The 57,671-nt window shown below is 58.2% G+C and carries 36 protein-coding genes and 1 pseudogene (1 of these 37 running past the window's edge); 18 read left to right on the forward strand and 19 right to left on the reverse strand.

Annotated elements, in window-relative coordinates; genetic code table 11:
- Window positions 1–1,721 precede the first annotated feature (1,721 nt).
- Both J3U88_RS26480 and J3U88_RS26485 read right to left on the reverse strand, forming a co-directional pair.
- Window positions 1,722–1,979, reverse strand: coding sequence for a hypothetical protein (locus J3U88_RS26480; protein WP_207862022.1), 258 nt, complete (start codon window positions 1,977–1,979; stop codon window positions 1,722–1,724).
- 79 nt (window positions 1,980–2,058) lie between these two features.
- The gene (locus tag J3U88_RS26485; RefSeq protein WP_207862023.1) at window positions 2,059–2,418 is read right to left on the reverse strand and encodes a hypothetical protein; all 360 of its coding nucleotides are present in this window, start codon (window positions 2,416–2,418) and stop codon (window positions 2,059–2,061) included.
- A gap of 401 nt (window positions 2,419–2,819) precedes the next feature.
- Here J3U88_RS26485 and J3U88_RS26490 point away from each other — a divergent pair, with 401 nt between their 5' ends.
- From J3U88_RS26490 to J3U88_RS26505, 4 genes are all read left to right on the forward strand, one after another.
- A complete protein-coding gene (locus J3U88_RS26490) occupies window positions 2,820–3,980 on the forward strand; it encodes an acyl-CoA dehydrogenase family protein (protein WP_207862024.1) in 1,161 nt (386 codons plus the stop codon).
- A 67-nt stretch (window positions 3,981–4,047) separates the two neighbouring features.
- Window positions 4,048–4,644, forward strand: coding sequence for a dephospho-CoA kinase (gene coaE, locus J3U88_RS26495; protein WP_207862025.1), 597 nt, complete (start codon window positions 4,048–4,050; stop codon window positions 4,642–4,644).
- Window positions 4,645–5,037: 393 nt separating this feature from the next.
- Complete coding sequence (locus J3U88_RS26500) at window positions 5,038–6,954, forward strand: polysaccharide biosynthesis protein (protein WP_207862026.1); 1,917 nt, start codon at window positions 5,038–5,040, stop codon at window positions 6,952–6,954.
- Window positions 6,955–7,194: 240 nt separating this feature from the next.
- Window positions 7,195–7,881, forward strand: coding sequence for a PilZ domain-containing protein (locus J3U88_RS26505; RefSeq protein WP_207862027.1), 687 nt, complete (start codon window positions 7,195–7,197; stop codon window positions 7,879–7,881).
- Here J3U88_RS26505 and J3U88_RS26510 read toward each other — a convergent pair.
- Complete coding sequence (locus tag J3U88_RS26510) at window positions 7,851–8,117, reverse strand: HU family DNA-binding protein (RefSeq protein WP_207862028.1); 267 nt, start codon at window positions 8,115–8,117, stop codon at window positions 7,851–7,853. The genes J3U88_RS26505 and J3U88_RS26510 overlap by 31 nt on opposite strands.
- Window positions 8,118–8,195: 78 nt before the next feature.
- On the opposite strand from J3U88_RS26510, the gene J3U88_RS26515 reads away from it, so the two are divergent.
- Entirely contained in the window at window positions 8,196–8,495 is a 300-nt protein-coding gene (locus J3U88_RS26515; protein WP_207862029.1) for a hypothetical protein, read from the forward strand.
- Window positions 8,496–9,167: 672 nt separating this feature from the next.
- Here the strand turns inward: J3U88_RS26515 and J3U88_RS26520 are convergent.
- On the reverse strand, window positions 9,168–9,332 hold the full coding sequence (locus J3U88_RS26520) for a hypothetical protein (RefSeq protein ID WP_207862030.1): 165 nt from the start codon (window positions 9,330–9,332) through the stop codon (window positions 9,168–9,170).
- Window positions 9,333–9,920: 588 nt separating this feature from the next.
- On the opposite strand from J3U88_RS26520, the gene J3U88_RS26525 reads away from it, so the two are divergent.
- The 3 genes from J3U88_RS26525 to pyrE all read left to right on the forward strand — a co-directional run bounded on the left by J3U88_RS26525 (window position 9,921) and on the right by pyrE (window position 12,813).
- The gene (locus tag J3U88_RS26525; RefSeq protein ID WP_207862031.1) at window positions 9,921–10,211 is read left to right on the forward strand and encodes a co-chaperone GroES; all 291 of its coding nucleotides are present in this window, start codon (window positions 9,921–9,923) and stop codon (window positions 10,209–10,211) included.
- A gap of 115 nt (window positions 10,212–10,326) precedes the next feature.
- The gene (gene groL, locus J3U88_RS26530) at window positions 10,327–11,988 is read left to right on the forward strand and encodes a chaperonin GroEL (RefSeq protein WP_207862032.1); all 1,662 of its coding nucleotides are present in this window, start codon (window positions 10,327–10,329) and stop codon (window positions 11,986–11,988) included.
- A 180-nt stretch (window positions 11,989–12,168) separates the two neighbouring features.
- Window positions 12,169–12,813 carry an orotate phosphoribosyltransferase gene (gene pyrE, locus J3U88_RS26535; protein WP_207862033.1) on the forward strand — a complete coding sequence of 215 codons (645 nt, stop codon included), beginning with the start codon at window positions 12,169–12,171 and terminating at the stop codon, window positions 12,811–12,813.
- Between the two features lie 710 nt (window positions 12,814–13,523).
- Here the strand turns inward: pyrE and treZ are convergent.
- The 4 genes from treZ to J3U88_RS26555 all read right to left on the reverse strand — a co-directional run bounded on the left by treZ (window position 13,524) and on the right by J3U88_RS26555 (window position 26,560).
- Complete coding sequence (treZ, locus tag J3U88_RS26540) at window positions 13,524–15,308, reverse strand: malto-oligosyltrehalose trehalohydrolase (protein WP_207862034.1); 1,785 nt, start codon at window positions 15,306–15,308, stop codon at window positions 13,524–13,526.
- Between the two features lie 112 nt (window positions 15,309–15,420).
- Window positions 15,421–20,553 (reverse strand): hypothetical protein, encoded by a 5,133-nt coding sequence (locus tag J3U88_RS26545; RefSeq protein ID WP_207862035.1) that lies wholly within the window; start codon window positions 20,551–20,553, stop codon window positions 15,421–15,423.
- A 440-nt stretch (window positions 20,554–20,993) separates the two neighbouring features.
- Window positions 20,994–23,270, reverse strand: coding sequence for a hypothetical protein (locus J3U88_RS26550; protein WP_207862036.1), 2,277 nt, complete (start codon window positions 23,268–23,270; stop codon window positions 20,994–20,996).
- A gap of 119 nt (window positions 23,271–23,389) precedes the next feature.
- Window positions 23,390–26,560 (reverse strand): sensor histidine kinase, encoded by a 3,171-nt coding sequence (locus tag J3U88_RS26555; RefSeq protein WP_207862037.1) that lies wholly within the window; start codon window positions 26,558–26,560, stop codon window positions 23,390–23,392.
- A gap of 539 nt (window positions 26,561–27,099) precedes the next feature.
- On the opposite strand from J3U88_RS26555, the gene J3U88_RS26560 reads away from it, so the two are divergent.
- Window positions 27,100–28,506: a sensor histidine kinase gene (locus J3U88_RS26560; protein ID WP_207862038.1), complete on the forward strand. Its 1,407-nt coding sequence runs from the start codon at window positions 27,100–27,102 to the stop codon at window positions 28,504–28,506.
- Window positions 28,507–28,921: 415 nt separating this feature from the next.
- On the forward strand, window positions 28,922–29,710 hold the full coding sequence (locus tag J3U88_RS26565; protein ID WP_207862039.1) for a hypothetical protein: 789 nt from the start codon (window positions 28,922–28,924) through the stop codon (window positions 29,708–29,710).
- A 212-nt stretch (window positions 29,711–29,922) separates the two neighbouring features.
- On the opposite strand, the gene guaD is transcribed toward J3U88_RS26565, so the two are convergent.
- The 3 genes from guaD to J3U88_RS26580 form a co-directional block, all read right to left on the reverse strand.
- Window positions 29,923–31,224, reverse strand: a complete 1,302-nt coding sequence (gene guaD / locus J3U88_RS26570; RefSeq protein WP_207862040.1) for a guanine deaminase — start codon at window positions 31,222–31,224, stop codon at window positions 29,923–29,925.
- Between the two features lie 185 nt (window positions 31,225–31,409).
- Window positions 31,410–32,438 (reverse strand): agmatinase family protein, encoded by a 1,029-nt coding sequence (locus J3U88_RS26575; protein WP_207862041.1) that lies wholly within the window; start codon window positions 32,436–32,438, stop codon window positions 31,410–31,412.
- A 137-nt stretch (window positions 32,439–32,575) separates the two neighbouring features.
- Window positions 32,576–32,923, reverse strand: a complete 348-nt coding sequence (locus J3U88_RS26580) for an arsenate reductase family protein (RefSeq protein WP_207862042.1) — start codon at window positions 32,921–32,923, stop codon at window positions 32,576–32,578.
- 363 nt (window positions 32,924–33,286) lie between these two features.
- Here J3U88_RS26580 and J3U88_RS35435 point away from each other — a divergent pair.
- The 5 genes and pseudogenes from J3U88_RS35435 to J3U88_RS26605 all read left to right on the forward strand — a co-directional run.
- Window positions 33,287–33,859: pseudogene (locus J3U88_RS35435) on the forward strand (GTP-binding protein); the annotation flags it as partial.
- 1,218 nt (window positions 33,860–35,077) lie between these two features.
- Window positions 35,078–35,722: a succinate dehydrogenase cytochrome b subunit gene (locus tag J3U88_RS26590; protein WP_207862044.1), complete on the forward strand. Its 645-nt coding sequence runs from the start codon at window positions 35,078–35,080 to the stop codon at window positions 35,720–35,722.
- Between the two features lies 1 nt (window position 35,723).
- Entirely contained in the window at window positions 35,724–37,646 is a 1,923-nt protein-coding gene (locus J3U88_RS26595; RefSeq protein WP_207862045.1) for a fumarate reductase/succinate dehydrogenase flavoprotein subunit, read from the forward strand.
- A 5-nt stretch (window positions 37,647–37,651) separates the two neighbouring features.
- Window positions 37,652–38,398 (forward strand): succinate dehydrogenase/fumarate reductase iron-sulfur subunit, encoded by a 747-nt coding sequence (locus J3U88_RS26600; RefSeq protein WP_207862102.1) that lies wholly within the window; start codon window positions 37,652–37,654, stop codon window positions 38,396–38,398.
- Window positions 38,399–38,475: 77 nt separating this feature from the next.
- Window positions 38,476–39,888 (forward strand): type I 3-dehydroquinate dehydratase, encoded by a 1,413-nt coding sequence (locus tag J3U88_RS26605; protein WP_207862046.1) that lies wholly within the window; start codon window positions 38,476–38,478, stop codon window positions 39,886–39,888.
- A gap of 1,196 nt (window positions 39,889–41,084) precedes the next feature.
- Here the strand turns inward: J3U88_RS26605 and J3U88_RS26610 are convergent.
- On the reverse strand, window positions 41,085–41,339 hold the full coding sequence (locus tag J3U88_RS26610) for a BolA/IbaG family iron-sulfur metabolism protein (protein ID WP_207862047.1): 255 nt from the start codon (window positions 41,337–41,339) through the stop codon (window positions 41,085–41,087).
- A 571-nt stretch (window positions 41,340–41,910) separates the two neighbouring features.
- Here J3U88_RS26610 and J3U88_RS34780 point away from each other — a divergent pair.
- Window positions 41,911–45,369: a M4 family metallopeptidase gene (locus tag J3U88_RS34780; protein WP_207862048.1), complete on the forward strand. Its 3,459-nt coding sequence runs from the start codon at window positions 41,911–41,913 to the stop codon at window positions 45,367–45,369.
- A gap of 100 nt (window positions 45,370–45,469) precedes the next feature.
- Here the strand turns inward: J3U88_RS34780 and J3U88_RS26620 are convergent, their stop codons facing one another.
- Both J3U88_RS26620 and J3U88_RS26625 read right to left on the reverse strand, forming a co-directional pair.
- Window positions 45,470–47,551, reverse strand: coding sequence for a hypothetical protein (locus J3U88_RS26620; RefSeq protein WP_207862049.1), 2,082 nt, complete (start codon window positions 47,549–47,551; stop codon window positions 45,470–45,472).
- Between the two features lie 264 nt (window positions 47,552–47,815).
- Window positions 47,816–48,325: a type III secretion system chaperone gene (locus J3U88_RS26625; RefSeq protein WP_207862050.1), complete on the reverse strand. Its 510-nt coding sequence runs from the start codon at window positions 48,323–48,325 to the stop codon at window positions 47,816–47,818.
- Window positions 48,326–48,876: 551 nt separating this feature from the next.
- Here J3U88_RS26625 and J3U88_RS26630 point away from each other — a divergent pair.
- Entirely contained in the window at window positions 48,877–50,658 is a 1,782-nt protein-coding gene (locus J3U88_RS26630; RefSeq protein WP_207862051.1) for a DUF3604 domain-containing protein, read from the forward strand.
- Here the strand turns inward: J3U88_RS26630 and J3U88_RS34785 are convergent.
- The gene (locus J3U88_RS34785) at window positions 50,655–50,780 is read right to left on the reverse strand and encodes a hypothetical protein (RefSeq protein ID WP_279382616.1); all 126 of its coding nucleotides are present in this window, start codon (window positions 50,778–50,780) and stop codon (window positions 50,655–50,657) included. The genes J3U88_RS26630 and J3U88_RS34785 overlap by 4 nt on opposite strands.
- A 114-nt stretch (window positions 50,781–50,894) precedes the next feature.
- Here J3U88_RS34785 and J3U88_RS26635 point away from each other — a divergent pair, with 114 nt between their 5' ends.
- Window positions 50,895–52,460 carry a CE1 family esterase gene (locus J3U88_RS26635; RefSeq protein WP_207862052.1) on the forward strand — a complete coding sequence of 522 codons (1,566 nt, stop codon included), beginning with the start codon at window positions 50,895–50,897 and terminating at the stop codon, window positions 52,458–52,460.
- Between the two features lie 179 nt (window positions 52,461–52,639).
- Here the strand turns inward: J3U88_RS26635 and J3U88_RS26640 are convergent, their stop codons facing one another.
- The 4 genes from J3U88_RS26640 to cobU all read right to left on the reverse strand — a co-directional run.
- Window positions 52,640–53,548, reverse strand: coding sequence for a hypothetical protein (locus J3U88_RS26640; protein WP_207862053.1), 909 nt, complete (start codon window positions 53,546–53,548; stop codon window positions 52,640–52,642).
- 131 nt (window positions 53,549–53,679) lie between these two features.
- Window positions 53,680–56,472: a proprotein convertase P-domain-containing protein gene (locus tag J3U88_RS26645; protein ID WP_207862054.1), complete on the reverse strand. Its 2,793-nt coding sequence runs from the start codon at window positions 56,470–56,472 to the stop codon at window positions 53,680–53,682.
- Window positions 56,473–57,104: 632 nt separating this feature from the next.
- Entirely contained in the window at window positions 57,105–57,401 is a 297-nt protein-coding gene (locus J3U88_RS26650) for a 2Fe-2S iron-sulfur cluster-binding protein (RefSeq protein WP_207862055.1), read from the reverse strand.
- A protein-coding gene (gene cobU / locus J3U88_RS26655) for a bifunctional adenosylcobinamide kinase/adenosylcobinamide-phosphate guanylyltransferase (RefSeq protein WP_207862056.1) crosses the window boundary here: on the reverse strand, window positions 57,398–57,671 show its 3' portion. The gene runs 266 nt beyond the window's last position; only the last 274 of its 540 coding nucleotides appear in the window; its start codon lies beyond the right edge, outside the window; it ends in the stop codon at window positions 57,398–57,400. Before cobU ends, J3U88_RS26650 begins: the two co-directional genes overlap by 4 nt.

Genomic DNA, 57,671 nt, shown 5'->3' on the forward strand with positions numbered 1-57,671 from the left:
ATTGATCCGGCGAACCCTGATGGGGTTCAAACACGGGAATAACGGAACATTTGGACGGGCATTGATCCGGCGAACCCTGATGGGGTTCAAACACGGGAATAACGGAACATATGGACGGGCCTTGATCCGGCGAACCCTGATGGGGTTCAAACACGGGAATAACGGAACATATGGACGGGCCTTGATCCGGCGAACCCTGATGGGTTCAAACACGGGAATAACGGAACATATGGACGGGCATTGATCCGGCGAACCCTGATGGGGTTCAAACACGGGAATAACGGAACATATGGACGGGCATTGATCCGGCGAACCCTGATGGGGTTCGCATACCTTCATGTGTGGACCACAACTGATTTAAAATGTGAGCCTAAGGCGAACTTCCACCGGCGGCGCTGAAGGCGCATAGGCGCTTTCAGCGCCGATGATTTCAGCCCAGATCAAATGGTTGTGGCACAACCATTTGCTCTGGGTCCCCGGGTGTTCCCGTCGTGTAGACGCCGGCGGCGTCGGCCTCACAAGGAATCCACCGAACCACCCGGAAAATGATGACCGCGGCACAACCACCGGACCGTGATAATCCCCGCTGGGTGATTCATCCGTCACGCTTGTGGTGCCGCCCCCTTCAGGGCCTTCCCGTCCGTGAACCCCCGGCACCCAGGGTACGACCATTTTCAATGGTCGTACCCTGGGCTAACCTACGGCATCCCTGCAGGATGCGTCCAGTGTTGGCCGGGCTGCGCCCGGCGTTCAATCAAAGCATGGTCCATGGTTGGGGTGGTGCGGCCCGTTTCAGGGCGCGCCGGATCAAACCACGTCCACACATTCGACGCGCCGGATCAAATCCCGTCCAGACGAGGGCCGGGACAAATCACGGCCTAACATGGGACGGCCGGATCAAATCACGTCCAAACATGGGACGGGCCGGATCAAGCCATATCCAGGCATGGCGTCCAGCGGATCAAGCCACATCGAGGCCGGGTGCGGACGAGTCAACCCATCTCAACCCAAAACCAAACGACCCGTTTAACCGTCCGTTCCAAATAAAAAAGGGCGTCCCGGTTGTTCGTGGTTGGGTGGTACCCGCCGACAGAAACCCCATGAGGCGTGGGGTTTGTGTTGGCCGGTTCCGGCAATCTTGGCTGTGCTTGCCGAAATTCACCCGGTCCACCTAGCCCGCATTCGTGTGCGGGCGAAGGTTGAGACATGGACCTTAACCACGTGGCGATGACCGAAGCGCGAGGGTGGCGCTTACAACCGGGACGCCGAAAAGAGGGTGGGAGGCACCCTCACCCCATCTCGCTCCACGAGATGAGGCGCACCCGCGTTTCCCGTCAGGGGGCCGGCTTTGCAGCCGTATCCTCTTGGGAAATGAGGGCTTGGGACGGAGACGGAGGACAGAGAATCGTGAAACGCTTATCGGCTTTTCTCGTCCGCCGGGACCCGGTTCGCGCGGTGACGGGCTCGCGGGGGCTGTCGCGGGCCGGGACGCGCTGCGCCGCCTCATTCAAACAAAGGCTGTATGAGGCGCTGTTCTCGCGGTGACCCCGAGAAAACAGATGAAGGGGAGGGGCGCGTGGGAACCGGGGATGGGTCGGCGGACCAGAAAAACCGACAATCGGGTCGGCGGCAAACAGCTTGTGTTTACCTCGGCCGTGATGAAGGTCGGTTAACGCGCATTGCTTACCAGGGTGAGGGCGTCCCCTGGCAAGCAATACGCGTTATGCGGCGGGGCGTTGGTGGGGATATTCGGGGAGCGGGCGTGGTTTGGGGACCATCGGCCGTACCACCGTTTCGGGTGGACGTTCTAAGCGGGCATGTTCATCGGTTTCCGCCGTCTCAAACGCTGTCGGGTCCATGGGCAAAACAACGCGTTGTGTCGGATGTTCGGGATGGTGTTCTTGTTGGTGTGCCGAAAAGGCGAGTAAGTTGGCGACAATAAAAAGAATGGAGAAAAGGACGACGACGGCGATGCTCATGGTGCCTCCTGTCGCGGGTTAAACCGCTGAAAAACAAATCGTTGCGTGCGTTTTCTTCTAACGCCCGCCTGCTATGTCTTTAAATATACAGCAGCGCCTGGACAGCCCTTGTCATGGCCCTTGAAAAAGTCGGTTGTTTTTGTTCTTTTTTTGCAAGTGTTTGGTTTTTATATGTTTGTTTTGTGGCTTTTTGGCGCGGTAAGCTAACTTTTTTGGCTGTGGAGCCGGCCACCGCCTTTTTAGCTGAAACATGGGCGATCTGCTCCCTTCTCTCGTAGATCCTCCGCACTTCCCCGTTGGGATTGGTTATAATGCTGGCAGGTCCGTTCCCAGCCGGGTTTCGTTTTCCGATCTCGCCGTGGGAAACGACCAAATGTACTTTGTTTGTGACGACACCGGAACCGTCGAGGAGAATTCGCCGACGGCCGTTTCGCTTCATCCGCGCCAACCCGTGCGCGGTGGCACGGCCGAGCCGAGCGAATGGCGGCTCCACCCGGCATGCCCCGCCCTCCCGTGGGCACGGTTTTTTGCCTCTTCCATGAGGTTTTATTGATTGAACGTTGCCGGCTTCCGTTCCCTTCCATGATTCCCGGCCAAGTCGCCGTGGTTGCGCCGTTGCGGTGTCTTCCGCTTTTGCTGCTGAAGACAACCCGAGGTTGTGGCCGAAGAAGGGACGGTTTCCATTTCATGAATGGCGTTTTTGCATGAACCCGCGGTGGGTTCACCGTGGCCGTGGTTCCTTCGCGATCCTCGGAAACCTTGTCGGTTCATGCCTACCTTTGATCCGCCCGTGGTCTGCTGGAACACGTCACACGCTGGTTTTTTTGGAAGGAGTCAATCGTGGAATTCGGTTATAGCGAAGATCAACAAATGATTGTTGAGAATGTTTCCAAGTTTGTTGCAGAACGCATCAAGCCACACGTGCTTGAGTGGGACGAAAAAGAATTTTTTCCGGTCGATCTCTTTCACGAGATGGGCGAACTGGGCTTGTTGGGGGTTCTTGTCCCGGAAGAATATGGGGGTTCCGGGTACGGTTATGTCGATTACGTCGCCATTCTCGAGGAGATCGGCAGCGTTTGCGGCAGTATCGGTCTCGGTGTCGCGGCGCATAACTCGCTGTGTACCGGGCACATCCTGCAGCACGGCAACGAAGCCCAAAAACAAAAATACCTGCCCAAACTTGCCTCCGGCGAGCACATCGGCGCCTGGGGCCTCACGGAACCCGGCAGCGGCTCTGACGCGGGCGGCATGCTTTCGACCGCCAAAAAGGTTGAGGGCGGTTGGATGCTGAACGGCACCAAGAACTTCATCACCCACGCCATTAGCGGCGATGTCGCCGTGGTGCTGGTTAACACCGCGCCCGAACTGAAAACCCGCGGAATCTCCGCCTTTATCCTCGACAAATCGATCAAAGGCTGGGGCGGTGGTAAGAAAGAAAACAAGGTCGGTATGCGCTCCTCTGAAACCGCTCAGCTTGTTATGGAAGACTGTTTCGTACCGGACGAGAACCTGATCGGCGAGGTAAACCAGGGCTTCAAACAGGCCATGGTTGTGCTGGACGGCGGCCGGATTTCAATTGCCGCGCTTTCACTCGGTGTCGCCCGCGGCGCCCTCGAATGTTCGCAGCAATACGCCGCGGAACGTGCCCAGTTCGGCAAAACCATCGATCAGTTCCAGGGCATCCAATTCAAGCTGGCCGACATGGCGACCAACCTCGACGCCGCGCGCCTGTTAACCCTGCGCTCCGCTTACAACAAGGATCGCGGACAAGCGCAGTCCATCGAATCGGCCATGGCCAAGTACTTTGCCAGTGAAGTTTCGGTGCGCAACAGCGAGGAAGCGGTACAAATCCACGGTGGTTACGGCTATTTGAAGGAGTATCCCGCCGAAAAGTTTTGGCGCGATTCCAAGCTGCTCACCATCGGTGAAGGTACCTCCGAGGTTCAAAAAATCGTCATCGCGCGCGAGCTGAAGCGCGCCTTTGAAATGGCCCGCGTTTAAGCGGTTGATTTTGACCCGACCCATGTCGATTCGTCGTGGGTCGGGTCTTTTTATATAGGATGGATCTATGCTGGTGGTTGGGCTGACCGGGGGCATTGCGAGTGGCAAATCACAGGTGGAACGCTTGCTTGCCGAACGGTTTCCCGTCATTGACGCCGATGTGGTGGCGCGAGAAGTGGTCGCGCCCGGCCAACCCGCGCTCGCCGCTATTGCCGAGGCCTTTGGACCGTCCGTCATTGCCGACGACGGCGCCTTGGACCGCGCCCGCATGCGCGTCTTGATCAGCGAAAACGGCGAATGCCGTGAGCGATTGAATCAGATCGTTCATCCTCGCATTTATCAAAGTATTGAAGCCAAGCTCGAAGCGTTGCGACCACACCACCAAGCCGCCTTTGTCTCCGCGGCGCTGATGATTGAAACCGGAAGTTTTCGTAAATATGACCGCGTTCTTCTCGTGACCGCGCCCGCCGAGCTTCGTCTGGCGCGGCTTCAAGCACGTGACGGCATGCCTGAAGCCTTGGCGCAAAAGCTCATGGCGGCCCAGGCACCCGACCCCGAAAAGCGGCGCCATGCCGATGTGGAGATCGTGAACGACGGGGATCTGGTTGCCTTGGCTGAACGGACCGAGGCCGCGCTGGTTGAACTGGGTTTGGCGGACCCTTGATTTTGGGCCCTCCGCTTTGAAGCTCCCGCTCGCTTGGCCTGGGTTGCCCCGCGGTTTTTTCCCGCGGCCGGTAGTTTAGCTCTTGCAATGCTTTGCCGATAGAACATTTAAGTCGGCGCTTACGGTTTTCTTTTGTGCTTCTCGGGCGGAGGGGAAACCTACGTCGGGCTTGAACCAAAAATGCACCGGCTCTTGTGAATACGGCCGCCTTAAGCGTGGTTGGTTGTGATGCAGGCGGTCGGTGGATTTGATGTTTTTGCCGCGGAATTGTGGTTTAATTGGGCCAATTTCCTCCATAACTTGGTCGACGCCCTTGTTTGTGCGGCACCGTTTTGAAACGGTTGTTCTCGCGTTTGGTGGGTATCTCGTAACACTTGAGCCATAGGTGTTTGTATGTTTTTGAAACTAAATCGTTTACCGCGTTATCTAAAAAAGTTGATTGTTTTGTTCGTCGATTTTTTGATTCTGTGGTTGGCGCTGTGGTCTTCCTTTGCCATGCGCTACGATACCTGGTGGCCCGAGAATTTTGTTAAGTATGTGGAAATTTGGGCGTTGGCGCCCGTTTTGACCATTCCGGTGCTCTACGCGCTGGGCCTTTACAAAGCTGTGATTCGATACCTGAGTCCCCATTTCCTCATTCCCATCTTGCGCAGTGCGGTGATTGCCGTCTTGATGTTCGCCCTCGTGGCCATCATGACCCACATTCAAATTCCCCGCCCGCTTTATATTGTGTACGGCGTGAACGTGGTCCTTTTAATGGGGGGGACACGCCTGTTGGCCAAAATGTACCTTCCCGATGTAAACGTTCAGGATTGCAACAAGCGGCGAATCGGCCTGTATGGCGCGGGTAAAGCCGGCACCCAAATCGCCCATGCTCTGTTGGGCAGCCCGGAATACCGGGTGATGGCCTTCTTCGACGACAACAGCGAGATCCAGGGATGGGAAATCCTGGGCGTGCGGGTGTTTTCACCGGATCGCATGGCTGATATTGTCGCCAAATACCAATTACACGAGGTGGTTCTGTGTATTCCTTCCGCCACGCGCTGCCGCCGTCGCGAATTGATCGAACGCATGGCCGCGATGGGTGTCGACGTGAAAATTCTGCCCGGAATTCCCAACATTGTGAGTGGCAAGGTCCGTGTTGACGATATCCGCCAGGTAGAGATTGAAGATGTTTTGGGTCGGGATCCCGTCGAGCCCGACGCCGCGTTGATCGGCAAAAGCATTACCGGCAAGGTGGTTCTGGTTTCTGGCGCCGGCGGTTCGATTGGGTCGGAGCTGTGCCGGCAAATCTTAGATCGGCAGCCGGAGACCTTGCTGTTACTGGAGGCCAACGAATACGCGCTTTACAACATTGAGCGCGAGTTGCGTCGCCGCGACAGCCAGGGGCGTGTCGCCATTGTGCCCGTCCTGTGTTCCGTGCAAAACGGCAAACGCTGTCAAAAAATTATGGAAGCCCATGGCGTTCAGAGTATCTTTCACGCCGCCGCTTACAAACACGTCCCGATTGTCGAGCAGAATATTTGTGAGGGGATTCGCAACAACATCTTCGGCACCCTTGCCTTCGCCCAAGCCGCGGAGCGGGCCGGGGTTGCGCGTTTTACCTTGATCTCGACGGATAAGGCCGTGCGTCCCACGAGCGCGATGGGCGCCACCAAACGTTTTGCCGAGCTGATTTTGCAAGGTATGCATGAGAGCGGATCCAAAACCGTATTTTCCATGGTGCGTTTTGGGAATGTGCTTGGCTCTTCCGGTTCCGTGATTCCTCTGTTTCGTGAACAGATCCGCCAGGGTGGGCCGGTTACCGTGACCCATGAGGAAATGACCCGCTACTTTATGACGATCCCCGAGGCCGCGCAATTGGTTGTCCAGGCGTCGGCCATGGCTTCCGGCGGTGATGTGTTTGTGCTCGATATGGGTGAGCCGGTACGCATTTACGATTTGGCCGCGAAGATGATCCACCTTAGTGGATTGAGCGTGATTGATCCTGATACGGGCCGGGGTGATGTCGAGATTCGCATTACCGGTGTTCGGCCGGGTGAGAAATTGTACGAGGAACTCTTGATCGGGGATAATGCGCTGGCGACCGACCATCCGCGTATCTCCCGTGCGATGGAAGAGTCCATTGACTGGAAGCGCGTCGACGCTTTCCTCAAGGAGTTCGAGCCGGCCTTGGACAATCAAGACGCCGAGTCGGCACGGCGCATCTTGCTGCGCGGTGTGCGCGGGTTTCGGCCTGCCGACGCCACCCATTTTGATGCGGCCACACGCCGTCAGGAAGTGGTGGAAGTGTTGGATCAAGCCTCCTAGACAGTGCTGAAAGCAACCTGTCCTTGAAACGAAAAGGGTGACCGTCTTCGCGGTTTCAATGTGGGTTATTTGTGATAACCTAAAAAGAAGTTGTCTTTCGAACATAAGATGGTACCCACGTCCGCGCTTTGCGTGGGCGTTACATGCGGCGGACCGATTGCGTGGGAATCATGCTAAGCGTCGGCCGAGTTTTGTTCGCGTGCCCAGTATCGGGCCGATCTTCTTTGATTTGAGCTGCCTATGTCCCTTGACGCAATTACCGCCGATGAGTTGTTAACCAAAATTGAAGCGCGGGTGGCCGATGATGCCAAAGCGCTGACCTGTCTCCTTATTAATACACGCAGGCAATGTCACGACCTGGAGCCGGTGTCCGTGGATAAAGAAGCCGCCTTGGTCGCGTTTCGTGCGCCGGGCGGGCGTGTGGCCCCGTTGGATCCCGACTGTGGTTGGGATCTGGTTATTCAAGCGCCCAAAACCGCGTATCGAATTCCTGTAGCCGCGTTGGCAGTCGACGCGCGTCGTGTGCGCTGTACCTTGCCGCTTGAAGGTGAGGTTTTGGCGCGCCGCCAGTGCGAGCGGTTTTCCGCGTCCTCGCGCAACCCTGTCCAGGTTTCTATTGTCTGCCGCGGTGAAGCTTGTCAGGCCTCGTTGGTTGATTTTTCCGCCGTGGGGATCGGCATCCAGCAAAATGCCTGTTGCGGTTTAAACGTGGGCGATGTGGTGGAAGACGGTGTTTTTGCCCTGCGTGGGGTGCCCGTCCATTTTACGCGCGCCCATGTGGCTCACCAAAAAGTGGTGGACGGCGGTATTCGCCTGGGTTTGGCGTTTTCCGATTTGTCGGCGTCGGATCAGGAGTCCATCACGCAAGCCTTAGTCGCTTGCGCGCGTGCGCGTTCTTATGTTTCCTCAATGAGGGCGGACGGATAAAACTTAATGGTGCGTAGCTCCATGCCGCCGTAATAGCGGCCGTCCTTGGGGTTTTGAAAACCCGCCTGCATGCGGGTGGAAAGTTTGAATACGCCGAAGCCGCGCAACTCGACACGCCCGTCCCGTTTGAGACCGGCGGCGAGAATTTCGAAAAACCGACGGACAAACCAGTCGGCTTCCTCGGCACTTAAACTGCTTCTTTGTTTGAGCAAAGAGACTAAATCAGATCGGTTCATTTTTTTTGGGGCCTCCGACAAGGGCTGTCTGAGCGCTTATGTATATTTACTTATGTAGCATACATGAGGAGGCTCAACATGACAGCTTTAAACTGGATCGACTGGTGTCAGAAACAACTGGGTGACTTAAGTGTACGTCTTTCCCGTCAGGGTTACTACCCCGCTCAAATTGAATACCTCAACGCGACCAACGCGCTCTTCCGCGAGCGCTTTGAAACCTTCATGACCGACCTGACCTTGGTGATGGACGCGATGGCGGATAACCCCGAGGGTTACCACCACTATGAGGACTTTAACCGCATCAAAATGGAGCTCTTGCGCTTCACCAATACCTACCGAGGAGTGTTTCTTGCTTTGGACCTGGCCGAAAGTGCGTAAGGCGACGTTGCGAAAAAGGCCTGCAACCAGGATCTTTTTGTCGTCGTTTGGATGGAACGGGAGGCGGTACCGCGTGTGCGGCGTTTCCCGACTGTCCAGGATTCCGCGTGGGGTGTTTCGGGATTACGCCCTGGTATCGCTTTGGATGGTCCGCGGCTGTTGTTCGCCTGTCCTTGACGAGGGTTAGGTCGTGGGTGAAAGGTCTCTCCGCGTGGATTCTTAATCTGTATGCCTGATCTGGTGGTTCGTGAAAGCACGAGACCGGATGAGGTGTGTGGGTTAAACGGAAGGTTTGCCCTGTTTGGGGATCCGTTAGGGATGGTGTTTGGTTGTGGAGCCGGCGCCTTCAGCGGCCTGCACGACGGAAACTCCCCGGGGACCCAGAGCAAACGGTTGTTTCACCAACATTTGATCAAACCGGAACGATCTCTTTGGACCCTTGCCGACCCGGCGCGCCCCGGAGCGGGCCGCACCACCTCATCCATGGACCATGCTTTGAATGAACGCGAGGCTCCGCCTCGCCACCCTGGACGCCCTCTGAAGGAGGGCAATAGGTTAGCCCCGGGTACGACCATTGAAAATGGTCGCACCCTGGGTCTCGGGGGTTCACGAAGCGGAAAACGCTGAAGGCGTTGACACCAGCGGCGCCTGGGGTTCAAACCCCGCGGCGTTTCATGGTGTTGGGGTCGGTTTTTCGGTGGTGTTGGTTCGTTGGGTTTGGTTGGGTGTGGATGGGTGTGGCTGGTGTTCATCCATTGGGTTTGGTTGGGTGTGGATGGTGTTCATCCATTGGGTTTGGTTGGGTGTTGTTTGGCCGGCGCCTTCAGCGGCCTGCACGAAGGGAACTCCCGGGGACCCAGAGCAAACGGTTGTTTCACAACCCTTTGATCTGGGCTGAAATCACCGGCGCCTCGGCGCCTATGCACCTTCGGTGCAGCCAGATGAGGCTCGCCTTCGGCTCACGGTTTAAATCAGTTATGGTCCACGGGTTGCGGTGTGCGAACCCCAGTGGGGTACGCGGGATCATCGCTCGGTCAATCATTCCGTCGGCTAGGCAGGGGGCATCCCGGTGGGGTACGCGGGAACATCGCTCGGTCAATCATTCCGTCGGCTCGGCAGGGGACATCCCAGTGGGGTACGCGGGATCATCGCTCGGTCAATCATTCCGTCGGCTCGGTGGGGGCATCCATTCGGGGTGCGCGAGGTTATTTGTGTTTGGGCGTTGCGATGGGCGTTGTGATGGGTTTTGATGATAATATGAGTCTCTTGGTGTTAGGTATTGTGTTGTTCGGTGTGTTAGTTTTTCTCTGTTTGTTGGAAAAGGGGTTGACAGCATCGCAAACCCTAAGTAAATTAGCACTCACAGTCCGAGAGTGCTAAAGGGACCCCTTTAGCCCATTCCAATCAAAAAGAGGTGCGTCTACCATGAAGGTAACTCCGCTTTATGATCGAGTCTTGTTGAAGCGCGTCGAAGCCAAAGAAGAAGTTCGCGGCGGCATCATCATTCCCGACTCTGCCAAAGAAAAGCCCCTTGAGGCTGAAATTGTTGCCGTTGGCCCCGGCAAGCGTGCCGACAACGGTGAAGTTGTCGCGCTGAACGTCAAAGTGGGCGACAAAGTGCTCGTTGGCAAATACGCCGGCACCGAGATCAAACTGAATGATGTTGAGCACATCATCATGCGCGAAGACGAAATTCTCGCGGTGATCGAAGCTTAAGTTCTGTTTCCACAATAGCCGCCCGCGTTTTTACCGCTTTTGCGACCGGTGCGCGGGCTCGCGAGGCTTTGACCTCGCCACAAAAAAGACATTCCGATTAAAGGGAGCATGAAACATGTCTGATGCCAAACTCCTGACTTTTGATGAAAACGCCCGTCAAGCTTTGCTGCGCGGCGTTAACAAGTTGGCCGACGCCGTTCAGGTCACCTTGGGCCCCAAGGGCCGCAACGTTCTGATCGAGAAAAAATTCGGTTCACCCACCATCACCAAAGACGGTGTGACCGTTGCCAAAGAGATCTCTTTGGACGACAAGATCGAAAACCTTGGCGCGCAACTCGTTAAAGAAGTTGCCTCCAAGACTTCCGACACCGCGGGTGACGGTACCACCACCGCGACCGTTTTGGCCCGCGCCATCTACCGCTCCGGTGTTAAGTCCGTGAGCTCCGGCCACAACCCCATGTCCATCAAACGCGGCATCGACAAAGCTGTCGAGCGTTTGATTGCCAAAATCAACGAAAGCGCCCGTCCCGTTGAAGGCGACGCCATCGCACATGTCGGCACGATTTCCGCCAACAACGATCCTTCCATCGGCAAAATCATTGCCGAAGCCATGGAAAAAGTTGGCAAAGACGGCGTCATCACCGTTGAAGAAGCTCGTGGCTTGGAAACCGAACTGGAAGTTGTTGAAGGCATGCAGTTCGACCGTGGTTACCTGTCTCCTTACTTCGTAACCGACCACGATCGCATGGTTGCCAACCTCGAAAACCCCTACATCTTGTTGTTCGAGAAAAAAGTTTCCAACATGCGCGACCTGCTGCCTGTTTTGGAGCAAGTTGTTAAAACCAGCCGTCCTTTCCTGATCATCGCCGAAGACATCGACGGCGAAGCTCTGGCGACTTTGGTTGTTAACAAACTGCGCGGTACCTTGAATGTTGCCGCCGTTAAAGCCCCCGGCTTTGGCGACCGTCGCAAGGCCATGCTGGAAGACATCGCTGTTTTGACCGGCGGCCGTTTGATCTCCGAGGACATCGGTATCAAATTGGAGAACGTGACTTTGGAAGACCTCGGTCAAGCCAAAACCATCACCATCGACAAAGACAACACCACCATCATCAATGGTTCCGGTGCCAACGCCGACATCCAAGCGCGTGTTAAACAAATCCGCGCTCAGACCGAAAGCACCACGTCCGACTACGACCGTGAAAAGCTGCAAGAGCGCCTGGCCAAATTGGTCGGCGGTGTTGCCGTGATCAAAGTCGGTGCCGCGACTGAAACCGAAATGAAAGAAAAGAAAGCCCGCGTTGAAGACGCGATGCACGCCACCAAAGCCGCTGTTGAAGAAGGCATCGTTGCCGGTGGCGGTACCACCTTCTTGCGCGCTGCTTCTGTTCTCGACGACCTCGAGAAAGAATTGGCGGAAAGCGACGAGAAGTACGGCGTTAAAATCATCCGTGAAGCATTGGAAGCGCCCCTTCGTCAGATTGCCGTTAACTGCGGCAAAGAAGGCGCCATCGTGGTTAACGAAGTCGTAAACGGCAGCGATGCCTTCGGTTACAACGCTGCAACCGACACCTTCGAAGACCTGATCAAAGCCGGTGTTATCGATCCCGCCAAGGTTGTTAAGCACGCCTTGATGAACGCTGCTTCCGTATCCAGCATGATGCTGACCACGCAAGCAACTGTTACCGAGATCGAAAAAGAAGACGACGGGCCGGCAGCACCTGCCGGCGGCATGGGCGGCATGGGCGGCATGGGCGGCATGGGCGGCATGATGTAAGCCGTTCGCTTATGTGAACAACGAAAGGGAGAGCCTCGGCTCTCCCTTTTGTATTTTTAACCCGCATTTCTCACAATGCTTTCAGCTTCTCGCGACGAATCCTTGTGAGAAATACGGGTTAGGTCCCCTGTCTCGGCTATAATCGAGCCCGTTTGACACCTCGATTTCGCGGAGTACCCCATGACCGACGCCAAAACCATTGCCAAAATTCTGCTCGATCTGGAGGCGGTTTCCGTCTCGCCCCAAGAACCTTTTACCTGGACCAGCGGCCTGCGTTCGCCCATTTATTGCGATAACCGCCTCATTATTAGTACCGTCGCCGAACGCCGCGCCGTCGCCCAATGTTTTGTCGACGCAATCAAACGCCGGGGTTGGCAACCCGACGTGATCGCGGGAACCGCCACCGCCGGCATCCCTCACGCCGCCTGGGTCGCCGAGGCCATGTCGCTGCCGATGGTGTACGTGCGGTCGGCCGAGAAAAAACACGGCAAACGCAATCTGATCGAAGGCCGTGTGCCGGCCGGTGCCAAGGTCGTGGTGGTTGAAGATTTGATCTCAACGGGCGGAAGCTGTATCCAAGCCGCGGACGCCTTGGTTGAAGCGGGCGCCGGGGTTCTCGGCATCACCGCGGTGTTCCAGTACGGCCTGAAGAAAGCAACGGATCGTTTCGCGGAATCCGGTTACGCCTACACCAGCCTCACCCATTTAGCGGCGCTTCTGGATGTCGCCATCGAAACCGGTCGTTTGCCCGCCGACCAAAAACAAAGTCTGTTCGAATGGCAAGCGGATCCCCAGGCCTGGTCCGCAAAACACGGCGGCGCTTAACGGCTGCATAGCGACCCGGTTGAATACACCGCCGGGTTGGGCTCATGCAAAGACAGAGGGTGTAGGCCTGTGAAACTGTATGGTGGCAAGCGCGGTACCCTTTGCTTACCTATCGCTCCGGTTCGGTCGGGTAGAGAGCGTACCTTACGGAACGCTCCCCCCCTAAGAACCGTACGTGCGAGTTTCCCCACATACGGCTCAAGCAATGAAAAGGTCGCGTGTTAAAGCGACCCGGCAGTGTTTTTCGAACGGGTCCATTTGGTGAGGGTCCGCCCTTTCAAGTGACTTTCCTTTAAGCGGTTCGCCATGTTCATGGCCTCCCGTTTGCGGATGTACTTGTTGAACGTTGGGTCGAACGGGTGCGCCGCCATCAGGAATTTCACGTGACGTCGGATGGGAAGCCGGCCCAGTTGGAACAGATAGTGTGTTCTTTCCTGGTCCTCTCTTCTCTCTTTGCCTGCTAAAATCCAATGGTCGTTGCCAATGGTCTTGAAGTAGGTTCTCCTGATCCATTTGCAATGCCCACGCCGGATCAATCCCCCAACCAAGAAGGCGGTGTGCGTGTGCCTTCAGCACACGCCGGATCAATCCCCCAACCAGATGGGGTGTTTAAGGAGCGGTTGTGGTGTTGGGGTCGTCTGGCGAAGTAAGACGCATGAAGTCAGTGGGTTGTTGTTTTTGTAAATGTAGCTTTCACAAAAACAACTGAATTATTCTGCCGAGCCGCGCCATAGCAAGGTGCTTCCCGGGGCCAGGGTTTCCTGGGACTCGGTGTGGTTTTGTTCGTCCGCCCAATAAAAAGCTGCATGGCCCTCGGTTAATCCCAAATCAGCGCAAGCCACCGCTTGCTCGCCTTGATGCACGATCAGAACCCAGCGCGCCTTTTCGTTTTGGAAACGGCGGGTGATGAGGTTGTGGGTTTCATCGTGGCTGACCTTGGATGGTTTTTTGAGCAAACCGACCTTGCGCATAATCTCCCGCTGAGCCAACAAGGTCTGGTAGGCGCTGAAAACCCGGGCGCCGACACCTTGCTGGTGATCCTCAAGGTTTAGGCGGCTCGCCGCGAAGGTTTTTAGGTCCTGAGGATCGGTGCCTTTTCCTTTCCAGCCAAAGGTTTTGAACTCGCGTTTTCGCCCCTTGCGGGTGGCGTCGATCAGAGGGGCGTCGCCGTAATCGATAAAGAAATAAAAGGGTTGTTCCGCCGCGTATTCCTCACCCATGAACAGCATGGGGACAAACGGTGAAATCAGGTACAGCGCCGCGTACTGAATGGTGCGGTCGATGCCGACCAAGTGGTGGAAGCGTTTGCCGTCGGGGCGGTTCCCGGTTTGATCGTGGTTCTGTAGGAACACGATTTGGTGTTTGTCGGCCAGGTGGGCGAAGCTTTTGCCGTGACGGCGCCGCCGGTATTCGCGGTAGCCGTTGGGTGCCAAAATGCCTTCTTGCAGGGTTTCGACCAGTTGGGCGGTTGTTCCGAAATCGGCGTAGTAACCGGTGCGTTCACCGGTGGCGTGGGCGTGCATGGCGTGGTGGAGGTCGTCGTCCCAGAGCGCGTGTAGGCCGATGCCGCCGCGGGAACGGGGCGTGACCCAGCGGGGATTGTTGGTGGAAGCCTCGCCGATCAGTATGATGGAACGGCCCGATTCGCGCGCCACATCTTCCACCATCTCGCTCAACTCTTCTAATAAATGGGTTACTGAAAAATCGCGAATGTCGTCGATGGCGTCCAGGCGCAAACCGTCGATGCGGTATTCGGTCAGCCAATAGCGGGCGTTTTCCAGGAAATAGGCGCGCACCGGATCACAGTCGCGGCCGTCGAAATTGAGGGCTTTGCCCCAGGGGGTGGTGGTGCGCTTGGAGAAGTAGGGGCCGAAATGGTCGAAGTAATTACCCTCGGGACCCAGGTGGTTGTAAACCACGTCGAGAAAAACCGCGACGCCCTGTTGGTGGGCCAGATCGACAAAGGCCTGCAAATCGCGGGGCGTGCCGTAACACTCGGGAACGGCGTACAGCAACACGCCGTCATAACCCCAGTTACGGCGCCCGGGGAAACCGGCAATCGGCATCAGGGCGATGGTGTTGATTCCGAGTTTTTTGAGGTAGGGCAGTTGTTCCGCCGCCTCGCGCAAGGTACCGGTTTGGGTGAAACAGCCGAGGTGACATTCGTACAACACCAATTCCTCGAGTTTGAGACCGCGCCAGTTTTTGGTCTGCCAGGGGTATGGGTCGAGTTTGGTAAGTTGGGAAGGGCCGTGTACGCCCTGGGGTTGGTAACGGGATGCGGGATCGGGGAACCGTTGGTGGTCGCCCACTTGGAAGTAATACAAGGCGCCCGGCACCACATCGTCGCAGATCAGTTCGTGAAAGCCGTCGCAAATCGGCGTCATCGGTCGTGGTCGGTTTTCGCCGTCAAAAACCAACTTGACCTGGTCTTGGAAGGGCGCCCAAACGCGGAACAAAACGCGGGTATCATCAAGGAAATGTGGGCCGTGCATCAATCTCTCCCCAGGTGTGTGTTGGCTGAATAAAACCCAACTCGGGTTTTTGGACAAGTAAAAAAGGCCGCCGGGATCGGCGGCCTTTGCGGTTGCGGGTCAAAAAGGTGGGTTAGGCGTGCCGGTTACGACGACCGATGACCATCGCGGTGGCGGCCATGGCCGCCAACAGGAACATCAGCGCCCATTCACCCAAGGTGGGAACGGTCACGAACAGCACCTCGGTGGGCAGGACGCTGCCGTCGCTGCTGCCGACGCCGATGGCGACATCTTGCGGCAGGGTGCCGGTGATGGTGCCGTTGCCGTTGCCATCGAGCGTGGTGCCGCCGATCAGGATCCAGGTATCGGTTGCAGGGTCGAAGTAATAAACACCGACGTCGCTGTTGGGAGGACCGGTGATGCGGATGGTGTTGGTTCCGGTTTGGACGACGGTGAAACCCGTGACAGAACCTTCGCTGGTGGTGCCGCTCACGCTGACCGGGGTCAGGCTGCTGAAGCAGGCGTCGCCGGAGGTCGCGCTCACGGTGATGGTGAAGTTTTGGTCGCCGTCGATGGTGTTGTCCTGAACACCAGTCACGGTCACCATTTGGGGTGTACCGAAGTTGGTGCTGTTGAAGGTCAACATCGCGGTGTCGACGGTGGCTTCGCCGGTGTCGCTGCTGGTCACGGTGACGGTGACGTCGCCGCTAGGCGCCGCGCTCAGTGAGACCTGGAGCATCGCGGTGGTGGTGCCGCTTTCGTCCACGGTCAAACCGGCTGTCGGCGTGACGTTCAGGCTGGGACGGGGGCCGATGAAGGCCACGATGCCGTCGTGGTCACTGGAACGGGCGGCGGTTGCGCCGTCTTCATCCAAGTCACGCGGCATGTCCGCGTTGCCGCGGGCATACTGAACGCCGCTGACAAGGCAGGTACCGTTTTGTGAACTGAGCACGTGGTCCAGGGCATTGGCGCTGCCGTCGAAGACGAAGGAGTAACGTTCTTCAGCGGGCAGATCCAGCACGTGGTTGCGCAGGGGCGGATCCACGACCACGGTGGCGGGAACCAAAGAACCCAGCGGATCGGGGATGCCGCTGATCTGGCCGAGTGCATCGACAAACCCGTCGGTGAACTGGTAGGCGTTGAAATCGCCGAGTACGATCAGGTTGACGGTGGGTGTGGCGGTTTGCAGGTCCTGGATGTATTCGGAAATCCGGGTCGCCTGCAGGTTGCGTTTGGTGCGAACGAATTCGCCGCTGCCTGGATCTTCGTCAATGTCATTCAACGAGCGGTTGTGAATGTTGATGACGGTGATCTCGGTGGTGTTGGTGCCGGCCGTGACGGTGGCGTTCAAAACCAGGGGCGGACGGTCGTGAAGGTCGAAGGTGTTGCTGTTGAAGCTGAAGGTTTCGGAGGCTTGAACTTGGGTCAGGCTGTTAACGGTGACGTTGTCGCGCACCAGGTAACCCACGTTGATGGCGCCGGGATCGTTGCCGTCCAGCAACTGGGCCGTGTAGGTGATGGTGCCGTCGTCCGCGTTAATGCGTGCGGCCAAGTCCTGCAGAACCGCCAGGCTTTCCACTTCTTGCAACGCCAGAATGTCGGGTGCGCCCATGACGGTACGAATCCACAGGGAGAACTTGCCCAGACGCAGGTTGTACTCGTTGGTCGGGGTAACGCTGTCGCCGTTGCCGTTGTCCTGATCGTCGTACAGGCGCAACATGTTTTGCGAAGCGACGGTGAATTCGCCGCTTTGACGGGTGCGAACCGGGGTGGGGTCGAAGTTGGCGGGGCCGACGGTCAGGGTCGAGGGCCAGATTTGGAAATCGCCAAAGCTGAAACCGAAACCACCGGTGGCCTCGGTAATGGTTTGGCCCGCGTGGATTTGGACACGGGGGGTGCCCAACTGGTCGCTGTTGATTTCGAATACCTGGGGGTTGCCGTCGAAGACAGGTTGACCGGCGCGGCCGGGGAAGGCAATACCGGGTTCAATAAACGCGCGATCCTGGCTACCGGCCACGACGGCGGTGTCGCCGAATTGGTCGGTCGGTCCGGTAGCGATCCCACTCATGGTCACCAACATGCCCTCGAAACGTTCCAGCGCGGTGTCGGCCTGGGGTTGGTTCGGAGAAGGCAGGGTTGCGTCCAATTGAATGGGTGTCGGCAGCGGGTTGCCGCTGGAAATGATGTCGACGGTGATGCCGGCGCCGGTGAATTCGGTGAAATCAAAGAATTCAACAACCGGACCTTCGACGTTGACGATGTCGCCGACGGAAACGGTGGGGGCGGCATCCAAGAACACAAAAATACCTTCCGAGGTTTCGGGATCGGCGTCGACGTTGGCGTCGGGTGTTTGCATGAAGAAGCCGCTGTCGCCGACGACGGTAACCACGTTCCCCTCGGTACGCACGGTGTTGCCGTCCTGAGGGGAAGCCAAGCCGTTGCCCTGAATTTCGGCGATGGTTAGGACCGTTGGCGGAACGTTGGTCTCACCGGGCGTGGGGATTTGGGCGACATAGGTGCTGGTATCGCGCCGGGTTCCGCCGTCGGGTACGCGGGCCACACTATGGTTGTCCTTGTCGCCGGCGCCGTCTTCATCCACTTGGCTCTGGCCGGCATTTAACAATACGAGCAGGCCGGCATCGTCCGAGTCGCCGGTGTCATATACGAGCGCATCAACCAGGTCGTCAGTGGTAACGGCGGTGCCGTTGGGGAAGGAGGCGGGTGTACCCAGGTAAAGCGCGACCGCGTCGGCGCCGTTCTGAAGAGAACCTGTTGGCAGGGGGAGGCCGGCTTGGGAAATGCCGGCACCACCGATGACAAAGAAGCCTTCGCCGTTGAGGCTTTGGCCGGTTAGGTCAATGGCGTTGTAGGAAACGTCGCCGTTGCCGTTGTAGAGAACCAGCACCAGGCCGTCGAGCGAGAAGTTGGCGGGACCATGGAGTTCGATGAACTCGCGGTCCTCGGTGCCTGCTTGGTCGGCGTCCAACTCGTTGATGACGACGGGCGGGATGATGCGGTTGGATTCACCCGGCGTGGGGGTTTGGGCCACGTAGGTGTTGGTATTGCGCGGTGTGCCGCCGTCGGGCAAGCGGGCGATACTGTGATTGTCTTTATCGCCGCTACCGTCTTCGTTGACCTGAAGTTGGCCCGCGTTCAAAAGCGAGAGCAGGCCGGCGTCATCGTTGTCGTTGGTGTCGTAAACAACGGCGTCAACCAGGTTGGTGGTGGTCACGGCGGTGCCGTTGGGGAAGCTGCCTGGCACATCCGCGTACAGGGCGACCGCGTCGGCGCCGTTTTGAAGCGCGAAGTCGGCCAAAGGCAGGCTTGCTTGGGTGATGCCGGAGCCGCCGACAACGAAAAAGCCGTTGGCGTCGAGGCTTTGGCCGGCGAGGTCGATGGTCAGGTAGGAGGTATCGCCGTTGCCGTTGAAGAACACCAACACGTGGCCGTCGAGTGAGGTATTGGCGGGGCCGAAGAGCTCCACGAACTCGCGGTCCTCGGTGCCGGCTTGGTCGGCATCCAGCTCGTTGATGACAATCGTGGGGCCCAGGGGGGGCACGTTGGGTCCGCCTGGCGTGGGATCCTGGGCATCATAAGTGTCGGTGTTCCGGGCGGTGCCGCCGTCGGGAAGGCGGGCGATACTGTGGTTGTCTTTGTCCGCGTTGCCATCTTCATCCACTTGCGGTTGACCCGCGTTGAGGAGAACCAGCAACCCGGCGTCGTCGGGATCCCCGGTCCCGTAAACAACCGCGTCAACGAGGTTGTTGGTGGTAACCGCGGAGCCGTCAGGGAAGTTGCCGGGAACATCTTGGTAAATGGCAACCGCGTCGGCACCGTTTTGAAGGGTCGTGTCGGGCAAAGGTAAGTCCGCGCCGGCAATACCCGCGCCGCCGACAACAAAAAAGCCGTCGCCGTCGAGGCTCTGACCGCTGAGGTCGATGGTGTGGTAGGAGGTGTCGCTGCTGCCGTTGAAAAAGACCATGATCAGGCCGTCGAGCGAGGTGTTGGCGAGGCCGAAAAGTTCGACAAACTCGCGATCCTCGGTGCCGGCCTGGTCGGAATCCAATTCGTTAATCACCACCTCGGGTGCACTGGGCCCACCTGGATTGGGTGCACCGGGCGTGGGGGCTTGGGCCACGTAGGTGTCGGTGTTGCGCGGGGTGCCGCCGTCGGGAAGACGGGCGATACTGTGGTTGTCCTTGTCACTATTGCCGTCTTCATTGACCTGGGGTTGACCGGCGTTGAGCAGGATCAGCAGACCGGCGTCGTCGCCGTCGTTGGTGTCGTAAACGACCGCATCAACCAAGTTGGTGGTGGTGGGTGCGGTGCCGTTGGGGAATGAGCCCGGAACATCTTGGTAAAGCGCAACCGCGTCGGCGCCGTTTTGGAGCGAGCCGGTGCTCAAGGGCAGGTCGGCGCCGGGGATGCCGGAGCCACCCACGACAAAAAAGCCGTTGGCGTCGAGGGTTTGGCCGTCGAGGTCAATGGTGTTGTAGGAAACGTCGCCGTTGCCGTTGAAAAAGACGAGCACGTGGCCGTCAAGCGAGGCGTTGGCGGGACCGAACAGTTCGACAAACTCGCGGTCCTCGGTTCCGGCTTGGTCCGCGTCCAGCTCATTAATCACGATAACCGGCGGTGCGCCGCCGTTGGTCGCGCCCGGCGTGGGTAACTGTGCCACGTAGGTGTCGGTATTGCGTTGGGTGCCGCCGTCGGGAAAACGGGCGATGCTGTGGTTGTCCTTGTCGCTGTTGCCGTCTTCATTGACCTGGGGTTGGCCGGCGTTGAGCAGGATCAGCAGGCCGGCGTCGTCGCCGTCGTTGGTGTCGTAAACGACGGCGTCAACCAGATTGGTGGTGGTTGGCGCGGTGCCGTTGGGGAATGAGCCCGGAACATCTTGGTAAAGTGCGACCGCGTCGGCGCCGTTTTGGAGGGCGCTGTTGCTCAGGGGCAGGTTGGCACCGGGAATACCGGAACCGCCGATGACAAAAAAGCCGTTGGCGTCGAGGGTTTGGCCGTCGAGGTCAATGGTGTTGTAAGAAACGTCGCCGTTGCCGTTGAAAAAGACGAGCACGTGGCCGTCAAGCGAGGCGTTGGCGGGGCCGAAGAGTTCGACAAACTCGCGGTCCTCGGTACCGGCTTGGTCTGAATCCAGTTCGTTAATGAAGATTTGGGCTTGCACACTGGCGGCGAAGCCCGCGAATAAAGCGAGGGTCAAGGAAAGCGCGGCTGATCGGCGCACCCTTGAGAAAATCGTATCACCAAACATGTAAAAGGTTTCTCCTTGCAAGAACACGAAGCCGGCGGAACTTTATGGGAACGGTGGAGCGTGGTGCCGGCTCGTACGAAGTGTCATAGGGTCAAAACGCGTCGAGATTCCAAGTAATAAACATTGCGAGACAAGGAAAGCGCGCGTGGCGGGGGGTCATCAAACCGTTGGTTCAACGGAATCGCACCCCACCTAACACAACCGAAGGTTGCGTTTTCCACTTTTCTCGCGGAAGCCGCGAGGAAAAAGCGAAAGGCACATCATCATCCCGGTTGAATCACCCAATTCCTCACCAAAAGTGACGCTTCTCCTAGCCAATAAAAAGAAGCGCTGTCGTGGGTGATACGCGGACCGGGATGCGCATTGTAGCGATGAAACGTCAAGCTTATGTTAAAACCGGGCCAAGCGGTGGTTCTTTTCTTAGGAATCTTCAGTGAATTTCATCGATTCGTCGGGTTTATGTTCCGGTCGATGAAAATATTGTCAAGAACGGAAAACTCTTGCCACCTTCGTTGCGCGCGAATGATATTGCTGATGGCTGTCGTGTCGCCGGTGTAATCTTGCACAATCGGCCGATGACGCGCCGCCTCGCGATACTCCAAAACGTAGTCGGATGTTTCCAATTGATCCAAAATTTGCCACAAGGGGCCGTGTGACCGCGACAAGCGAAACATCATGCGGGATAGGGCGAAATAGCCGGCATCGTCGCGACGAAGGCCGGCCTTGATGCGAAACCGCAAAATCGGCCGGAACCATAGCCAGCGGCCTAGTTTGCTGGTTTCCCCCGATTTTTCCGCCAACACCCCGCGCATGATTTCAGCAACCTTGGTCATGCCCGCTTGGGTCAGCACCAGTCGGTAGCCGATTTCTGCGTCTTCAAACGGCTTATCCATGGGGGCGCTTCCGCCGCGCTTTAAGGCCGCGCGTTGTCCCAGGCTGCGTTTCAGACGTTGGGTTAGTTGGTAATAACGCACGGGCGACATGTTCGATTGGCTTTTCATATCGATGACCTGGAGGTAAAAGCTGCGCCCCTCTCCCTGCTGGTCAAAATGGCCCAGGCCCGAGAAGGCCGCGGCTTGGACCTTGCGCCGGTTGAGATGGTCGAAGAATCGGAAGGTCCGGTTGTAGCGGTAGGAGCCGGTGCGTCCGCGGTTTTCTGTGACATCGATCAGGTCGAAGAAGTGCCAATCGTCCTCTATGTTGGTTTGTTCACCGCGCAGGGAAATAGGGCGAATGCCCAGCTTGGCGTAGGCCGTCTGGAACTGGTAACGGCTTTCCATGCGGCTCTGCCAGGCCATCTCCGGCAAGCTGCCGCGAATAAAACGGTCCACCAGAAAGGCGTCGATTTTGGGAAGGAAGGTGAAGTTGACGATGGCGGCGCTGCCCAGAAACAACCCGTGAAAGCGCACCCCGCGGGCCAGTGCCGCCAGGGTTTCCGCCACCGCCTCGGGGTCGTTTAAGTCGACTTGTTTTTGAACAAAGATGCGGCTGCCCCAGGTTTGCTCGGCACGCAGTTGGGTGACCGTGCCCATGACCAGACGCAGCGGGTCAAAGGCGCCGTCAAAATCGGGGCGAAAGCGGACGTCGAAACCAAAAGGCCGTTCGATGCGGGCGCCGAAGCGCACGTCGAGGCGGGTGGGCGTGCGTTTGACGACGCTGACAAAAAAGGTGCCGCGAATGCCCATTAACGCGTTCCGTCGCAAGGGCAGGCTTTGACCGAAAAGATCGGTGCGGCGCACCTGCTCGACCAGGGTTAACCCGCTTGAACTGGGAAGGATGACACGGACGCCGACGGGAAGATTAATCAGGTTTTCGGTGGAATAGGGTAATCTGGACGGCGAGAAGGTGCGCGCAAAAAGCGCCTTGTGCCAGGAGGCAAAACCGTGGCGCACCACGATCACCCGTTTCTCCGTTTCGAACAGTGCGCCTGTTTCGCGAGAACTTTTGGATTCACGGCGGATCTTGCGTTCGCCCACCAGTACCTCGGCCTCAATGGAGAAAATGTCGAAAACCGTATAGCGCCCGCTGAGGTCGCGTTTGAGCCGGCGTTCCAGCGCGATTTTGGGGGTAACGCGGCTGAAGCGGCCCTCGATCGTGTAGGACTTAGAGATACGCAGCGGGACGCCCTCGCGGTCCATGAGTTCCTCGTTCACCAGGTCGGTCAGGTAACCGGCGTTGCGGTTGGAAACAAAAGGGTCCTGCGCGGTGCCCTCGCCCGTGCGGTCGGCTTCCCCCTGCACAATCGGCAGGTGTTGCAAAAGGAAAGGGGTGAGGTTCCAGGGATTGGCGTCGAAGGGGAGGTCCCGAAAAATCGCCAAGCGGCCTTGTTCCGCGTCGGCGACAATGCGGCCTTCCGGTATCTCGCCGAGCAGGCGTGGCCAGTCGACCGGTTCGGGGTGGCCCCACAGCGAGAGGAAGGCTTTGAGCCGATCCGGCGCGAGATGCCAGGCTTCAAAAACCGTATAACCGCCGTCTGGTGAATTGAGGATCATGCGCCGAAAACCGACATCGCCGACGGGTGAGAAGGACCAATCGAGTTGCAGGTCGGTGCCCGGATGGGTCAAATCCCAGACGCTGGGTTGGTGAAGGCCCATCGCGGTTTCGATATCGCGCAGCATGGCGGCGCGATAGGGAAACGGCTCGCGTGTGACGCGGGGTTTGCCGGCGGTGGCCGGGTCAAGTTGGAAAAAGACGGCGATGGTCAGCGCAAATAACATACAGACTCAAAAGAGCGAGGATTCGGATAAACATGCGGGTTGGCAATTTACCCTTAAATTAGCAGGTTCGCGGGTGGTTGTCCGGTTGGAAATTCGTTTTGTGATGCGGTTGCCGCGCATTAACAATCCAGCAAGGGCAGACGAATGAAAAACGATGCACCTTGACGGTTGATGGATTCGGCCCAAACCGTACCGCCCTGTAACTCAACCAGTTGTTTCACGATGTACAGGCCCAGACCGGAAGAAGGTTCGCCACCGGTGGGTTTGGCAGACAATCTTTGGAACTTGCCGAACAGCTTGTCCATGTCCTCGCTGCTGAGTCCACTGCCTTGGTCGCTGACTTGGACAAGGGCAAAACCCTCTTCTTGCTCCAGTCTGACGCGAATTTTTGTTTGTGGTGGTGAAAATTTAATCGCGTTGCTAACCAAGTTGTCGAAGATTTCCTTGGTGCGGCGGCGATCAATGGAGACCTTGGCCTTGGCTCTGCTTTCGTATTCGACCGTTTGACGCTTGAGGTTGGCGAGCACGATCCATTCCCGTGTCCAGTCCCGCAGCAGGGTGTCCAGTTCTTCGCCGGCCAAGCGGGGTTTGGGTAAGGCGGTCTCGTACTGTTCGCTTTCGAGCAGTTCCTGGATCATGCCCAGCATTTGGTCGGCGCTGGTTTGGATACGGGTTGCAATGTCGCGGTTGTGCGCTTCCAGTTCGTCTTCTTCCAGCATCATTTGGCTGTAGCCGGAGACGGCGGAGATCGGGTTTTTGAGGTCGTGGACCACCATGTGCATCAGGTCGCTGCGTTCCTTTAGCGCCACGGTCAGGGCTTGGTTGGTTTCTTCAAGGCGAAGGCGCTTTTGTTCGATTTCGCGGGTACGGCGCGCGACCAAATCGGCCAGGTACTTTTGGTGGGCGGCCAAGCGTCGGGTTGCCACCCAGTGGGCCAACCACGCCAGCACGAGGAAAACCAATACCATAAGTCCGCGGAAGGCGTGGGTCTCATAAAAAAACGGCAAGATTTCAAAAGCGATGCGGACTTCCTGGTTTTTGGGGCCGCCCGCCCGGCTGGTTGACTGAATGGTAAAGGTGTAGTGGCCGGGTTTGAGGTTGGTGTATTTGACCTCGTTGACATGTTCGTCTTCAATCCATTCCTCGTCCTGGCCGTCCAGCTTGTAGCGCACCCGGTGGCGACCGGGATCGGAGAAACTTAGGGAACTGAAACGGATAAAAAAGGAACGACTGCCCGCGGGCAAGGTGAGGTTGTCTAGGCCGGAATTGGGATACCAAACATTGTTGACCTCTATCCCTTCGATAAAGAGGTCGGCCTGCTTTTCCTCGCGCGCAAAGGATTCGGGGTGGAAGGAAACCATGCCGCGCATGGTTGGTAGCCAAATACGTTGGTTGCGGTCGCGAATGGCGGAGGGGTAAAACCCGCCGTTGCATTCCTCGGAAACCATGCCGTCCGCGCGGTTAAAACTTTGCCATTCCAAGCCGATCTCGGGGTTGTCGGCCGCTTGGCTCAGGTCCGTGTAACGTATGCGGTAGATGCCGGTGTTGGAGGAGAGCCACAGGTAACCTTCCGCATCAAGGGTCATCCAGTGAACGGTTGGTGGAGGGAAATGTTTGTTGATTTGAACGGCTTTGGCGCGGGGTTGCAGCGGGTCGCGTTCGTCGAGCAGCGCGAGGCCGCCACCGTAGGTACCGACCCAAATGCGTTTGTCTGGACCTTGAAACACCACCCGTGCCAAGGGGTGTGGTAAACCGTGATCGGCGGTGATTTTGCTAAGGCGATCACCCTCCAAAATAGCGGCCCCGCCGCTGGTGGCCAGCAAAATGCGGTTGCGATCATCCTCGAGGAGGTAGGTGACCCGGTTTCCGGGGAGTCCGTCCTCATGGCCGATGTGGGTGAGTTGGTTGCCGTCAATGGTGTACAAGCCGCTGTCGGAACCCAGCCACATTCGGTTGCGGCGGTCGCGGTAAATCAGGTACACCGTCATTTCGCGCGGCAGCTCGGGGTGGAGCACGTCGTGCCGTGGTTGGAAATCGGTGTCAAACACGTCCAAGGCAGCTTGGGTTGCCACCCAAATGTTCCCCGCCGGACCTTCACCGACCGTCCACACAATGTCGTGGCTCAGGCCGTCTTCCGTTGTGAAGCGTTTCAATCCGTTTCGGTTGTAGCGATAGAGGCCGCCGCCGTAACTGGCGAACCACTTGGTGCCGCGACTGTCTTGGACCATGCCCATCATGGCGTCGTGGCTTAGCCCCTCGTCTCGGGATAGGGTGGAAATGGGTTGGGGGACAATTTTGTAGAGGCCGCCGCCGTGGGTGCCGAACCAAATGGTGCCGGTTGTATCTTCCCACAGGGACCAGACGTTGATTTCTTTGGCATCCAAATGGGAAAAGGTTTGGCCGTCGAAGCAAATGACCGAACCGCGACCGGCCAACCAAATCATGCCGTTGCGGTCTTCGACCATGTGAACGATGGTTGGGTGGCGCAAGCCGTCGGCGACCTGCCAGTGGCCGATGCCGTCGATATAACTTTCGGGCATGGCCTCGGGATAGGGGATGGTCTGCAGGGGAGGCAGGTACAGGAGACCGTAGTCCTGTGTGGCGACCCAGAGCCCGCCGCGGACGGAGGGGGTCAAATGGTTGACGATGGGTTCGCTTTCGATGCCCTCCTTGGGAATGGGGAACTTTTTGAAAATCCCCGAGTTGCTGAGGTACCACAGGCCGCGGTCGGTACCCAACCAAATGCGCCGGCTTTGATCCCGGGCCACGGTGAACACCGTGAGGCCGGCGATTTCGCCATGGGTGAACAGGCGGCGTTGGGCTAAGTCGAGTCGGCTGATCCCCCCGCTGGTGCCGATCCAAAGCGTGCCCTCACCGTCGCCGGTCAGGCAGTGAACCACCTCGGCCGCCAGACCTTGGCGGCGATTGTACAAGGTGGCTTGTCCATCTTTGAGGCCGACCAGGCCACCGCCTTGGGTCCCGGCCCAGAGCGTGCCGTCCTCGGTTTGATGGATGGCCGAAATGCGGGTGTTCGGTAGGTTGGGGATGTTTTCCGGCACCACCCGCTTAAATTGGGTGCCGTTAAATTGAATGAGACCGTCCAGGGTGCCAAGATAAAGAAAATGACTGTCGGTTTGGTAAATTTGGGTGATTGACGTTTGTGGCAGGCCTTCCTCGGCACCCCATTGCTTGACCACCACGTTGTCCATCCGGTCGGACGCGAGGACGAGGGTACAGCAGGTCAAAAGCCATGCTTGAAGAATCATCGATGGGCGGTTCAAACGAATCATTATCGGCCTGTCTCAAGAAGTCGGGCAAAAGATGGGACGGATACCGCACCGAGTGGGGGCGATCCCCTTTCTCGGAAACGTATGTGGCTGGGCGGGGTACCGCGAAGCGGGTTCGCTTGAGGAACAGTCGGCGCGCGCGAGGTGAAGTATCTGTTCCCGTACCTGCCGCTGCAATCAGCAACGACCTTATTTTACAAGGAAATGACCAAAAAAAAGTGGGTCATCATCTACTTATTTCTTCGGAACAATTCGCTTGTGGCATAAGTTTCAATCGAGGAGAACAGCCGACGGCCGTTGTGTTGCCGCGCGGCATGAAGCTATTTCGAGGCCTGGCGGGGCGAACCTGCATGGGCCGGTTCCTCCCGTTGCATCCCTTGCGGTGGGGCGGGTCAAACGCGGTTCGCGTCGGTTTTGATCTCAAATCAAGGGAACCGGCACGACGGCCGGCCTAACCCGCACTTCTCCACTTCTTTGTGCTAATTTAATCGGAACGGTTCAGAACCAAAGCCGCCGATCCGATGGTCTTTAGAGGGATTTTCATGAGTGCAGAATCATTCCAGGGTCTTGACGACTGGTGGCTGGCGATTGACGCCATCATCGACGGCCTGAGTTCCTTGAACCAGGCCGGCGGGCCGGAAACTTACGGCGAGGCCATTGTTTCGCTGTTTGGCGAATTTAGTGTGTTTCGGGAGGTCATTCTCGGCTGTCGCGAAACCCTCGGCGATCAACTGCATATCCACGGCGAACGCTCCGGGGAACGCTGGCACGTGCGTCAGCAAGTCTGGCACGAGGCCGCCGACAATGAGCCCGGACCCCTGCCGTTTCAGGCCAAAGCCTATAAAAATTACGGCAGCCTCAAAGGGGTTTACCAGAACCAAACCAGCGACGGCGCTCAGTGGTACCGCTTCATGCACCCCAATGAGGTGGGACAGGGGAGTTGCACGCCGGGCTCTTGGGTACTCGATTTGCGCTGTCCCTTCCCTCTGCCCCTGAGTAAAGCCTCTACCCTCTTGCGGTTATGGCAGTTGGCGCTCAAGCAGGAACGTGACGGTGGGGACACCGAGGACGCGGCGACCCTGTTACGCCAAAAGAATCGCGACATGCGTACCGAGATCAACCGCAACCGCGAACAACTCATGCGTCAGGAGAAGCTGGCCTCCATCGGCACCCTGACCGCCGGCATTTCCCACGAACTGAAAAACCCGCTCAATTTCGTGAACAACTTTTCCGGGATATGTTTGGAACTGGTGGAAGAGATGACCGACGCCATTCGCGAAAACCGCGAGCGCCTTCCCGCCGAAGTATTGGAAGATATTGACGATATTTTAATTACCCTGCGCAACGATGTTTCCATTATCAGCAAACACGGCAAACGCGCGACCAGCATTATTCACAGCATGTTGATGCTTGCGCGCAACGCGCCCTCCAAACCTGTCGCCACCGATATCAACGCGCTGACCGAGGAGTATGTTTCCTTTGCCTACCATGGTTTGCAGGCCAAACACAAAGCCATGAGTTTGACCATCCACAAGAAATTTGACGAACGTTTGGGGTATATCGTGGTCGTCCCACAAACGCTGAGCCGGGTCATCCTCAACCTGCTCAACAACGCCTGTTACGCCGTCCTCAAAAAACGGCAGGAGGTCGGCGGCGATTTTAATCCCGAAATATGGGTGAGTACCGAGGATAACGGGGCGACCGTCGACATTGTTGTGCGCGACAATGGATTTGGCATTCCGGCAGAACTTCTGGAAAACATTTTCAAACCCTTTTTCACCACCAAACCACCCGGTGAAGGTACCGGTTTGGGGCTTGCCATTTGTCGCGACATTGTGTTGGACCATGGCGGCGATATCCGTGTCGTCAGCGAACCCGACCGCTTCACCGAGTTCCGCATTCAATTGCCCAAAAAACTGCCGCGCGGTCGCAAGAAACGGAGTCACTGAAGCCCGCATTTCTCACCAGGAATTCTGCTACGAAGCCGAACGCCATGCAAGTACGAGGGTTGGCCGTCCGCCTTACTCGCTCGAGCCGCCTTCGCCTCAGCTGCTACGCCGAATGGTCGGCCCCCTGTTCCGTCTCTTGGTCGTAACCTTCGTACTCACAAGGCTTTCAGTTTCTCGCGACGAATCCTTGTGAGAAATGCGGGCTCAGGCGGAAAGATCATCGTCTTGGTGAAACAAAGTGGCGCGAAGCCGCGTACAATTTTATCGGCGTACTTTGTCTTTATTTTTACTTGGCTTGCCGCCTGCTCTTTTGCCTCGGCTTCGCGGGGAATCCCCTGGGATATTCCGTTATGAGGCGTCCTGAACAGGGTTTTGGCCAGGGTGTATGCCGCCGATTTGGTTCCGTGGAGCGTGCATGAAATACCTAATGCGTTTCGGGCTCTTTTGCTGGGTCGCCCTTGTGGGCGCCGGCACCGTGCTTCTCGCACAAGACCTTGAGACCCTCATCGACAAAAACCTGGCCGCCCGCGGTGGTGCGGCCAAGCTGGATGCATTGACATCCATTCGGGTTTACGGGGTCGTCAAAGGTCCCTCGATCACCATGGACTTTAGTTACGCCGTCGCCGACGGGAAGATCCGCTTTGAATACGCCATGGGTGACAAACACATCATGATGGTGTTGGTCCAAAATGAAGGTTGGCAAATTAACCCCATGATGGGTGACGCCAAACCCATGCGCATGGGCGCGAAAGAAGCCGCTTTTTTAAAAGAGATGGGTGACATCGCCGGGCCGCTGGTGGCCTGGCGTGAGAAAGGCCATCAACTCGAGCACCGTGGTAAGGTGTCGCTTGGCCAGGGTGAGGCCTACGAACTCGACCTCAAAACCGCCCACGGCCATCACAAATCCGTTTTTCTTAATAGCGATACCTATCTTATTCAGCGTGTGGTGGAACATTATTCCGGCAAGAAGCCGATTTTTAAAACAACCAAAGCCTATCAGGCGGTTGACGGCGTTGTTTTTCCCAAGCGCGTTGAGAAGCGCGATACCAATTTCTGCACCCACGAGGACGGCCACGCCCAAAAAGGACGCTGTGCCGGGTTTTCCGAGATTAACTACACGTCCATTGAGATCGCACCCGATCTGGACCGTTCTTGGTTCCGTTTACAGCACAAAACCACCTTGCTGGCCGACGCCGGCCATTAAACCTAAGAAGCGCGATAACTCGCGGTGATTTTGGCTAAATCTCTGGGCTACAACGGCCTGTGAAAGTGCTCACCGCATCCGGCGGGTGCGCGTCGTGCGCGACCCCGGCCCGCTTTTTCCAAGCCATTTCGCTCCAGGTTTTTAGCCAAACCCCCTCGCTTCAGCGCCTCTTAGCTTAAACCGAGGCAGCGCGATAACCCGCGTTTCCTAGACTAAACCGCCCCATGCCCGCGTGGCTGGTGGAGCCGTCCCGCCACCGCCGTGGCGCGCACATGGTGCGGGCGTACCAAGTTAAGCTGGGTGAACAAAGCGTCTTCCGGGTTGTGGCAAAAGCCCAGTCGCAAACGCAAGCCTGGATCCTCGGCCGTATCGATCACCACGAAATCAGCCTGTTTGCCCACCGCGAAGTTGCCAATACGATCCGCCATTTGCAATGCTTCCGCGCCGGCGAGGGTGCCCAGGTACAACAATTGCGCCGCGTTCAGCGACAAGCGCTGCATTTGCTGCGCTTTGTAAACCGATCCTAGTTCTTCCAGTACCCCGAAGTTGGTGCCGGCGCCGATGTCCGTTCCCACCAAAACCGGCACGCCGTGGTGGCGGTGGCGTTTCAATGAAAAGATACCGCTGCCCAAATAGAAGTTGCTGGCGGGGCAGTGGCAAACCGCGGTGCCCGTTTCACCGAGGCGCTTGAGTTGCGCGTCGCAGGTGTGAATGTTGTGGGCCAGAACCGTGCGCGAGCCCAACAAGCCGAAACGATCGTAAACATCTAAATAATTCGCCGCCTCGGGGAATGCCGCCGCCGTGGCCTCAATTTCTTCGCCGTTTTCATTGATGTGGGTTTGAATGTAAAGCCCATCGTAAGCCCGTGCCAGCTCGCCACAGAGCGTCATCATCTCGGCCGTGCAGGACAGGGCGAAACGCGGGGTCAGGGCATAGTGCAGCTTGGGTTCTTTTTCGACTTCTTCAATCAGCGTGCGGCTTAGCTTTTCGGCTTGGGGTACCGTGTGGAGCAGGGCGTCCGGCGCACCCTGGTCCATGAGTGTCAGCCCGGATATGATGCGCAATCCCTTTTCCGCCGCCACCTGGAACAGGGCGCGGGTGGCGCCGGGGAATTGGGAGCCGAACACCAGCGCGGTGGTCGTCCCGGAGCGAAGCAGTTGGTCGACAAAGGTTTCGGCAGCGGACCTGGCGAAATCTTCATCGGCATAAGCGGCCTCGGCGGGAAAAACCGATCGTTCCAGCCAATCGAGTAAGTGGGTGCCGTGTGCGGCGGTGGCAAAGGTTTGTGGGAAGTGAATATGGCCGTCGATCATGCCTGGCAGCACCCAGCCGTCGAAACGGGTTTCAACCGCATCGGGATAACGCCGGGTTACCCTGTCGCGTTTGTCGAGGGCCAGGATCGTGCCTTGCTCGTCTACCGCGAACGCGCCGTTTTCGATGATTTGCAGGGCGTCCCCATGGGTAAACGGATCCGCGACCACATGGGCGATGTCGCCGGAAAATATTTGCACCACTTGCTTCCTCCCGTATCCCGTCCAGCGGGGCGCACATCATAACAAAACCGGGACCCACCCTGTCTATCGGATTTGGAAGCCAATGAATTGAATGTGTTGTGTGTCGGGTTCCGGGTCGGGAAAGGCCGGCTTGCTCGGGTTGGCGCGGACGGTTGCGAGATTGCCTCCGCCGCGACCGAACCACCTTATTTTCCTTGGTAGGCCGCGGCGCAAAGGCGGTGTAGCAAGCGCGCCCCCACGTTCAAATCCCATTCGTCGTCGTCGCGATCTTGGTTCGGGGAAACCTCGCACAAATCGAAACCCACCACCTGTTTTTTGTGGTGGCGCAAACGGTCGATCAGGAACAGCGTTTGGTTGAAGGACAAACCACCCGGAACCGGGGTGCCCGTGTTGGGACAGCAACCCGGCTCGAGTCCGTCGATGTCACAGGAAATGTAAACCTGTTGCGGTAGCGCGGCAATGATTTGATCGCATTGTCGCGACCAGCTTGTGCCCTTGAACGCGGCGGCGGCCAAATCAGCGTCATAAAAGGTCGTGATGCGTGGATCCTTTTCTGCAAATTCCCGCTCGGCCTGGGCGTAATCGCGAATACCCACCGAAACCAGTGGCCCCTTAGGCGCGTTTTGCGTCAGGTAGTTGTACATAATCGAGGCGTGTGAATAGGTAAAACCCTCGTAGGCCTGACGCAGATCGTGGTGGGCGTCGATGTGCAATACGCCCATGTCCGGGAAACGGGCCAGGTGGGCGCGCATCGAGCCGAGCGGCGAACTGTGGTCGCCGCCGAGGACCGCCACGATTTTGCCTTGCTTGAGCCAGTGGCGGGTGAGGTCTTCCAGTTCGCCGTTGATCTGTTCGCTGATTTGGTTGATCTGGGCCAGGTTCTCGGCGAGGTCGCCGCTGAGTCTGCCGCCCTCGGCAAGAATCGGGTCGGCCAAGCTGATGCAACGTTGGTTGGCGTCGAGCCAGCTTTGGTTGAGCGGGAGCATGGCCACCTCGTCGGCGAATTCACGGCCGAGGAAAGGCACGAAGTAGTCGAGTTGGTGGGAGGCGGGAACCATTCGCGCGGGGGCCTGGGAGGTGCCGCGACCGTAGGAAACCGTGGGTTCCCAGGGGACGCCGATCACAATCACATCGGCCTGATCGGGGAGCCGGGCGCCTGCGAACAAACCGGCATCCTTGTCCGGTGCAAATTCGGTGGGATTGGACGGAGACATGATGGGGACCTCCAAGGAAGGGAAACCGAGGGTAACCTGGTGGGTTTTAGCAGTGGGTTATTCGCCGGGTTAGACAGCTTTTACAGGACGGGAGGAAGTGCGTCGCGGCACGGAGCGTGGCGGCCAAGCCGGCCCATTCAAGATGGGAGACTGTTGTAGAAGTCGGCGTCGTAACCGACCTGGAGCAGGGTGTTTTCGCGCAGTAGGGCGGGCCGTTTCATGGCAGTGGGTTGTTCCAACAATACCTTGACCTTGGTTTCGGCGTCGAGCCCTTTGGCGGGTTGCCCCGTTTTGCGGAAGGAGGGGCTGCGCGTGTTGATCAGGGTGCCGGTGTCGTCTTGGTCGACGAGGGCGCGCCATTCATCGGCGCCGAGTGGTTGTTTGCGCAAATCGCGGAAGGAAAAGGGGACGGATTTTTCTTCCAGATGAACGCGTGCTTTTTTAACCGTGCTGCAGTTGGGAATACCAAGTAAAACGTAGCTCATGAAGACTCCTGAATTGGGGCGAGTGAGGTGGTGTGTCACGTGGGTACACGGGATCACGGCCGCTCATCTTACAAATCTCGAGGGGCCGGGGCAAGGCCCGATTGTGGTCGGGGTGAGCCGGGGTACATCGTCCCTGTCGACAAGGGTTTATCGACCGGGTGTCGGCGCGGGCGAGCGCTTCTAAAGTACGAAGCGACGTTTGGTGAGCTTGTCCTCATCCCGGCTTCAATTGATTGTACAACGTTCCTGAATCGTGCTAGATTAGCCCATTGTCATGACTTAGTAGGGTTTATAAGATGTGCTTGTTCGTGTGGAATGGGCAACTGATTCGGTCGTGTACGAGACCGTGATTTGGAGCGACAGATGGTTCTGTTTAATTACGCCACCAAAGAACTCACGGCGAAAGTCGTATATTACGGGCCAGGTCTGTGCGGAAAGACCACCAATTTGCAGTATATCTACGACACTTTGCCCGGTACGGCCAAAGGGAAAATGTTGTCCCTCGCCACCAAAACGGACCGTACCTTGTTCTTTGATTTCCTGCCGATCGACCTGGGCAAAATCCGCGGAATGAAAACCAAGATTCAGCTTTACACCGTGCCGGGCCAGGTTTTCTACGACACCACGCGGAAGTTGGTGTTAAAGGGTGCGGACGGGGTTGTTTTTGTTGCGGATTCTCAGGCGCCGATGATCGAAGCGAACATCGACAGTTTTCAAAACCTGATCACCAACCTCAAAGAACAAAATATTGAAATCGCCGACATGCCGCACGTGATCCAGTACAACAAACGCGACATGAAAAACGTGATGGCGATTGAAGAATTGCAGGCGCGCGTCAACACCTTCAATGTGCCGCACTTCGAGGCGATTGCGCCCAAGGGCGTCGGCGTGTTTGAAACCCTTAAAGGCATCAGTAAGGTGGTGTTGAAGAACTTGGCCTCCAAGTACGGCTTGGAGGAAGAAGGCGGCCCGGCCGCGAGTTCTTCCAAATTTGCCGCCTCCGCGCCGCCGCTGCCCACGGTCCCTGGTAAGTCGGCGTCACGCCCCAAGCCGCAAATTTCCGCCGCGCCGCCGAAGCCGGCACCCGCGCCAAAACCGGCCGCGGCCCCGCCGCCCCGCCCTGCCGCTTCGATTGCGCCTGAACCCGTGCGACCGGCGTCCTCCATTGCACCCAATCCGGTGCGGCCACCCGCCGCTTCCATCGCGGCCAATCCGCCCACCCGTCAACGTGCGTCCGAGGGGGAACTCGACGAAATCGATTTTATCGAAGACGAAGTTGTGGAACCCGCGGTGAAGGGGCCGGCCAGGGCGCAAGCGCCCGGCTTGAAACCTTTACCCGCCTTGGACGACTCCGAGGTCATCGAGCTGGACGACATGGATCCACTCGAGATCGAAGAGCTCGACGATATGGCGGAAATCGCCAACATGGCGGAAGAGGATTCCGGCTTTGCGACGCCGCAACCACCCGCCACCGGACCGGTGACGGCACCACCCGCCGCCGCTGCCTTGGCCCCGATTGAGGTACCGGTCACCATTAACCTACCCGCCAATTTGGCCGGGAAACCGCTTCGGTTGCGGTTGGATATAACCTTTGACGATTGATTGATGGAGGCGGCCTAAGGGTCGCCTCCTTTTGTGTTGGGAGCCGTGATCGCCGCTTTTTGTGGAAGGCCCGTGTTGGGTGGGTTTTTCAACGCGCTTTGGACGGCGTCGGTAAGTTGAGCGGCCATGGATTTTTACGTAACCTAAAACCTAAGAGACGTGGGACGAGCGAGGGATTTTTGGCCAAAAATCTGGAGCGAAATGGTTTGGGGAAAGTGGACCGGGGTCGCACACGACCGCGCCCGTTGAGCACCTTCACGGGCCGTTGCAGTCCAGAGGTTTAGCCAAAGCCGGCGCGGGTTCTCGCGCTTCTTAGGACAAAACGCGATAGCTGGGGTTGGTTTTTGTTAACGATCTGGAGCATAAGGGTTTGGGAGAAGACGGTGCGCGCCGAACGTTTCGAGCGTGTTTTCTCCAAGTCGATGTCGCTCAGAGGGTTGACAAAAGTCATTGCCGAGGATCACGTTTTTTAGGTTTGAGTCTACCTCCAAGTTGCATTAGGCTTCACGTAGGTTCAACTGGCGTTTGACGCACAGGAACAGGAGAATTTTGATGAGATGGCTTATTAATTTGGTGAATTCGTCCATCGGTAAGAAATTGCTGATGGCGCTGACGGGCGTCGCCATGACCGGATGGTTGGTCGCCCACCTTGCCGGCAATCTGCTCATTTTCGTGGGTGCGGAAGCGTTTAACGCTTACGCTGAATTTTTGGCGAAACAGCCGTGGTTGTGGCCGGCTCGTCTGGGATTGTTGGGAATCTTTTTGCTTCACGTCGGCCTTGCCTTTCGTTTGACGTGGGAAAATAACCGCGCGCGCGGGAACGATTACGAGTTTAAAGACGCCTCGGGCGCAAGCTATGCCTCGCGCAGCATGATCATTACCGGCATTTTGGTGATCTTTTATGTAGGGATCCACCTTGCCGACTTTACCTTCGCCGATAAGTCCGGCCCCTTTGGGCTTTACGGATTGGTCGTCGAAACACTCGCTCAACCCCTGCATGGACTGATGTATTTGGGTTTCTTGGCGTTGATCGGGTACCACCTTAGTCACGGTCTCCAGTCATTTTTCCAATCGTTGGGTTTACACCATTCGGCGTATACCCCACACCTCAAAGTGCTTACCCTGCTTGCCTCGGTCGGTTTGTGGTTGGGCTTTTCCAGCATTCCGATCTACCTGATGATCAAGGGAGGTCTCTAGTATGATTCTTGATTCAAAAGCGCCAACGGGGCCCATAGAAAAATCCTGGGATGACCACCGTTTCAACCTTAAACTCGTGAACCCCGCCAACAAACGGAAGTACAGCATTATTGTCGTGGGCACCGGTTTGGCCGGCGCCTCGGCCGCCGCAACCTTGGCTGAGTTGGGTTACCACGTCAAATCCTTCTGCATTCAAGACAGTCCCCGTCGCGCCCACAGTATCGCGGCTCAGGGCGGTGTGAACGCCGCCAAGAACTACCCCAACGACGGCGACTCCGTTTACCGTCTTTTCTACGACACCGTCAAAGGTGGCGACTACCGCGCCCGCGAGGCCAACGTGTACCGGTTGGCTCAGGTTAGCAACAACATCATCGACCAGTGTGTCGCCCAGGGTGTTCCCTTTGCGCGTGAGTACTCCGGCATGTTGGCCAACCGCTCCTTCGGCGGCGCCCAGGTTTCGCGTACTTTTTATGCCAAGGGTCAAACCGGTCAGCAATTGTTGCTCGGCGCCTACAGCGCGCTGATGCGCCAGGTCCACGAAGGGCGTGTCGACCTTTACCCGCGCACCGAAATGCTGGATGTGGTGGTTGAGGACGGCAAAGCACGCGGCATCATCACGCGCGACGTCGTTACCGGCAAAGTTGAATCCCACGCGGGCCACGCTGTTTGTTTGGCGACCGGTGGTTACAGCAACGCCTTTTTCTTGTCGACCAACGCCATGGCCTGTAACGTGACCGCCGCCTACCGCGCTTACAAACGCGGCGCCTTCTTTGCCAACCCCTGCTTCACCCAGATTCACCCCACCTGTATTCCGGTGGCCGGTGAGCACCAATCCAAGCTGACGCTGATGTCCGAGTCCCTGCGCAACGACGGTCGCGTTTGGGTTCCCAAGGAACGCGGCGACAAGCGACGTCCCACCAGCATCCCCGAGGGTGAACGCGACTATTACTTGGAGCGCCGTTACCCCAGTTTCGGTAACCTCGTGCCCCGCGATGTGGCCTCCCGTGCCGCCAAGGCCGTCTGCGATGAAGGCCGCGGGGTCGGTCACTCCGGTTTGGCTGTTTACCTGGACTTTGCCGACGCCATCAAACGCGACGGCCGCGCCGCGATTGAAGCGCGTTACGGTAACTTGTTCCACATGTACGCCAAAATCACCGGTGAGGATCCCTATTCTACGCCGATGCGGATTTTCCCGGCACCGCACTACACCATGGGCGGTCTGTGGGTTGACTACAACCTGATGTCGACCATCCCCGGTTTGTTCGTGTTGGGCGAAGCCAACTTCTCCGATCACGGCGCCAACCGCTTGGGTGCCTCCGCGCTGATGCAGGGTTTGGCCGACGGTTACTTTGTGATTCCCTACACCATCGGACCCTACCTCGATTCCTTGGCCCGCGACAACGATATGGGCCTCAACCCCGACGCTGCTGCGTTTAAAACCACCCAAAAAGAAGCCACCGACCGCATTACCAAGATGATGAACATCAACGGCAAACAAACCGTTGACGACTTCCACAAGAAGTTGGGCCGCATCATGTGGGACAACTGCGGCATGTCCCGTGAAGCCGAGGGCCTCAAGGGCGCCATTGAGCAGATCCCCAAACTCCGCGAGGAGTTTTGGAACGATGTTTCGGTGACCGGTACGCCCGGCGAGTTCAACCAGGTTTTGGAAAAAGCCGGTCGCGTCGCCGACTTCCTCGAATTTGGCGAACTCATGTGTCGCGATGCGTTGACGCGTGAGGAATCCTGCGGTGGTCACTTCCGCGAGGAACACCAAACGGAAGAAAACGAGGCCCGTCGCGATGACGAAAACTTCACCCACGTTGCTGCTTGGGAACACAAGGGCGACGACCAGGAACCCACCCGCCACCAAGAAGCACTTGAGTTCGAGTACGTGAAGTTGACGCAGAGGAGTTATAAGTGAGTAGCCTGAATCTTACCTTACGGGTATGGCGTCAGAAGGGCGCCAACGGCGAAGGCAAATTCGTCGATTACCGCCTTAACGATGTGTCCACCGATTCTTCCTTCTTGGAAATGATCGATCTGCTGAACAATGATTTGGAAAGTAAGGGCGAGGAACCCATTGCTTTTGATCACGACTGCCGCGAAGGCATTTGCGGTGCCTGTAGCATGTTCATCAACGGTCAACCCCACGGACCGGAACGCGGCACCACCGCTTGTCAGTTGCACATGCGCAGTTTCGAAGACGGTGCCACCATTGTTATCGAACCCTGGCGCGCGCGGCCGTTCCCGGTCATCAAGGATTTGGTCGTTGACCGTTCCGCCTTTGACCGCATCATCGCCGCCGGCGGTTACATTTCCGCCAAAACCGGCTCGGCACCCGACGCCAACGCGATCCCCATCGCCAAGCAAGACGCCGATCTGGCCATGGACGCCGCGACCTGCATCGGCTGCGGTGCCTGTGTCGCGGCCTGTAAAAACGCCTCGGCCATGTTGTTTGTGTCCGCCAAGGTTTCGCAATTCGCATTGCTGCCCCAGGGCCGCGTGGAGCGCGCCACCCGCGTTCGCAACATGATCGATCAGATGGACACCGAGGGTTTCGGCAACTGCACCAACACCGGTGCTTGCGAAGCCGAGTGCCCCAAGGAAATCAGCTTGGCCAACATCGCCCGGCTCAACCGCGAGTGGATTCGCTCCAACTTCGTATTGGGATAAAACCACCGCCTTCCTTTTAAAAACCCTGTGGAGAGCCCGGTGTTTCGCCGGGTTTTTCCTTTTTTGGGAGTTCATTCATGTTGTGTGTTTCGCTGACCCCGCACGATTTGCCCTTTGCGCCCGCCCGCACCGACCCCGCCTTGGCCGTGGAAGTGCGTTTGGATCACTTCGACCAGGCTGTCGACGCGGCCGGCTTGCGCGCCGCAACCGCCGGCCCCCTGCTGGCCACCTTCCGAAGTGAGCATCACCTGGGCCGTGCCGCCGCCGCCGACCGTGACGGTTCCGGTTGGGAACAACGGCTTGCCTGCCTCAAGGCCGGCTTTGATTGGATTGATCTCGAGCTGGATGAAAACGATTTGGACGACAAAATCGCCGCGGTTCACGCCGCCGGTAAAAAGGTGGTGTTGTCCCATCACAGCCTGAGCGTGGGTGTGGATCTCGAACCCTTTTTGGAACGGGCCTTGGCGACGCGGGCGGATATCCTGAAAATCATTGGGACCGGAGGCGCAACGGCCGATTTTGCAACCCAGCGCCGCCTGTACCAAAGAGCGGGGACCCGGCCGTTGGTTCATTTTTTCATGGGTGCCGACTATTATGCCTCGCGGGTGCTTTCGCTGCGTTACGGCGCGCCTTTTACCTTTGTCGCCAAAAGCGAAGCCGCCGCCGTCGCGCCCGGTCAGGTGAGCATTTCACGCATGCGCGACCTGTTTGGTGATCGCGGTGGACCTTTTGAGGCCTTTGCCGTGTTGGGGCTGCCGATTGCCCATTCCCGTTCACCGGGGTACCACACGCCGCTGTTGCGCTCAATTAACCAAAACGCGTTGTTTGTGCCGCTTCCCGGCGAAACCGACGCGGATTTAGCCCTGTTGTTACAGACCTTCCCTGAATTGCGCGGGGCCGCCGTCACCAAACCCTTGAAAGAAGCCGCGGCGCGACGGGCCGACCGTTTTGTGCATCCCGAGGCCGCCGATTTAGGCGCGGTCAACACCCTGCTCCGCGACGGGAGCACCTGGTCGGCGGCCAACACGGATTACCTGGCCATGGAAACGTTGCTGGAGGATGTGGTGCCCGCGGGCCGCACCGTGCGCGTTTTGGGGTACGGCGGCTTGGGGAAAGCCGTGGTGGCGGCCTGTTTGAAATTGGGTTTGCCGGTCGAGGTAACCAATCGCTCCGCCGAAAAATGTCGGGATCTACCCGCCCAAGCGCGTTTCCTAGCGTGGGAAACGCGGCATGAAGCGGGTGCGTACGCTTTGGTGCAGGCCACCTCGGTCGGCATGGCGCCCCACGACGCGATGAGCCCGTTGGAACGGGTCCCCGAGGGGGTGGCCGTGGTGATGGAAACCATCTACAACCCCGCCGTCACCCAGCTCATGAAGCAGGCCGAGGCCGCGGGTGCGCGGGTATTGGACGGGATGCTGTTGTTCGAGAAACAGGCCGAAATTCAAAACCGTCTGTTCCGAGAAACGTTGACGGCCGATATCGGGAATTGAAGCCGGCGGGCCTGGTTCCCCCACCCGTCGAATTGCGGGGAGGCCTACCGCCGGCTCGTTATCTTTGAATGGGTGTTGATCCGGCGAACGTTGACGGGGTTGACCTTTAAAATGGGGGAATGGCTGGACGAGCATTGATCCGGTGAACGTTGACGGGGTTGACCTTTAAAATGGGGGAATGGCTGGACGAGCATTGATCCGGTGAACCCCGTTGGGGTTGACCTTTAAAATGGGGGAATGGCTGGACGAGCATTGATCCGGTGAACCCCGTTGGGGTTGACCTTTAAAACGGGGGAATGGTTGGACGAGCATTGATCCGGTGAACCCCGTTGGGGTTGACCATTTAAAATGGGGGAATGGTTGGACGAGCATTGATCCGGTGAACGTTGACGGGGTTGACCATTTAAAATGGGGGAATGGCTGGACGAGCATTGATCCGGTGAACCCCGTTGGGGTTGACCTTTAAAATGGGGGAATGGCTGGACGAGCATTGATCCGGTGAACCCCGTTGGGGTTGACCATTTAAAATGGGGGAATGGTTGGACGAGCATTGATCCGGTGAACCCCGCTGGGGTTCGCACACCGCAATCCGTGGACCATAACTAATTTAAATCGTGAACCGTAGGTGAACCACGACTGGCTGCGCTGAAGGCGCATAGGCGCCGCGGGCGCCGGTGATTTCAGCCCAGATCAAATGGTTGTGACACAACCATTTGCTCTGGGTCCACTGGGGTTCTCGTCGCGTAGACGCCGACGGCGTCGGCCACACAACAAAACCACCAAACGGCCCTAAAAATGATGGCGACCATGCAACACCCGACCGGGATCATCCCCGCGGGGTGATCATCCGCAACGCCCGTGGTGTCGGCCCCTACAGGGCCTTCCCGTTCGTGAACCCCATAGACCCAGGGTACGACCATTTTCAATGGTCGTACCCTGGGCTAACCTATTGCATCCCTTTAGGATGCGTCCAGTGTGGCCAGGCTGCGCCCGGCATTCAATCAAAGCATGGTCCAAAGATGGGGTGGTGCGGCCCGTTTCAGGGCGCGCCGGGTCAGTGCCCGTCCAAACATATTCCCTATAAAACCGATCCCCTCGGCCGGCGGCCGGTGTTCATTCAAGGAATCGTCAAAAGATGGGGTGGGGGGCAGCCCGTAACAGGGCGCGCCGGGTCAACCCAGGCTCCCGCGTGGGGGTTAATCCTCGTGGGGCCATTTCTCCAGGGTGTAGGTCGCCAGCTTCAGCGCGTGAACCTGGTTGCTGTCGATCAAATCGCGCAACGGTTTGTACACCGCTTGGTGCTGTTTCACGCGGGTCAACCCCTTAAAGTGGTCGCTGGCGATTTCTAGGTGCCAGTGATCATTGGTGCCGGTGGTGTCGACCAGGGCCATTTTTGCGTCGGGGAAGGCTTCTTTGAGGCGACCGAGTACGTTTTCTTTTAATGCGCTCACGGGTGGTGCTCCTTGTGATTGGGGGGAACCCCCCTTTTTTGGCGGCCCCTATTGTAACCTATCCCGGCCGGCGTCAAGCTTGGTGCCGGCTTAATTCTGTAACCTAAGAGGCGCGATAAGCGCGAGGGATTTTGGATAAAGGTCTGGAGCGAAATGGCTTGGAGAAAGCGAAGCCGCACCCGCTGGGTGCGGTGAGCATTTTTACAGGCCGTTGTAGCCCAGAGATTTAGTTAAAATCACCGCGACATATCGCGCTTCTTAGGTTTAAATCCCGGCTGTGCCCTCGGTGCTTAACACCCTGTCCACGCCGCCGTATGCGGGTTTCGTATCTATTTCGTTAAGAATTTGTTTAAATATCTCTCTGAAACAGCGTATCTGTCTTTACCTTCAACGAACTTTGAGAACAGGGTTCGGGTTTTCTACCTCTTTATACGGGCGCATTCCGTGGGTCTCCGTCGAATGCGCCGGCCGGAATGGTCGTTGCTTGCCTTTGGTGTACCTTTCCACGGTTTTATTTATGGTTGGATCTAGCACCCCATCCGAACACGCTGATTTTTTCTAGGAGCATTGCATGGGAAAAATGTATCGATTGTGGATCGCCGCAATCCTTGTTGTCGCGTCTCTGTCCGTCGGGCCGCTTGCCGCGGCGGATCTGCCTAACCAACGCGCCGAACTGCGCCAAAAACTCAGTTCCTCGCTTAGCAACATTCAACGCGCCCGTTACGACGAACATCGTGGTACCTTGCGCACCCTCGCCGTTCAAAACCTCGTCAACGGCACCGGCCTGGTCGGCAAACACGCCGCCGGCACCAACCCCGAGGTTTTGGCCAAAACCTTTTTGGACCAATACGCGCCGCTTGTGGGCGCCCACGCGGATTACCGTGATCTCCACAAAACCGCCGTGAAAAGCGATAGCCTGGGTTTGACGCGTCTGAGTTACGAACAAAAGCACGGTGAGGTGCCCGTCTACGGCTCCGTGCTGCATTTCTACAGCGACAGCAGCGGTCGTCTCCTGCGTGTTCAGGGCAACCTGCTACCGCTCGACGGCGTTCCCGCCCAAGCACAAATCACCGCCGACCAGGCCGCCGCGCGCGCCTTGGCCGACGTCATCGCTCGCTTCCCCGAACTCAACGAGGCCGACCTCACCATGGACACCCCGGAACTTGTCGTCCACGACACCGGCCGCGGTGCCCCTTACGCGGGCCGCATCGTGCTCGCCTGGCGGGTCCCTATGAAACGTGGGTTCCTCACGGTTGAGTCCGTGTTTGTTGAAGCCGTTAAAGGCAACGTCGTTGACCAAGTCAATGAAACCCACACCTTGGCCCGCGAGGTTTATCAAACCAACGTCAATACCGACGGTTTGGTATGGCAAGAAGGCAACGCCCAGCCTTACGCCGGCGTCGACGCGCCCGCCATCAATGAACTGATCGCCGCATCAGCCGAGACCTACAACTTCTTCGCCAGCTTAACCAATGGTGAATTCCTCTCTTGGGACGGCCAAGACAGCCCTATGCGTTCGCTGTACAATCCCGCCAACGGCGGCTGCCCCAATGCCTTTTGGGGCAACGGCACTGCCGCCTTCTGTGAAGGATTTGCCACCGACGACGTCATCGGCCACGAATTCGCGCACGGTTACGTCGAGGGCAACGGCGACTTGATTTACCGCTGGCAGTCCGGCGCCATGAACGAGTCCTACGCCGATGTCTTCGGTGAGTTCATCGATTTGCTTAACGACCGCGACGTCAACGGCGGCAATGCCTTGCGTACCCAAGACGCTTTGTCCCAATACGTCACCCCAGGGCCCGAGCTTTTTGTAGAAATCGCCGGTGGTGAAACGCGCACCTTCCGCGCGGGCGGTGCCTCTTTTGGGGCCGCGCCCACCATCGCCGGTGCTTCCGGGACCATCGTCCTGGTTGAAGACACCACCGCCAATCCCAACCAGGGTTGCGAAACCTTGGCCAACGGCGCCGCCGTTGCCGGGAACATCGCCCTGATTGATCGCGGCGAGTGTTTCTTCTCCGAGAAAGCCGCCAACGCTCAGGCCGCCGGCGCCATTGCCGTGGTGATTGTGAACGTGCAGGGCAACGAGGTTGTCAACATGTCCGGCGACGACAGCGCCAACCCCGTCACCATTCCCGTCATCTCCGTGGGTTTGGCCGACGGCAATTTCATCAAGGCCGCTTTGGCGGAAGGCGTGACCGGTTCCGTTCAAGCCGCTCAAGCCGAGGTTGAGGATTCCGCCCGTTGGGTTGTCGGTGAAGACATCGGTGGCGGTGCCGGCATGCGCGACATGTGGGTGCCCAACGCCGGTAACGATCCCGCGACCCTTACCGATCCCATTTACATGTGTGGTCCCGTTGACGTTGACAACGGCGGCGTTCACATCAACTCCGGGGTAGGTAACCGCAACGCTTCGTTGCTGGTTGACGGTGGCACCGTCAACGGTGTGACCATTCCCGCCCTGGGCATTACCAAGGTTGCCCACATTTACTTCCGCGCCTTGTCACAGTACCTCGTGTTTGACTCCGATTACCGCGACAACGCCGATGCCCTGGAACAGGCCGCCCGCGACTTGGTTGGCGTGCCGCTCAACCAAATCAGCCTGACCTCCGAGTGGCCGGGTCCCGGTGAGTCCGTCATTACCGAGCAGGATGTGGCCGCCGTCATGGCTGCCGTGGCCTACTCCGAAATGCGCGAGCTGCCCGAGTCCTGTAACTTCGCGCCCAACCTGATTGCCGCGGCGCCCGCCCTGTGCACCGAGGGTTCCAGCCGTACCTTGTTCGCCGACGACTTCGAGGGCGACGTGACTGCTTGGACCTTAACCCACGAAGGGATTTTCGAATCCTTCACCGAACGCGACTGGTCGATTGTTTCCGAACTGCCCGCCGGTCGCAACGGCAAAGGCTTTTTTGCGCCGGATGTCGGCCTGCTCAACAACTGTGGTGTCGGCGTTAACGACGAAACCGGTCGCTTGATGCTGGCCAGTCCCGCGATTGACATCGCCGACGCTTCAAACCTGCGTTTGGCTTTTGAGCACTACTTCTCAACCGAACGGGATTTCGACGGCGGCAATGTCAAAATCAGCATCGACGGTGGCGACTTCCAACTCATCCCGGCCGACGCGTTCTTGTACAACGGCTACACCGGTCCCTTCCAAATCGACAACAACTCCAACCCGCTCAACAACCAGCCCGGATTCCACGGCACCAACGACGGTACCAACCGCGGCGGCACCTGGGGCACCTCCGTGGTTGACTTGACCGGTTTGGTGACCGGCCCGGCATCGATCCAAATCCGGTTCGATTTCGGCACCGACGTTTGTCTCGGCAACGACGGCTGGTACATCGATTCTGTACGCGTTTTCCGCTGCAGCAGCTCCAGCATCGTCCACGCCGACAGCAACCGTTGGGTTCCCCACCTGACCAGCGCTACCGGTGGCTTTACCACCAGCTTGCAAATGCTCAACACCGACAGCACCGCACAAACCGTGACCCTGCAGCCCTACGCGAGCAACGGCGATCCCATCGGTGCCGTCTCCATCGAACTGGCCGCGGGTGAGCAACGCACCGTCAACGCCGGAACCCTGCTGGGTGCCGAGGCCGGCCAAGTTTCCTTGGTGGCCGATGCGACCGTGATTGTCTCCGCCGCGTACCGCATTGCGGAAGGCGCCGGCGCCAGTGCCCACGTGCGCGAATCCCAAGCCATGGGTCGTGTTTTCGAGGTACTGCCCGGCGAGCAAGATGTGGTTTTTGACGGCATGGCGCTGATCAACCGCGGCACCGAGTCCGCGCGGATCCAGGTACAAACCCTGAACGCCGCCGGCGAGGTCATCGAAACCTTCGAGGTCAACACCGCCTTGGCACCTTTTGCCAAGCAACTCGCCGTTTTCGACACCTACATCAGCGAAGACACCGTGCGCGTACGCGTGATCTCCAGCCAAGACGCGACCGCCTTGTTCCTGCGCGGCACCCGCGTCGGCGTGAACCCCGGTTACCTGTTCGAGGTTCAACCGCTGGTCATCACCCCGTAAGCAAGCAACAACAAGCGATCAACCAAACGGCCCCTCCCCAGTGAGGGGCCTTTTTGATGTGTCCCGCGGCATTGCCGGCCCGAAATGCGGGCATATGGTTTTATTCAAGCCGTTTCTTGACCTGACCCAGCTTATTGGTGATCCGACCAATCTGCTTGTTGAATTTGGTCTCTTTACCCGCCGCGGCTTTTGCGTTTGCTTCAAGTTCGCTAAGAAGCCCTTCTGCATGCTCGTAAAGGGGCCTGTCAAACCCGGCCTTTAGCAGCCCGAAGATCTCATTGGTCGTTTTCTCGAGATCGCCAATCTGTTGCGCCGGCTTTGCATTGGGGGCCGTCAAATGGAGTTTTACCTTGTGTTCGAAAAGGGTCATCTTATCGGCGGGGTTTTGGGTTTTTTCGACAAGTGTGCTCAAGAGCTGACCTTGGTGTGACGCGGTTTCGACACGGACCGAGGCGTCAACGTTATCGAGCAAGGCCATTTGGAATTTCGGCAGTTGTTCCAACGCCATTGCGATGTCCTTGCCGGTCGAGCGGGGAGAGGCCAGGGTTTGGCTGAGTTCGTTGATGACCGTTTCGCTGAGCCAGACCACATCTTCCTTCGGAACGCCTGCGAAATCGATTTTGTTCAACAAGGCGTTGGCTTGGACCGTGTCGCCCAGTTCCAATGCGGTTTTGGCGGCGTTGGTGTAATTTTTAGCCGCGGAAACCGGGGTGCTCGCTTTTTCCGCCAGGCCTTTTTGGATCGCCAAGGAAGCTTCCCACTCCTCTCGTCGGATGTCGCCGGCCCCGCCCTTGTGAAGGTCTTTGGCCTTTGCGACCAAGTCCGCGACCTCGGGTGGCTCATCCTTCATCATTTCCTTCAATGCCCATTCGCTTTCGATGGCGGTACGTTCCGTGAAATCGTTGGCATAAAGGTTCTGCTGTTCGTTGAAATCCCCGACGATGGGATTTTTGTGCACCAACGCGCGGTTCTTCAAATCGAAATTGAGCCGCTCATGAATGAGGGCAGGCGCCGTGCTTCGCCCTGGGTTATCGAGCATATCGTATTGGTAGGCATGGGTTAATTCGTGAGCCAGGGTTTTGAATATCAGGGTTGGGTCGTCGGTTTGGGCCGTGATCTTGCTGAGCATCAGGGTGTATTTCGTTTCAGCCAGTTCTCCAAAAATGGGTGCATCTTTGGATCGGTTCAGCGCATCTTTGTGTGCGTCTAATTTCAGTTCAACCTTGTTCGGATAATCGTGGGTTTCGGCGTGAAGTGCCATGAATTTTTGGATGACCTTCGTCCGATCCGCGGGTTCGAGTTGCTGCCAAATTTCGGTTGCGGGATCGAAAATTTCCTGCATCGTCGGCGTGTGTTGCGTTCCATTGATGGTGACCGGCACCGTTTCCTTCTTAAGGGCGGTCGCCAGCTTTGCCACCATTTCGAAACGCTGGGTTCGTTCTGCTGTTGCCGGATTGCCCACGCTGGGCCCCACTTTTGGTGCCAAGGCCCGCGAAAGTGCGCCGAGTGAGAAGTCGCCATTGATGGCGGCACTGGCGCCGTCCGTTTTTAGAGCACGAATCAAGCCATTGCCAAAGCCGGCCATCCCCGTGTCGATGGTGCCTCTTTTTCCGGCAGCTCCGCGTAGGTCCGAGGCATGGTCGGCGGTACGTTGGGCCAGCAGGCCGAGGATGTCGTCCGCCGATTTTCCGTGTATTTGCACAATGGCCGTGATGACTTTTTGGACCTCCCGTTTGACCAACGCCTTGTCGTTTGTCGTGAGGTTTTTGGGCCAATTCGGTGGGTTTTCTTCGAATTTATTCATGATGAGTTTGCCCACGGTTTGGGGGTTTTGGGCTTCTTTGGCCTCGATTAACTTCTGGCCCAGTTCCCGTGCGCGGGCATCGAGAAATTTGATGTCGTTACCGGTTAATCCGAGGTTCCCGATCTCCTGATCAATATTGAGATTTCTTGGCTGAAGGTCGTGTTTGGTGACCAACAAACGGGTAAAAGCCTGATCGGTGATCGTCGCGCCGTATCGCTGGGTAAGCGTGGCTTTAATTCTGTTTAAGGTTTGCGTGTTTTGGGCGTTGTTTGTTTTCGTGGCTTTAATGAGTTTCGATTTACCGGAGACCTTGGCAAAACGGTCGCCGATTTTATCAGCCATGCTGAGCATTTTTTGGTGTGTGATGACGCCGGACATAATGGATGACTCCCTTGATTCGTGAAAGACGGTTGGTTCGGTTGTTGCGCGTCGGACGGTTTTGATCGCGGGTATCGCGGGCAGGGGTTAGCGCGACCTGGCTTACGAATACGCCGGACGGCCGCTTCCGATGACGGGTTCGGTGTGTGGCTGCACCCTTCATCGTTCCGGTTTTTTGGGGCTTTTGGCTTGCTCCTAACGCAATCAAAGACAGTGTTTTGCGCTGTTCTCACGGGATCCGAGAGAATTGTGCCGAGAGGTGGATCAGGCAAATTGGGTAGGGAACAAAAGCCGCCCCATCACCGCGTTTTCGAGCTTGGCATCCTTCGCCGCGGCGCCGGTGGGCTCATCGGGTTGCCCCGCAACGCGGTGTGCCTCGGCCAGGTAGCCTCGCCAAAGTTCCGCCACTTCCATCAGTGCTTCCAGAGCTTCCTGAAACGCGACCGGTTGAAAATCGTTCAGTTGCAGGCTTCGTTGCAGCACCAGGGCTGAACATTCCTCGTCCAAGCCGAGGGTGGCGCCGCGGGTTCGGCCCTGGAACAGGTTCGAGCCGAGCGCGTACGAGAAAATGTTGAGGCGGTTTTTTTCCGGGACCACGCCCAGAATGCTAAAAGCGGTGATGGATTGGGTCTCCGGCTCAAGGTGGAAGTGGAAGCTGGTTTCGTCAGCGAAGGTGATGACCGCGAAGCCCTGTTCGTCGCCTTCGTGAAACTGAGCGTTGTGCTTGTGCGCGAACTCGGAAAGATAGGTTTCAAGAATGGGGTGGTGTTGCATCAGGGGCCGTCCTTTTTGTGTACAAAAGCGCGGCCTGGCCGTGCTCTCTTTCTTTCTGTTACACGGCAGAGTGGGGGGGGGGTGATCTATAAATTGCGTGGCGTCAGTTTGTTTGTGACTTTTGCCGCCTTTGCGTTTTTATGACGTCAAAGCTGCTGTTTCGTTCGTGTTTCTGTATCGAAATAGCCGGGGCTCTTCACGCGATAAAGGGGAATGAGCGCGGGGTGATGCTGTTTTTGCGCGGTTTTTTTGGCGGCATGACTGTGTTTTGACTTGGGGTTATCCTCGGTTATCGAGACTGGATCGGATCACCTACAACAGGGGCTTTTGGGTTGACCCTGCTAAAAACGCCTGACTAGAATGGGTTTATCAAAAGCCAAAAAGGTTGTTGAAAACCGATGATTTTGTTCCAAGCCTTGTGGCGGTCGTTGGGTTCGCAAGCGGCGTTCTGCATGGAGCCCGCGTTGTTTCCGAGCGGCACCGAACGGCGCCGGCCTGTCCTTGTTTGATCGTTAAAACGGTTCTTCGTTGATTTGACCGGGAGGAAGGTCGTGAAAGCTTTAGGATTGCTTTTTTTATTGATGTATTTGGGTCCTTTGGCGGCCGGCGAAGCGGGTGCCAAGCCCACCAAAGCCACCGCTCAGCCGGTGCAAGCGAAACAGGTTCGAGCGAAACCGGTCCTTCCTAAATCGGTCTATTTCGGCGATCTCCACATGCACAGTGGCTTCTCGTTAAACGCCGCCGGGTTTCTCACCATGAACCGTCCCCATGAGCTGTACCGATTTGCCCGCGGCGAGAAAATCAAACACACCGTTTTGGGTTATGTCCAACTGGAAACCCCGCTCGATTTTGCCGCGGTGACCGATCATCCCGCGTATTTCGGGCTGATGTCGGCGATTTTCGACAAACGCAACCCGCACTTTGTCAGTAACATTGCCGCCGAATTTCGCAAGGGTTCGGCACGCACCCGCAAGGCCGTCGAGGAGCATTTATATGGTGACAGTTTGGTTCCCGAGGCGATGCGCGCGGATGCCGCCTTTATCGCGGGTGCAGCCGATGTTTGGGAAGAAATCGTGCGCGCGGCCGACGAGGCCGATCAACACGAGGCATTTACGGCCTTTGTCGGCTATTCCTGGCGTCACGTGCGACCGCGGGAAAACGGACTCGCCGGCCTGCATCGCAATGTGATTTTTAAAGGCGCGGCACCCCTGTTACCCTGGGATTCATTCCACTATCGCGGGCCTGAAGCGCTATGGGCCCGCATGGAGGCCTTCCGCGCGCGTGGCGCCGGGGATGTCATCGCCATTCCCGTCAACGTCCACCTTAGCGGCGGCTGGATGTATGCCGCGCGCAAGGATGACGGCCTGCCCTTTGATGCGGCTTATGCGCGGCGGCGAGCACACAACGAACCCTTGATGCAGATCATGCAGAGTCGCGGTGCATCTGAAACGCACACGGCCCTGGCGCGAAACGATGCATCTGCTGATTTTGAGCTGTTGCCACCGGACGCACTGCTCCTCGGTGGGCCGAGCGGCGACCCCACCGATGCGGCGACCGGATATGCCCGCGAAGGTTTGAAGCACGGGTTAAAGCACGCCGCCGAACTGGGGCACAACCCCTTTAAACACGGGTTCGTCGGCAGCACCGGTACCCACAACGCCACTCCCGGGCGCACCTTGGAACAGGGCTACGGCGGCCATCACGGTATTATCGACAACACCGCGCCGGAACGGTTGCAGGACCGACCCCATGACAACCCCGGTGCGTTGACTGCTGTCTGGGCTACCGCCAACTCCCGCGCCGCCATCTTCGAGGCCTTGCGTCGGCGCGAGACCTACGCCACCTCGGGCACCCGACTGCGCGTGCGCTTTTTTGGTGGCTGGGATTTGGATGCGCAGGCCCATCGCCGTCCCGACATGGTGCACTATGGCTATTCGCAAGGCGTATCCATGGGGGCCGACCTACCGCAACCAGGCCCGGCCGCCAAGGAACCCGTGTTTGTGATTTGGGCCTACTGCGATACCGACTCCGCCATGTTGGACCGCGTACAGGTCGTCAAAGGCTGGCTGGACCAAGGTGAAATCAAAGAAAAAGTGTTTACCGATGTTGTCGTTGCCGCCGACAACACCACCTGCGAATTGCGCGGCACCTGGCGCGATCCGGCCTTCGACAAAAACCAAGCGGCGTTTTATTACCTGCGCGTGTTGGAGAAACCGGTCAAACGCTGGAGCGCCTACCAGGAAGAACGCACGGGCTTGGACTCCGGCAAACCCAAAATGATCCAAGAGCGTGCCTGGACCTCGCCGATTTGGTACACGCCCGCCGCGCGTTAAGAAGTATGGTCGCCGTCGGGCGCGACCAAACCGGCCGCGATTTGGCCGATGATCCCTTGCATGTGTTGAATGCCTCGATGGTCGCTGCCGCGGCGCTTGTAAGGCGCTTTGGGATTACTCATTAAAGGAGGCCGCCGCTTGTACGAAGGAATTAACCCTTAGGGGCCTTTTTGCCGAAAAAGAAACCAAACCCTGAAAAACCATTGCGCCCCGCTAAACCTTCCGAAGGTGGTCTCATGAAACGCGCCGCGTTGCTGCTTCTCTCATTTTTTGGTCCTTCGTTGCTCCACGGGGCTACGGATCTTGTGTTTCCCTGGGTTACCCACAATGCTCAGTTCCGCGCCAAGATTGTGGTCAACAATCTCAACGCGGCACCCGTGACCGTTCTTTTGCGGGCGGTACGGGCTGATGCTGCCGACCCCGCCGGCGCCGAACAATCGGTTTCGTGGACCCTGGAACCACTGGAGCAACGGGTATCCGCCGCCGGAGACGTTTTCAGTGACCTGGCCGAAGGGGCCGGTTTTTCCGTGTTTCTCTCCAGCAGCGCCGACAACATCGACGGTGCCTTTGTGGTTTCGGGAACCAAGGCAGACGGACTCGGTGATTCGCCGGCGCAGGGGAATGTGGTGCCTGTCAGCGAGGCCGGTTCCCTGGTTCTGTTTAATTTTTTACCGACCGAACGCGATTCTGAGGCTGCCTCCGCCGCGGTGCTTGTCAATGTCGGTAGCCGGCCGGCCGAGGTCCAATTTTATGCCTATCAAAACGGGCAACGGATTTTGAGTGAACAGCCGGTCACCGTCCCGGCGGGGCGGCCTTTTGCCGTGCTAACCGAAACCCTCTTCCCTGAGCTTTCCGGTGACCTGTACCTGGTTGCCGCGACCGATCAGCCGCTTGTCGGGCTGGCGTTTTTGTTTAACGAGGCACGTGAGCCGTCGATGGCGAACGCGCGGGTCATTGCTTCGTTACCGGATCCCGATGCGCCCGCCGGGGATCCTTTAACCGCCGGCGTCAGCCAATTTTTTATCGATCAAGAAATCGCCGGGACGATGGTGTCACGGCGGGTGACCCTGGTTGCGCCACCCGTGCTTGAAGCCAATCCTTCCTATCCGGTGGTTTTTGCCTTTCACGGGGCGGGGGGGAGCGGGGACGCTTTTGCGAATAACCAACATCTAAACGGCCTGATCAATTCGGGCGCGTTCGTTGGGGTTTATCCCGACGGTCACGCCGACAACGGCGGAAATGGTGGCTTCTGGAATTTGGGAACGGAACCCACCAGCGCCGACGATGTGGCTTTTGTCGATGCGATTGTTGCCAAGCTGGGCACGATCCAAGGATTAGACGGTTCGCGGCGGTATGCCTTGGGCATTTCAAATGGTGCCGGCATGGTGAATCTTCTGGGTAAATCAACCGCCCACTTCCGCGCCATTGCGCCGCTTTACAGCCAGCAAACCGTTGCAACCGGGGCCTTGGAAGCGCCTGCCTTGGTTTCTGTTTTTCAATTGAACGGCGACAACGATACCTTGATCCCGTTAAACGGCGGCCCCTCGCCGGTTGGCGAATTTATGTCGGCCGCGGACAGCGCCCAAAATTGGGCAGACGCCGCGGCCTGCGATTCGCCACCGGAGGAAGCGGTGCAAACGTGGGGTAACGCGACCTTGGATGCCTTCACCTATGGGGGATGCAGGGAAAACCACGAAGTTGTGTATTTTGTGGCGCGAAACATTGGACACAGTGGGTTTCAGAACGGCGAGGCCAACAGTCGGATGTTTGCCGAGATATGGGCCTTTTTCCAAAGCCACTAACGCGTCAACCGCACCGACCCGCCGCGGGGCCCGTGCAAATGGGTGTCCCCGCGGGACATGTGTTTGTGCTCAAACCCGCGCCATCGACGAAAGGTGGGTGCGCAAAGCCGCGTTTGTTTCGCCCGCATTTCTCACAAGGATTCGTCGCGAGAAGCAGAATTCCTTGTGAGAAATGCGGGTTAGGCGTCACGGCGTTCGCGGAGCCACAGGAGCAGCGCGACCAGCGGCAGGCCGCCGTGGACCAGGCGGTACACCGTTTGGTGGAGCCAGCCGTCGAGCCAGGGGAGCAGGGCGTCAAATTGGAAGTAGGCGACCGCGCGGGCCAGGGCCGTGAGGAATCCCCACAAAACCATGTAACCCAGGGCGATGCCGCGCAGGCGAGGAACCAACAAGGCCGCCGCGGCGACGAAGTCGAGGATGCCCGCGCCGATCAGCAGCGTGCGGGCACCGCTTTCGGTGAGGGGCAGGCAGCGCATCGTCATCGACACGAAATTGCCGGGTTGGGGGTGGAAGCCGAAAGCGTACAAACCGTGCCCGATGAAGGTCAGCGCCGTGGCGAGGTACAGTGCGTTGAGGGCGCGTTTGCTGAAGCCGTCCCGGGCCAGCCATGCCGCTAGGAACAGCGGCGCCGCGCCCTGCAGCGCGTGTTCGATGCCCATGCCGATTTGGTAGCTTTTGCCCAAAAAGTAAAGGGCGAAGGTGAAGGCGAGCACCAGGGCGCCGAGCATCATGGCGAACCCGTGCCAGCGTTTTTTGCCGCTGATGGTCCAGCAGAGGATGCCGCAAACCAGCATGATCACGCCCATGCCGCGGGTGGCTGCTTGCAGGAGCCAATCGGTGGTGGGGCTGGTGACGTATTGCTCCCAGCTCATGCCGGTGAGCCACAGGACCGGGGTTTCCATCCAGGCTTGTTTCCAGAACAGGGTGCGCAGGGGGGCGTCCCAGCGCAGGAATTGCCAGGCGCGGCCGAGAAAAAGCGCGCTGACGAAGAAGCGCAGCATCCAGGTGAGGGTCGCATGGCTGCTGAGGTGGTTGAGCGAAAAGGTCGGGGTGGCGCCGATGGGCGCCGTCATGGTTTTGGTGGTCATATTGGAACCTCAATCCGTTCAGCGTTGCCCACTGGGGCTTCGCGAACAAGGCGCGACGCTTGGGGGTGCCAAGCGTCGGCCGGTCAAACAGGGGTGTTCGTCTGGAAAAGGACGCGGGTGGTGCCCGCCGCTTAGAAGGTCAGGGTCCAGCCGTTGATCGTGCCCGTGTCGTAACGCGCGTTGTCGACGGCTTGGAGGCGCCAAGTCCCGTTGGCCGGAACGCCGTTGGCGTCCACCGTGTAGGTCTGGACGATGTTGTCGGCCGAGCCGCCGCTGTTGCCGTGCAGCACCCATTCCGTGCCGTTGGGGGCGATCAAGCGTATGTTGAGGTCACCGATGTAGGTGTGGCTGATGTTGACCGCAACTGAGAGCGAACCGCTGTCACCGCCGTGGGTAACGTTTAGGCTGGTAGAAGCGCCCGTGCTGCTGTTGTCGGGGATTGCGGCCGAGGTGGTGCTTTCATAGGTTGCACCGCCGCCACCACCGTCCGTGTCCCAGGCCACGCTGAGCGTGACGCCGCTGTAGCTTTGGTAACCGCGCAGCATCAGGTGCCAGGTTCCCTCCGCGGGGCTGCCGACCGATACCGTTTCGTTGTTGCCGTTCAGATAGGGACGGTAATCCCAGGTATTGGTGGTGGGCCGGGCGCCGCGGCGTACGTAGAGGTCGGTGTCGCCGCTGCCGCCGTTGATGCCGATGCGCAGGTTGTTCGCGTTGGCGGGCAGGTTGAAATAGAAAAAGGTTTCGCTGCCGCTTGCGCCGGCGAGGTTGGTGCGCGAATCGCCGTTTTGCAACTGGTTGGGATCGGTGCCGTCGCCACCGTCCGTGCCGTCACCACCGTCGCCGCCGTCCGTGCCGTCACCACCGTTGCCGCTGCCGAAGGTCACCGTCAATTGGGCCGCTTTGTCGGATTCGCCGTCGTAGGCCTCGGCCACGCGACGACCTTCGCCCTCGATCAAAAAGACCATGCTGTTTCCGGACTGCCAGTCGGGATGGCTGACGATTTCCGCCACGATGTCCTTCAGGTCGGGGGTGCGTTGGGCCGCGCCCGCCGCGCCGGTACTGGACCAGGCCGAGGGTGACCAGGCCACGTTGCTGCTGGTGCGCACGCGGTCGCTGATATCGCCGGAACTGCTGCCAAAGGTGGATGCGTTGGCCGCGTCTTGACCGAAGATAACCAGGTTGGTGCTTTCACTGCTGGTTTCGTCAACCGTGAATTGAATCGTGGCGCTGTCGATTTGGGCGTCTTGCGGGATGTGCATGTTGGTAAAACGCACGCCCACCGTTTGGTCGCGGCTGCCGTCGCGGATCAACTCCAGGTCGGAGCTGTCACGGTACATGCTGCCACTGCTTCGTTCTTCCGCGTCATCGCTGCTTTGGGCGATGGTACGGATCAGGGTGGCGACGCCAACCGAGATGGTGACGCTGTCGTCGCGGGTCTCGCCGTTGGAACCGGTAGCGACCGCGCGGATTTGGAATGCCCCGTTTTGGGTCGCGTCCCAGGTGGTGCTGTAGGGCGCGTTGGTATCCTCGGCGATCAGGGTGCTGCCCACGTAGAAGCGAACCGAGCTGATTGAGCCGCCGTCCATGGAGGCGTTGGCGGCGATGGTGACTGCCGCGCCTTCGTCGAAGACCTGGTTATCGGTGGGTTGGGTCAGGCTCACCACGGGCAGGCTGACGTTGTTGTTGGGGATGGTGATCACGGCACCGTTGCTGGGTTGCCACACGTCGAGGCCGTTGGGTTCGGCCCAGGGATTGTTGTCGGAAACCGAGCCGACTGAATCGACGTTGTCGTAGCGAATGGTTTTGATGTCGATGCCGCCGGTGGCGATGCGCATCCATTTAAATTGGTTGAAGGCGGCCGTGTTGCGCGTCCAGCTTTTGCTGTCGTTGGCACCGCGCAGCGGGGCGCCCCAGGTGCCTTCGCCCACATAAACCGTGCCGTTGTTGTCGTCGCGCACAAAACCCTCGTCGCTGCCGGAGCCGCTGGAAGGACGGACCGGCCAGGTGGATTTCACGCAGTGTGAATCGCACTCCACCACCAGTTGCACCTTGCGGGTGTAAAACAGGTTGGCCCAAGCGTCGTATTCGTCCCAGCCCTCGGATTTGGAACTGACGTGAGGACGCATGGGTTTGTGGTATTGGGCAATCCGCCAAGTCACGTTTTGGTTGGCCGCCAGGTCGTTGGCCAGCCAGCTCGCTTGGTCGCCGCCTTCCGTATCCTCGGAGTTCAGCGTGTAGGTGCGCAGCATATTGGCCCCGAAGGTCAGCGCGTAATAGTTGCGTGAGCCGGGTGTGTCGAAGATTTCCTGAACCACCGCGTTGTTGCGCTCGTGGTTGCCGCGCGCGGCCACAATCGGGTAGATGCGCCCGTCGCTGGAAATCGTGTCCTGCCAGTCTTCGAGCCATTGCTGCCACTGGCTGTTGCTGTCGGCGTCGGTCATGTCACCACCGAACATCACGAACAGGGGACGCAACTTGGAAACCATGCGGTTGGCGCGCCGGCGCGTGTTGGCGTTGTTGCGTGAGTCGCCGCCGGCGATCACCGTGAAGCTGCTTGAATCATTGGGTGCGGTGCGGAACCAAAAGCGTTGGCTGGTGCTGTTGCTGTCGGCGACCACGAAGTAATAAGCGGTGTCGGGTTGGAGCCCTTGCAGACGGGCGAATTGATGGGTCATGCCTTTTTCGGAGGTGGTCCGGTCCGCGGCGCGGTTGAAGGCGTAGTTGGCGGGGTTGGTGCCGCCGTCGCTGGTGTCGTAGTAGACCCGGGCGTCGCTGCCGCTGGTCACGGCCCAGCCGACGACCATGGTCGTAGCAGGATTATCACGCCAGGTTAAGCGGTATTTCTCGGTTCCCGCCTTGAGGCTGGAAACGAGGCACAAAGCGGTCAGGGCGCCCCAAAAGGCGAGGCGTCGAACGTTCAACATGAAATGTCTCCTCGAAGATGAACGAAAACGAAAACGATTGAAAAAGAAAAGGAGTGAATCAGCGGCGACCCTTGGGATGGGGGTGCCGATGTTTCATGAGGACACGGATGGGTCCTTCGGCCGTTTTTCCATCCGCGGTGTTTCCAACGCCTCAAACCCTGTCGCTGCGATTCGTCGCCCGTGGATCCGGTGGGCGTGGACCCGGTGCGATCCGGGCGTCATTCAAAATCGAGCCGTTCCCAAAAAACCGCGCACGGGTCATCGCATCGCCAAGCCTCTGGCAGGACTCCCAGCAAGCACGGCAATGAACGGTCGGAAGCAAGGGTAGGGATAGGTATGAGAACGGTGATGGGTCAGCGAGGGGTGGCAAAAGAGAGCACGGCGGCCTGAAAAGAGTTATCAAACGAGTGAACTCACGGCCGGGATGAAGGATAGGTTTATCATGTTAAGGATTTGTAGCGGCTGGGTAAAGTTCGCGTTACGGTGAATTGCCATGGGTGACAAAGGTCACCTGGTTAAAAGCGGCGGGTTGTTCGCGCAAAGGCCTTTCGTTGCTGAGCCTTATGGGGGACAGGCGGTGCACGGAGTCTTATGGGGAACAGGCGATGCATGGCGTTCCCTCGCCGGCTCACTCAAACGGTGTGGATTTCAAGGTCGGTATGAACCCTTACCCGGCAGGCGAGGCGGGTTTCTTTTCCTTCCTCACCGAAAAAGGCGAGTAGGGCGCGTTCGGCCTCGCTTGGTTCAGCGAGCTTTTGGGGATCGGCCGGGCGGATGTGGGCGATACAGGTCCCGCAAACACCTGAGAAACAGCCGAATTCGATAGGGCCGCGCCCGTCGATCAGCGTGCCCAGGTTGGTGCCCGGCGCACAGGTCACATCGGGGGCGTCCGTTGCGGGGAAATGGATGCGGTGGACGGTGTCGCTCATGGGGTGCCGCCTTTGACGAAAACCGGGAGGCCCGCCACCATCAACACGACTTGCTCGGCCGCCGACGCCATCACTTGGTTACACCGACCCGCGCAATCACCGAAACGCCGCGCCAAGGCGTTGCCCGGCATGATGCCCATCCCGGTTTCATTGGTCACCAGGAGCAAGTGACCGGTTTGTTCCGCCGCCACAGCCAACAGGGCGCGGCTCGCCTCGGCGACGCGGTCCTCGGTCATCTTTCCCGCCCTGTCGTGGTACAGCAAATTGTTG

It is taken from the genome of Acanthopleuribacter pedis (assembly GCF_017377855.1).
Classification (GTDB): domain Bacteria; phylum Acidobacteriota; class Holophagae; order Acanthopleuribacterales; family Acanthopleuribacteraceae; genus Acanthopleuribacter; species Acanthopleuribacter pedis.

What these genes read in the sequence shown, in the direction of transcription:
- J3U88_RS26550 (WP_207862036.1), bottom strand. Translation starts at nt 23,270, where the DNA reads ATGTTATTTGCGCTGACCATCGCCGTCTTTTTCCAACTTGACCCGGCC.
- J3U88_RS34780 (WP_207862048.1), top strand. Translation starts at nt 41,911, where the DNA reads ATGGGAAAAATGTATCGATTGTGGATCGCCGCAATCCTTGTTGTCGCG.
- pyrE (WP_207862033.1), top strand. Translation starts at nt 12,169, where the DNA reads ATGACCGACGCCAAAACCATTGCCAAAATTCTGCTCGATCTGGAGGCG.
- J3U88_RS26575 (WP_207862041.1), bottom strand. Translation starts at nt 32,438, where the DNA reads ATGTCTCCGTCCAATCCCACCGAATTTGCACCGGACAAGGATGCCGGT.
- J3U88_RS26640 (WP_207862053.1), bottom strand. Translation starts at nt 53,548, where the DNA reads ATGACCACCAAAACCATGACGGCGCCCATCGGCGCCACCCCGACCTTT.
- J3U88_RS26625 (WP_207862050.1), bottom strand. Translation starts at nt 48,325, where the DNA reads ATGCAACACCACCCCATTCTTGAAACCTATCTTTCCGAGTTCGCGCAC.
- J3U88_RS26645 (WP_207862054.1), bottom strand. Translation starts at nt 56,472, where the DNA reads ATGTTGAACGTTCGACGCCTCGCCTTTTGGGGCGCCCTGACCGCTTTG.
- J3U88_RS26525 (WP_207862031.1), top strand. Translation starts at nt 9,921, where the DNA reads ATGAAGGTAACTCCGCTTTATGATCGAGTCTTGTTGAAGCGCGTCGAA.
- J3U88_RS26555 (WP_207862037.1), bottom strand. Translation starts at nt 26,560, where the DNA reads ATGATTCGTTTGAACCGCCCATCGATGATTCTTCAAGCATGGCTTTTG.
- J3U88_RS26595 (WP_207862045.1), top strand. Translation starts at nt 35,724, where the DNA reads ATGATTCTTGATTCAAAAGCGCCAACGGGGCCCATAGAAAAATCCTGG.
- J3U88_RS26515 (WP_207862029.1), top strand. Translation starts at nt 8,196, where the DNA reads ATGACAGCTTTAAACTGGATCGACTGGTGTCAGAAACAACTGGGTGAC.
- J3U88_RS26545 (WP_207862035.1), bottom strand. Translation starts at nt 20,553, where the DNA reads ATGTTTGGTGATACGATTTTCTCAAGGGTGCGCCGATCAGCCGCGCTT.
- J3U88_RS26500 (WP_207862026.1), top strand. Translation starts at nt 5,038, where the DNA reads ATGTTTTTGAAACTAAATCGTTTACCGCGTTATCTAAAAAAGTTGATT.
- J3U88_RS26485 (WP_207862023.1), bottom strand. Translation starts at nt 2,418, where the DNA reads ATGAAGCGAAACGGCCGTCGGCGAATTCTCCTCGACGGTTCCGGTGTC.
- J3U88_RS34785 (WP_279382616.1), bottom strand. Translation starts at nt 50,780, where the DNA reads ATGAGTAATCCCAAAGCGCCTTACAAGCGCCGCGGCAGCGACCATCGA.
- J3U88_RS26590 (WP_207862044.1), top strand. Translation starts at nt 35,078, where the DNA reads ATGAGATGGCTTATTAATTTGGTGAATTCGTCCATCGGTAAGAAATTG.
- treZ (WP_207862034.1), bottom strand. Translation starts at nt 15,308, where the DNA reads ATGCACGGCCCACATTTCCTTGATGATACCCGCGTTTTGTTCCGCGTT.
- J3U88_RS26580 (WP_207862042.1), bottom strand. Translation starts at nt 32,923, where the DNA reads ATGAGCTACGTTTTACTTGGTATTCCCAACTGCAGCACGGTTAAAAAA.
- J3U88_RS26635 (WP_207862052.1), top strand. Translation starts at nt 50,895, where the DNA reads ATGAAACGCGCCGCGTTGCTGCTTCTCTCATTTTTTGGTCCTTCGTTG.
- groL (WP_207862032.1), top strand. Translation starts at nt 10,327, where the DNA reads ATGTCTGATGCCAAACTCCTGACTTTTGATGAAAACGCCCGTCAAGCT.
- J3U88_RS26510 (WP_207862028.1), bottom strand. Translation starts at nt 8,117, where the DNA reads ATGAACCGATCTGATTTAGTCTCTTTGCTCAAACAAAGAAGCAGTTTA.
- J3U88_RS26565 (WP_207862039.1), top strand. Translation starts at nt 28,922, where the DNA reads ATGAAATACCTAATGCGTTTCGGGCTCTTTTGCTGGGTCGCCCTTGTG.
- J3U88_RS26605 (WP_207862046.1), top strand. Translation starts at nt 38,476, where the DNA reads ATGTTGTGTGTTTCGCTGACCCCGCACGATTTGCCCTTTGCGCCCGCC.
- J3U88_RS26560 (WP_207862038.1), top strand. Translation starts at nt 27,100, where the DNA reads ATGAGTGCAGAATCATTCCAGGGTCTTGACGACTGGTGGCTGGCGATT.
- coaE (WP_207862025.1), top strand. Translation starts at nt 4,048, where the DNA reads ATGCTGGTGGTTGGGCTGACCGGGGGCATTGCGAGTGGCAAATCACAG.
- J3U88_RS26505 (WP_207862027.1), top strand. Translation starts at nt 7,195, where the DNA reads ATGTCCCTTGACGCAATTACCGCCGATGAGTTGTTAACCAAAATTGAA.
- J3U88_RS26620 (WP_207862049.1), bottom strand. Translation starts at nt 47,551, where the DNA reads ATGTCCGGCGTCATCACACACCAAAAAATGCTCAGCATGGCTGATAAA.
- J3U88_RS26480 (WP_207862022.1), bottom strand. Translation starts at nt 1,979, where the DNA reads ATGAGCATCGCCGTCGTCGTCCTTTTCTCCATTCTTTTTATTGTCGCC.
- J3U88_RS26650 (WP_207862055.1), bottom strand. Translation starts at nt 57,401, where the DNA reads ATGAGCGACACCGTCCACCGCATCCATTTCCCCGCAACGGACGCCCCC.